This window comes from Vibrio owensii (genome assembly GCF_002021755.1).
Lineage (GTDB): Bacteria > Pseudomonadota > Gammaproteobacteria > Enterobacterales > Vibrionaceae > Vibrio > Vibrio owensii.
On sequence record NZ_CP019960.1, the window covers coordinates 1,845,489 to 1,903,159 of the forward strand.

Here is a 57,671-nt window from a genome sequence, read left to right on the forward strand (position 1 = left end):
TGCTGCAAGAGCAGAGTGTTTCCAAAGCGTCGAAGAAGTTAAACGTCACGCCGTCAACGGTAAGTAAATCGCTTAATAAGCTTCGTGACTGGTTTGATGATCCTCTGTTTGTGAAAACACCGAAAGGATTAGCACCCACTCCATTAGCGCAAAGCATGGAGCAAGATCTGGCGGAATGGCTACAAATTGGCAGCCAAATTGCGGAGAAACGCAGCGATATAGCCCCCAAAGGCGTGCGCTTTGATCTGACTATTGAGTCACCTTTAGTGCTGACGATTCTTGATGATCTTCTTGTTGCCATCCACCAGCGCTACCCAGATGCGAAAGTCAAAACCAGTAACTGGGATTACGATTCACTCGACGCGATTGTGCGGGGAGAGGCAGACATCGGCTTTACTGGCAGAGAGAGCCATCCTCGCTCAAAAGAGTCACTCGACCTGCTTCCTTACTTTCTTGATTTCGAAGTGCTGTTCTCAGATTTACCTATGGTGTACCTACACAAAGATCACCCCGCTTTGGAGCAGGAATGGAACCTTGAAACCTTTTTGAGTTACCAACACATCAATATTGTTTGGGAAAAGAGTGAGACGTGGGCACTGGATGAAGTGTTGAGTGAACTTGGCTTACAGCGCTCCATTGGCTTAACCATGTCGAGCTTCGAACAGTCTCTGTTTATGGCCGCGCAACCACACCACAATATGCTGACCACAGCACCGCAATACTGTGAGAGTTACACCAAGAAGCTGCATCCAGATTTGGTGTGCTTACCCATTCCTTTAAAGCAACCACAACAAGAAAAATTGCTGATCCCGTTCACCATGATTTGGCACAAACGTAATGCGTACAATCCCAAACTGGTCTGGTTGAGAAACACCATCAAGTCGCTTTATGGAGAGAAGAGCAACAGCAATACATGATTGCTTCTTTCACACATTACTGATAAATTTCGCGCGTTTTTAACCCTATTTTCAAGGAGGTATTTCCAATGATTCGTTTTCAACACACTCATTTTAATCAACGTCCTTACGTTGTTTTAGGATAACTAAACCCCCTAAATTCAAGTAAGGACGACAAGCTAACTTATTGTCGTAATTACAACTATGTTAAAAAAACTGAATGAAGCAACTGCCAAGCCAGCCGTTTGGTCAGCATACACTGCAGACGTACTGTGGACAGATAACCACATTGCGAAACAGATGCTCAGCTTCCACCTAAACCAAGAAATCGAAGCCGCGTCGCGCTCATTCAACTTCATTGATGAATCTGTTGACTGGCTGGTGTCTGAATTTGGTCTCAACCAAGATTCAAAAACCATCGATTTTGGTTGCGGTCCTGGCCTCTACACCCAACGTTTAAAAATGCGTGGTGTTGGCACGGTGCTGGGATTGGATTTCTCGCAAAACTCACTGGAATATGCGACTCAACAAGCAGCGTCTTCTAACCTCGCTATTGAGTATCACTTAGGCAATTACCTAGAGTTCAGTGACACACGACAGTTTGATTTGATCACGCTTGTTATGTGCGACCTTTGCGCGCTAAATCCAACTCAACGTGCGACGTTGTTTGCTAAGTTCAAAACACTGATGGCTGAGAGTGGTGCGATTGCATTAGACGTGTACACACAAACACGTTTTAACAAGCAAGCTGAAGCGCTGACACTCAACCAAAATGCCATGAACGGTTTTTGGAGTGCAGAAGATTACTGGTGTATTCAGTCTTCATTCAAATACGACACTGACCTTGTCACGCTAGACAAGTACGTGATAACTGAAGCGCAACGAGAATGGACAGTCTATAACTGGCTGCAACATTTCACTTTAGACATGCTTAAAGCAGAACTTGCGCCGCATGGTTTAGAAGTTCAAGCAACCTACAGCGACTTGCGCGGAAAGCCGTTCGTAGATGGTGACGAAATGGCGGTGGTGATTCGTCATAAATAATGACCAATCCAAGCTAGAGCGGCACTGCTACCAATAGCAAAAGGGGCGATATTCTCGCCCCTTTTTCGTGTTTCGCGATTTGCATTTGTTACGCATGAACCAACTCAACCGGTCCGTGATCGTCACAGTGATCGCCGTGTTGATGGTGAAGTCGACCATCGACAATGTAATCCACATGATCGCCATGCTGTATTGCTTCATGTCCACAACCCGGCCCATGTACATGCCCACCGCAAGAGTGAACAGGATGACATCCATCAGGATTGGTATCACTTAATCCAATAACATGTTCATCGCAGTGATCACCATGTGGATGATGCAAGGTTCCATCCACTAAGTAATCAACATGACCATCATGACGTATTGCCGTATGCCCACAATTTGGACCATGAGCATGGTTTGAATGTGAATGCGTTTTAGAGCAAGCCATCGACCCACCTCCCTTTTATAGGTTTATGCTTTCATATCAATGTTAGCTGTTGTGTTGCTACGCATTCCCTATATTTTAGATTATGTGAGAGGCTTCATGTACACCATGCATGATCAATGAAAAAACTCGATGATCTGCACTTTCGCTCGTCTGTCCGCCAGTCAAATATCAACTGCCAAGAGTCAAAATGCTCATGGACTGGATAAGTGACCGATTTGAAGAGCACTATAAACAGTTCAAAATTGAGGGCGAACATTCAAGCTAAGCTCGGTTTCAATCACTCCGCGCTCACAACCTTTTTCTCAGCAAGTGCCATGGCGATATTCGCTTTGCTATACGCACTCTCATTGATGAAGTGCGGATAGATATCCTGTTTGCCTTCCCAGAAAATGTCGTAACCAAAGAAGGTCGCGAGTAGTGGTTCGCCCGGTTTGACTACCTCGAAATCTCGTCCACAGATCATAGGGTGAACTGTCGCGACACGCATACCATCGTGATCGACAGGGATCATCACTTCTTCAGTGTAAAAATACGCGTCGTAGTCGTTCAGCTCACCAACTTGTCCAAGGTTATGCTGTTCAAGGTAATCGAGCACCATGGTCAGCATCTTCTTCATTAGCTCTAGCGTGTCGTACTTCAGTGAACCATGCGCTTGAGCTCCAACTTCGATCATCACGCCATGCTGCCCTGTTGTGCACAAATAAGGTTGGTCATCCCACGCTTTTCTGTCTTCAAACAAGATATTGGCTTCTGGCATACGTTGCTTCACATACGCCCCCATCTTGCGATAGAACACGTCGTTAGAAACCAAAATCAAGGTCGCACCCATGTTACTGGTGGTGTTGTGCAGATCGATGATCAATTGATTCTCTTGGTGAGCATGTACTTGCGTGAATTGCTGAGCGATTTCAGTTTCTTGCTGAGTCGCAGGCGATGATTGATTCGCCAAGGCAAATTCACGGTTGAGATCAGTTTCAACAAAACGCACGTTTTGCTTTACCGCTTCAGGGTTGCCAAGCACACACTGAGTATTGAATGTTGAACGGTCGGCAACATAAAGACGATCTTTGATAAGCTTTTGAAGGTAAATGCCAGAAAGCTCATTACCATGCGTACCTGCCACCAGCAGAACACGATTAAGTTTGTCCATAAAAGTGATATTCCAAATATTGAGTAAAAGTGAGTTTTGATTGAGATTGAGCAGCGCCTTCTTAGCGAAACGCCATTGCGCCTTTCCCTACGCCTTCATAAGCGATGATTTGTAACGACTGTCCTTCTTCCAGTGAAGGAGCAATTTCATTGGCGATAAACACAGCCAACAACTCTACCGTCGTATCGGTGTTCAATACTTCGGTTTCGCTGTGCACAATAGCAAGTTGGAAGTCACCTTGTGAAGTGGTGTACCGGAAACCAAAATGCGTATCGCAGTTGATGAGGCTCGCATGTTCGCTCAGTTCCAAATGACTAATCTCAACCAGATCTTCGATAGAAGCGAGGTAGATATCCTGCCAGCGCTGCGCAAAAGCGTCCTCACGAACGGTATCGCGCTGACCATCAACCAGAATTTGAATCGGCGAGCGATGACCATGTGCAATGCGTTGGCAGTTGCCATCGTGCTTTTTTAAACCGTGGGTGTAGTGATAGTAAGCGCCATCGAGTTTTTCATGACGCAAGGTCACGTCAATAGATGCCACATTAGTTGGCAAATGACCTTGCAGAACTTGGAGGATGTGTTTCGTTACACTCTCTATTGAGATTTCTTGTGCATCCACGAAGCAAAAGGCTTCATCTGGGCAATGCAGGTGAATACTCTTTTCTCCGCGCATGAGATCGACTTGGGTATAACCTGCTTTCGTATGCGCCCTTTCGACTGCGGAACTCTTTACTGGGACAAGCAAGCGGTGATCAACGTACTGATCGACCAGTTGTTTGATTTGTTTTTTAACTTTCGAGAAATCCAGCACCATGCTCATCTCATTGAGATCGCCGTGCATTACTACGTCCAGAATCCAACTCTCGCCGACCATGCCTCGTGTTTCACACAAGTACGAAGCATCAATAACCGTGAGATCGTTAACAAATAGATTCAATCTGAATTCCTCATTTTATGTTGAGTCTAAAAATCAAATGTTATGTTATAACACTTGCCGCTCTCGCTCAATTTCGCAAAGTGATGTTCTTTCCACTCAGCGTTGCGCTATGGTTTCAGCTATAACTAATCACTTTATCAACTAATTAGCCCTTTCGATTTAGCGCTACACTGCGACTCTTAATGAGATTTGAGGATAAGGAATGTCGACATTTTTACTGACCGCGATTGCCATGTTGGCGTTTGCCGCCAATTCGCTGTTGTGCCGTTTGGCATTGGCAGCAGGTTTGATTGACGCGGGCAGCTTCACTCTTATCCGTTTACTCTCTGGCGCCGTGACTCTCATCGCCATCATGCTTTTGCGTGGCAACTGGCGCAGCCAAATTCCAACGACTCGATTCAGTCTGTTCGCTGGTGTGGCCTTATTTGGATACGCGGCACTGTTCTCTTTCGCTTATGTAAAACTAGCAGCTGGAACTGGAGCCTTGTTACTTTTTGGTGCCGTACAACTAACTTTGCTCGCACTCTACTGGTGGCAAGGGCAACGGTTTAAAAGACTCGAACTGATTGGTATTGCGGTTTCTTTGCTTGGGCTTGCGTGGTTAATGTTGCCATCGACAACACGTCCTGATGTTTGGTCAGCGTTGTTAATGGTGTTATCAGGCATTTGTTGGGCAGGGTTTACCGCCTTGGGTAAGCAAGCTCCCACTCCTAGCAGCGGCATTACTTGGGGATTCATTACCGCTTCTATCTTTGGCCTTTTACTCTCTCCTCTTCTACTAGAGTCCATTCACGTTACGTTGCAAGGCGTAATGCTCGCAGTTGCATCCGGCGCCATCGCCTCTGGTTGCGGTTACGTCCTTTGGTATCAAGTGATGCAAAAACTGACCTTGCTGCAAGCGGCAGTCAGCCAACTTTCTGTCCCTGCGATTGCGTTAGTCTTAGGAGCCGCGTTGTTAAGTGAGCCACTCACTACCCACTCAATCATCACCAGTGCCATCATCCTTGGTGGTATCGCTTTAGTATTTTTATCTCGCTCCCAAAAACTGACAAAGACTCCAGCAAGCCAATAAAAAATAAAAACTTTCCTCTCAACTTATCTCCCATCATCTATGCTTTTTGTTAGGCACTTGTTTTCACAGCACTTTGGACGTGAGCAATGCCTAACACGCTGGCGATGAGCCTTGAATAGAAATTTGGTTTGGTAACTCCTGCAAAACTGTATCAGTAATGAGATTTTCTAGTTAAACGTTTTCTTGGTCATTTTTCCCTCACGCCATAGGTAACGGGGTGTGAACGGCGATTTGAGCATTTTGACCCAATTTGGTTTTGACAAAGGATTTACAAACCACCTCTTTTCAATCGCTATATTCCGCCTCCGCAATTTTTTCAGAACGAAATTCTGATTATTGATTGAGTAAATTCATCCACTTACAAACATAAGCCTGAGCTAACTTTGAGACTATGAACGATAAAAGCAAATTTGCCACAAAAGTAGCGCTTAGCCTGACTCTGGCTTATCTGATCCCATTTGCGATGGGTTGGCCGCAAGCGTCGACAGCAGCAACGACAGTCATGTTGATCGCTTCAACAGGCAGCCGCCGTGAATCGCTAGCGAAAGGCACATTGCGTGTGTTGGGTACTTTGGTCGGTGCTGTGATTGGCTTGCTGCTAGTCGGAATGTTTGCGCAAGACCGCTTCATGTACATGCTCAGTGTCTCTGTGGTTGTGTCCTTTATCTTCTATTTCCGTAACGCTTACCAAAAAGATCCAACGTTGCTTGCTCTAACTGGCGTAATGACTTTGATGATGTCGAACGGTGGTGATGCAGAAGGCGCGTTTATGTACGGCGTTGACCGCGCGTACATGACCATCTTTGGCGTGGTGCTTTACACCTTGGTGGGCACATTCCTGTGGCCAACAAAGACAGAGCAAAACCTTCGTCAGCTTATTGAGCAACTTAACCAAGCTCAGCAAGCGCTGTTCGCGGCAATTTTACAGAACTTCGAACAAAGACATGCTCAGCAACAAGGGTTGGTTCCTGCTTCGGGCACGCAGGACGGTGAGGAAGACGAAGAACCAAAGCCCACTATCGACGAGTTGCTAGACAAAGTCTTCGCCGCGCAAAACGCGCTGGAGCAACGCTTCGCAACCGTGAGTGTCGAGTGCAGTGATGTCTCGGCCTACATGAAAGAATGGCAACTTGCCGTCCACTTCAACAAGCAAATCACCCAAGAGCTCAGCGTGGCAGCACACAGCCACTTTAGCCACCAGCAAGACCGAAGCTGCATCAACAACTTCGATCAAGCCATCGAAGAAATTCAAACACTATTCAAAACCTGCCAAGAGATGTGGGACAACGAAGGCCCCGCCTATCGCGCGCAGGAATTTAAAGTTGATTACAACCAACAGGCTTTATCGGACGCCCCACACCTTGCAAAAGGCTCCGCACTCACGCTTGGTCACTTGCTTAAATTAATGCACCAAAGCTTATCTCGCTTAGCAGAGAGCATCAGCTGTATTGATTCGGTGACTAACAATGTTTCGTTCAAACAAGAATTGCCGAAGCAGAAAAGCAAGTTCCTTTGGTGGGATGCCGAAAACTTCAAAACCACAGTGAAAACCTTCACCACCTACTGGGTGGCTGGGTTGATTTGGATTTACTTCAATCCACCGGGTGGCTACTCGTTTGTTACTTTCTCGACCATCTTTATGTCACTGCTGTCGTTCGTACCTGTTCACCCATTCATGTTGCTGATTTTGTTCACATTTGGCTTCCTATTTGCGGTGCCTTCGTATGTCTTCATCCTGCCGGGATTAGAACTCGGCGGTGAACTCGGCTTGTTCATCTTCATCTACACCTTTATCGGCTTCTACTTGTTTAAAGGGCCGGTGACCATCTTCTACATGATTGGCTTGTTTGTCCTCGGTCTCGACAACAACATGACCTATCACTTCGGCATTCTGATGACGATCATGACCTTGTTCTACATGGTGGTGTTCATGATCATTTTCGCTCACTACTTCCCGTTCAACTCCCGTCCGGAACACTTGTTCTTGACCATGAAGGAGCGGTATTTCAGGCATGTGGGCGATTTGTTCTCCAGTTACCACGAACAGTCTGAATCGACTTACAAGAAAATGAAACGTTCACTGCACTTGGTAACACTGAACGTCTCTTCGAAAAAGCTCAAAGTGTGGGGGTCGAAGATCAACCACAAGCTGTTCGACAAGACACCGCCAGAAGCGATTGGTGCATTCAGCAAGTCTTGTGACGCCCTGAGCAACCACGTCAACATTCTGATTGCTGCCGAACAAAAGCTGTTAAGTAACCCTCTTATCAAACAGTTACGCAGCAAGCACACCGATTCCATATTACCTCTGATGGCTGGCGTACTCGCAAGCCATCAGGCGACCGACGAACTCGATTCTGTGTTCGAAAAATACAGCCAGGATTACCAATCCTTTGAAAATAAACTGGAAGATTTCTTTAGTGAGTTGGATTTATCTGACTACGCTTATTCAGAGATTGCCGGTTTTTATATCTTGCTGAATTTAAAACGGAACGTGTTCGAAGCGATCAACCAATGCAAGCAAACCTACGAGGATATCGATTGGGTGAACTTACGTCAGAAGCGGTTTTAAAGGTGAGGATATGATGCTTCTAAAACTAACTAAACCAAGCCTCGCCATACTCTCTGTACTCGGATTGAGTGCGTGTACGACTTTGGGTCCGGACTACGTCCATCCAGAGCAAACCGCCTTGCCAAGTGATTGGTCGGTAGAAAAAGCGGCGCAAGACACACAACAATCCGAACAAAAACTGCAGCAGTGGTGGCAGCAGTTCAACGATCCAACACTGAACCAACTGGTTGAGATGGCGAGCCAACAAAACCTCGATCTTGAGGCGGCGGGTTTGCGCATCGTCCAAGCGCGTTCGCTGTTGGGCATCTCAACTGGATTGCAATACCCACAAGTGCAAACCGTATCCGGTAACTTAGCTAGGGCTTATGTGAACGACCAAGGTGTGAATAACGCTGCGCTGTCGTTTGACGCTGGCTGGGAGATGGATATTTGGGGCAAATACGCACGTGGCATTGAATCGGCTGAGGCTGGTTACTATGCATCGATTGCGTCATACCACGACATCATGGTGACCATCACCTCTGAGGTGGCACGCAACTACATCAACTACCGCACGTTCCAAGAGCGTATTTTGCTCTCTCGTCGAAACATCGAGATCCAAGAGCGCGTGGTGAATATTACACAGGTGCAGTTTGATTCGGGCAACGTAACCGAGCTCGACGTTCAGCAAGCGAAGAACCAACTCTTCAATACTAAAGCGGCGCAACCTTCGCTTGAAATTGCAATGAAGCAGTCGCGCACGGCATTGGCATTGCTGTTGGGAATTCTGCCAGAAGACGTTGAAAAGCTGCTGCAATCTGATGGTTTTGCCCAGCGTATGGCAGATTACGAAAACCAGTTTAAATCCTCAGGCAGAAAACCAGCCTTGTCTGGTAATGACGAGCGTTCCATCGTACCTCGCCCTCCTCTGTTGGACGACAAAGTGGATGCGAATCTAGTAATGCGTCGACCTGACTTGCAGGTTTCAGAGATGCAAGCACGAGCGCAAAGTGCTCAGATTGGCGTTGCAGAAACCGCACTGTACCCAAGCTTCACCCTGTTCGGTTCGATTGGTATCGACAGCACAGTACCGGATGGCAGCAGCTTTAGTTTCAGTGACTCGTTGACTATGGTCGCGGGGCCAAGCTTTAGCTGGAACATTTTCCAGTACGGCCGAGTGAAGAACAACATCCGCTTTGAAGATGCTCGCTTCCAAGAAACCATCACCAACTACAACAAGAAGGTGCTGCAAGCGGTTAATGAAGTAACCAATGCGCTAGAAGCTTACGACTTGTACTTGGAGCAAAAGTCGTTGCGTCTGCAATCGGTGAACTCATCCATTCGCGCATTCAACATCTCGATGACCCAGTACGAAAACGGTCAGATTTCCTTTGAGCGTCTGCTGAATTCAGTCGAGAAGATGACTCGCGCAGAAGACAGCTACGCCACCATCAAAGGTAACGTCGCGAACCAAGTGGTTGCCCTCTATAAAGCACTCGGTGGTGGTTGGGAAACCCAAACTGGTAAGCCTTTCTTATCAGAAACCGTTGCAAAACAGATGCAAGACCGCAGCGATTGGGATGATTTGCTAGACGAAGAAGAACGCGTTCTACCGCCACTGCTTCTTGAGCAACCATCAGACAAAGCGCAAGCGGACGATATCCAGAAAAATAGTGCTGAGCAAAACAGTGCCGAGCCAGATGGGGAGGTGCAGTAATGCCACACGAACTCTCTTGGGGTGACGTTTACTTCTCACCGCTGCTCTTGGTGCTAATTCTAGCGGTCACCGCTACATGGATAACGGTGATCATTTTGAACAAGACGCGCTTGTCTCGTTTCATTGCGTTTCCGTCTCTGACATTCATTGCCATCATGGTGTTCTACGTGGTGGCCATCGACAGTTTTTATATACAGTTTTAGGTGCCCAACAAGATGAAAAAACTACTCGTTATTGCACTCAATCTTGTCATTCTTGGTGGCGCGGCGTGGTTCGGCTATCAGAAGTTCGAAGAGTATTTTAATAACCCATGGACCCGCGATGGTCAGGTACGTGCGAATGTTATCAAGGTCGCACCTCGTGTGTCTGGCCCTATCGTCAATGTTGCGGTGATGGACAACCAAGAAGTGAAGAAAGGTGATCTGCTGTTTGAGATCGACCCAACCACTTACGAAGTTGCCCTATCACAAGCCGAAGTGGCGTTAGAGAAAGCCATCGTTAGCTCTCGCGGTAAAAAGATCGAATACGATCGCTTGAAAGACATTCGAGCGAAAGACCGTGGCGCTGTCTCTCACAAAGATCTGATTCGTCGTGAGATCACTTACGAAGAGTCACTACTGCAAATCAAATCAGCAGAAGAGCAACTTAAATCCGCACGCCTGAATCTTGGTTACACCAAAGTGTACGCATCGGTTGATGGCTTTGTATCGAACCTCGATATCCGTGACGGTACACAAGCGGTTGCAAACCAGCCGTTAGTGGCACTTATCGACAAAAATAGCTTCTGGGTCTTTGGCTTCTTCCGTGAAAACCAATTGGCTCAAATTGCTCCGGGTAGCGATGCGCGCGTGACCTTGATGTCTCATCCAGATACGCCAATCGATGCAACGGTGGACTCAATTGGTTGGGGTATCGCACCAAAAGACGGCACCGTGGGCTACAACCTACTGCCGAACGTGAATCCCGTATTCCAGTGGATTCGTCTAGCGCAACGTATTCCGGTTCGCGTCTCTCTGCATGAACTGCCAGAAGGTGTCGATCTTCGATTCGGGCTTTCTGCTTCCATCATGGTGATGAAGGACTCATCACAAGAACAAGAGTAGGAGTTAAACAGGCATAACCATGGTTATTGGAAAAAAACTCAAAAACATCAATGAAGAAAACAACTTCTTCTATCTGACCTTAGCGCTTATCGGGCTTTTGATCGGCGGTGCGTTTGTACAGGTCGTTGGAGAAGGTGCGATGGAGCACCTACTGCAAGGCTTCACCATCATCACCTTCATCGTCTGTATGGCGAGCTTGCGCTTTGACAAAAATTGGTCACGTTTCCTCTATACCCTATTGGGTACTTGGGTGGTGGTGATTGGTATCAAAGCCGTACTAGGCATCAAAGAAATGGACGTAGTGATGCTCGCCCTCACCTTTGCGTTCTTCTTCGGCACATTCAAGTCTATCGCAAGGCAGATTCTGTTCACTGGGCATGTGAACACCAACAAAGTCATCGGCTCTGTTGCTCTATTTTTGCTGCTGGGTCTGATGTGGGCAATTGCTTACCTCATTCTTCTTGAGTTCTCTCCAAACTCATTCACCGGGATGGAAGCCATCTCTTGGGGTCAGAACTTCTCTAATGCAGCGTATTTCAGTTTCGTCACCTTAACCACACTCGGTTATGGCGATATCAGCCCTCTAACACCATTGGCGCAAGTCGTTGTGTATTTAGAGGCCATCGTAGGCGTGTTTTATATGGCGATTGTTGTTTCAAGTCTCGTCAGTTCCAACATTGAACATCAGGTAAACAAAAATGGATAAACAATCGGTAAAAATCGAGAGTAAGGTTTTCATCAGTAATATGGTGGAATCCGCAATACGTATCGGCTTGATCTTAGTCTTGCTGATGTTTACATACGACATCATCAAACCTTTCATTCTTCCTGTGATTTGGGGTGCCATCATTGCCGTTGCATTGATGCCAATCTGTAAGAAGCTGGCAAAAGTGTATGGTGGTAAACGTGGCCTCGCGGCAACGACAATCGCCTTGTTGGGTATAGCACTATTGGTGACACCTTTAGTCATGGTATCTGGCTCTATCGTCGATGGTGCAACACACGCGCTAGACGTTTTACAAAGTGGCGATATTAAGATCCCAGGTCCAAAACCTTCTGTCGCAGAATGGCCGCTGGTCGGTGACAAGCTTTACGAAGTATGGACACTGTTCGCAACCAACCTAGAAAAAGCCATCCAAACCTTTATGCCTCAAATTAAGGCGGGTCTGACTTCTCTGCTTGGCATGGTCGGTGGCGCACTGGGTAGCTTGCTACTGTCAATCATCTCTCTAGCAATTGCCGCTGGTTTTATGACTTACTCTGAGTCTTTGGCTTCTGGTCTGAAAACCATCGCTGTGCGAACTGCAGGGGACAATGCGAAAAGCTGGACAACGCTGATTGCCGCAACCATCAAGAGTGTGTTACTTGGCGTAGTGGGTGTAGCAGCCATTCAAGCACTATTGATTGGTGCAGGTTTCTTCATCTTTGGCGTTCCGGCAGCAGGCCTACTAACACTAGTGCTGATGATTCTTTGTATCGCACAGCTACCTGCTCTATTAGCGGTGCTGCCAGTCGTTGGCTACATGTACATGACGCAAGACACCAGCACAGCAACCATGTTTACTGTTTGGGTTGTGGTTGCAGCGCTGTCTGAAAACCTATTCAAGCCAATGCTAATGGGCCGTGGTGTTGATGTACCAATGCCAGTCATTCTGCTAGGTGCCATCGGTGGTATGTTGTTCTACGGCATCGTTGGTCTGTTCTTAGGTGCGGTTATTCTTGCGATTTGGTACGAGCTATTCGTGTGGTGGTTGAACATTGAAAAAGCTCAACAACAGCAAGAAGCGTTAGCGGAAAATGCCGAACAAGCTTCAGAACAAAACGAAGCTGGACATGGCGCTGGTATCTAATCGTTCTATCAATTGAAACAAACCGCTGCCCTTTGCAGCGGTTTGAGCTATTTAGCTCACAGTTTCATAGTTTGGTATCCGATTAAAATGACGTTCTTGTTAAATTTTCAATCTTCTTACATTCGGGAGTTGCAATCGAACAATGAACGATGCACTCTCGATGACCACTAATTCAGTGCTTAGGATAAAAACAATGAAATTGATCAAGCCTTTAACTTGCGCGCTTGCTTTGGCTATGAGTGGCATGGCATTCGCGGATGTGACAGTAACCGTTCCTGACGACGTTTCTATTTTGGCGGCTAACGGCGAGAAGGTGAAACTATCTGGCGGCTTCTTTGCTTCAGAAAAATCATTCACGCTACCTGACGGCGTAAACCAAGTTGTGTTCCGCTACGCACCTTACTTCAGCCAAGGTAATGATCGCCTAAGCGTTGAGAGTGACGTTATCGTAACTCGCTTCGACGCAACAGACGCTGAACTAAGCCTACAAGTTCCTGAATATCGCGACCTTCGCCAAGCAGAAGACAAAATCAAAGACCTAGATTGGAAACTGATTGATGCTTCTGGCAACGCAATTGCGGTAGAGCAAGACAAGCTAATCAAGCCTGGCATGCAAATCGGTCGTGATTACGTACGTGAAGTGGAAGACTACAACAAGACTGGCGGCGTTGCGGCAGTTGGCGTTGTAAGTGCAGCGGTTATCCAACCAGCAACACTTCCTGCAAAGATCCCTGCAGACATGAAGCAAACTAAGCCTGCGACAATGAAAGCAGATTCAACGGCTGAAGAAATGCTGCATTTCTGGTACCAAAAAGCAGACGCTGAGACACAAGCGCGCTTTAAAGACTACATCAACCAACAATAATCCTGTTGGTTTAGTCGTACAGACTAGATGTAAAAAGCCACACTCAAGTGTGGCTTTTTTATTATCAGAATTTATACGCTAAGGTCAGCATCGGCCCATAGAATCGATAAGTAACATCGAGCGCTGAATTGTCGCTTTCGTAATCCACTCCGACTTCGTAATAGTTGAATGACCCAGTCATACTAAACTGGTCGCTGAAGAGGTATTTCGCGCCAAAATCGACTTCCAACAAGTATCCCTCAATATCGTCTACTGCCAGATAAAAGACTTGGGCGTGACTTTTCAAAATCCAATCTTGATTAAGCGAATACTCCGCCCGAATGCCTAAATCTGGCAAAGGTGCCGTGACATCACTCAGTACCGTCTCGTCGACAAACATCACCGGAAACTCGTCAACGCCACTTGCCTTAGCGCCAAGCTTGCCGTCCAAACCCAGCGACAGCCACATCACGTGTAATCCGGCCAATACATCCACCGCCCACTTGTCACTGGTGTAAAACTGGTAACCATAGCCTAGGCGAGCGATATCGATATTCAGCTCTGTGGTCAGTTTTGAACCCGCCTGAACCGCATAAGTTGTTCCATCTATCGTGACCTCAAAAGGCTTAGTCACCGCCGTGCGGGTCGCTTCTCGGTGTAGGCTTCGCCAATCCACATAGACGCTGTGTTTTTTATTGAAGTAATACTCGACCTCAACATAAGGCAGCACAGTAAACTCTTTCAAATCGAGATCCGATTCGAAATCAATAGTGCGTATTTGATCGAGGTAAGGGTCGTAAGCGTTCAGTTTGGTGTCAGTGCGAGAGAAAAATCCGCCCGCTTCAATCTCCCACTCACCAGCGATAGTGGCAAAGGAAGTAAGCGTGGCAAGGCACACTGTCCAACCAGCTTTGTTCATCATCCTTGAATCCTAAGCGATTGAATTTATGTCTGAAGTAAGTGTAGTGGTAAGAATAGAAATATGGAAAGTTGACTCGCTCGCAACTCTGAGTGAAACAACAGCTTTAATGCAAGATCAGCAAGTAATTTAACAGTTGACGACCTTAGTGCCAGAGAGCATGTCGTGTAACAAGCGACGTTCTGGGTGGAAAAAGAGCAAAATGATGTTCACTAGTGGCGTAAATGGAATCAGCATTTCAATTAAGTAGCTGATGCACAATCGAAGTGAAGCGGTGACTTTCGTCGTGTCGTGGCCGTTCTTCATCACCACTTTAATCCCCACTAAACGCATACCGATCGTTTGCCCTTCGCGCAGTAAATTCCAATTCACTAGCATCAACATGGGGATGGTAAGTACGTAGCTTGCCTTAGTATCCTTTACCAGTTGAAGGTTCTCACTCACAGAGAGTTCAAAGTCGTTCACAAATGAATTGATGGTCAACGCAATCAGTAATACTAACCCCGTTACGATCATCAGATCGATGAGACCACCAATCATCCTTCGTTTTCTATTGGCAATTGAACACCACATACCTTATCCCCTCAAATGCAAGCTGATGCATTCTAGGGATGAGGGTAAGTGTGCTCAATTAAGAGAAGTCATATTTGTGACCCTCTCTCAGAAGTGAGATGGTTTAAAAATTGATCAGCACTTACCAATATCTCTCGTAAATGATATTGCCACCCGTTCGGGCTCGATACTTTTCCAAACCGATATCTTGCAGTACTGGAGAGGTGTCTTTGATCATCTCCGGATTACCGCACATCATCACAAAACTGCTTTCCTTAGAAAACGGTAAGTCAGCGCGATTAACAAGCTCTCCCGACGCAATCAGATCTGGAATACGGCCTTGAAGCTTACCCGGAATACTCTCACGGCTGACAATCGGCACATAACGAAGACGACCTTCATACCTCTGTTGAAGTTGCTCTATCAAGTATTTGTAAACTAAATCTCTTTCGTAACGCACACCATGTACCAGCACAATATGATCGCTGTGTGGGAGTAAATTAATGTCGTCTAACAAGGAGAGAAATGGACCAATGCCTGTGCCGGTGGAAAGCAGCCATAGATCGTTTGCGTGTTTGGGAATGGTATCGTGGATAAGATCGCCATGAGCCGTTTCACCAACATAAATGCTATCGCCGGTTTGAAGCTGCTGCAGCCTTGGCGTCAATTGCCCTTCTGGGTTCGCGACGACTAAGAATTCGAGCCACTCGAACTGCTCACTGGGCGCATTCACCACCGAGTATGCGCGGCTAATGGGATTGCCCTGTTCGTCGAGCAAGGCGAGTTTGGTAAATTGTCCGGCTTTGAAGGAGAGAGGCGCACCGGAAACTCGTAAACTGAACAGCTCACCTGTCCAGTCGATTCGTTTTTCTACTTTGGCAAGATTGAAACCTTTCAGTTCTGTCATTGGACATCTCCTTTTGGTTACGCTTACTTAAACCTACGCCTCACAACTGACTATGTAAAGTTTTTAGTTTACAAAAATAAGCATCTAATTCATTTCACATTTTACATACAATTTTATTACATTTTAATCAGTTCCATCTAGAATAAATACTCAAAGTGATAAGTCGCTTTGCAAATTGCGGCAACGTCGATGAAAAAGGAACATGAGTAATGGATACGTTATTAAAAGAATTCCCAGTGATTACGGAAATCAAAGTCGCTTGGGGAGAGATGGATGCCCTGCAACACGTCAACAATGCGGTGTATTTTCGTTACTTCGAAACTGCGCGTTTGGACTACTTCAACAAGATTAATCTGTTGGTAGATTTGCAGACGTCTCACATCGGTCCGGTTCTAAGTGAAACCCAATGCCGCTATAAGCTACCCATTACGTTTCCAGATACGCTTTTAATTGGCTCACGCGTAATCGACATGCAAGAAGATCGCATCACGATGGAATACCAAGTGCTGAGTAAGAAGTGGGGCAAGATTGCGACCATTGCGACCGCTACTGGTGTGATGTTTGATTTTAAGAACAATGTGAAAGCCGCGATTCCAGACCACGTCCGCCAGTCGATTTTAGACTTGGAAGGTACCGTGGGCAGTACGCATCATTTGGAGTAAGGAAAGAGGCGAGATTCGAGAGATTAAGGTCTAAATAACCGACAACGCAACAAGAAATCAGCGTCATTCCGGACGAGCCTCAGCGAGCCATCCGGAATCTCTCATTTAAACGTGCACCAAATCCGATTAGCAGAACGTTTCGATGTACAGCGCTTCTACTTTATCTCTTGCCCACTGCGTTTTGCGTAGGAACTTCAACGAAGATTTGATTGAAGGATCTTTCTTAAAGCAGTTCACACGAACGCGCTCATGCATTCCGTTCCACCCAAAGTGCTCAACTAAACGGGTAAGGATTTTCTCTAAACTCAACCCGTGAAGTGGGTTATTCGGCTGCTGTTGGCTCATGCTATTGATCCGGTAAAGTGAAGTTGCGCGCTAATCTAACTCAAACTCGCCGTGCAACCTAATGTTTTAACCTTGAATTGCCCTGCGACTCTCCCCTATAGTAGCCCAAACTTCTTAAAAGCCCTTTTCATTATGAAAGCCCTCAACGATCTGAATATCTTTGTCGAAACCGCACGCCAAGGCAGTTTTTCGAAAGCCGCCAACAGCATGGACATGACACCAGCAGCCATCAGTGCATCGATCAAACGTCTTGAGGGACAAATAGGCTTTCCGCTGTTTGTACGCTCCACTCGCAGCCTTCGCCTAACCTCGGAAGGTGAGTTGTTCTTAGACAAAACCACCCAAGCGCTCGCAATGCTGCAAGAAGGGTTAGATCAGATATCAAGCGCGCGTGGCGAGTTATCAGGTCAGCTGCACATAACCGCGCCATCTGATTTTGGTCGCAACATGCTGCTTGATTGGGTTGATGAATTTGTTGATGTTTACCCGAACGTCTCTATCAAGTTAGAGCTGTCTGATAGCTTGACTGATATGTACACCAAACCCGTCGACATCGCGATTCGTTACGGCGAACCTGCTGACTCTAACCTCGTCGTATTGGCGTTATGTGGTGCAAATGAGCGAATCCTTTGTGCCTCTCCAGAATACGTCGCAAACAATCCTGTGCTGACCAAACCGGAAGACCTAAACCAACACAACTGTTTGTGTTACATGGTGGCGGATTCGGTTTACAACAAATGGACGCTGACTCGCGGAGACGAAACTGAACAGGTTGTCGTGAGTGGCAAGCTACTTAGCAACGACAGTGACTTATCCCATCGCTTAGCAATCAAAGGCAAAGGCATCGCCAACAAATCACTGATGGACATCAGCCAAGATTTGATTGAAGGAAGATTAGTAAGAGTATTGCCTGAGTGGGATTGTGGTCCGGTACCGCTATACATGGTGTGCGCCGATCGTCGTTTGCTGACGCCAACCATTCGCACCTTCCGTGAATTCATTCATGAAAAATGCTGCCAGCAACGTAAGAAAGTGCTGGCAACATTCTGCTCAGAAGGTTAGCCGACGAACGTCATTGGGCGAATCTGAGAATATTCAACCCAATCGTTATCTTCTAGCATCGAGATAAACTGCGCGATATGCGGGCTTTGTAAGTGCTTATCTAACGCTTCTTGCGATGCCCAAATTTCTTGGAACATAAACAAGCCTTCGATCTTTTGATCCAAATACAGTTCGTATTGGCAACACCCCTCTTCTTCACGAGAAGGTTCCAACAGACCAGAAAGTAAGTTGGTTACGTTGTCGATACTATCTGGGTAGGCTTTAATTTCTGCAACTAAATGAATCATCTTGATCAAATCTCAGTAAATACAGTTTCTGCTTCCCAGCGTGACTTAGGCGTCTTAGCATTGAAGTCATCTTCCGCGTGGTAGCCAAGCGGCACAATCACAACACCAGTGTAGCCTTTTTCACGTAGACCAAATTCTTCATCCAACACTTTCGGGTCAAAACCCTCGATTGGCACCGCATCAATTTCTAGCGTTGAAGCACCCAGCAACAATGTACCCACGTTGAGGTAAACCTGTTTCTCCATCCAATGATTAGCATCTTTTAGGTCAAAACGGTGCATGTTTACAAAGTAACTACGACCGCCACGTACCGCTGCTTTTGCCTCTTCGGTTGGGAATCGACCGTCTTTTTCTTCCTGCGCCAATAGCGCTTCAATGTAGTCGTTATCGATGCCCGTTTTGGCACAGAACACCAACACGTGTGACGCATTCAAGATCTTCGCAGCATTGAACGCGTAGTTCTCTTGCGCTGCTTTTGCGATACGTTGCTTGCCCTCTTCTGTACTCGCCAGAATGAAGTGCCACGGCTGAGAGTTCACACTCGATGGACTAAAACGAATCAGCTCTTTGACTGCGTCGATCTTTTCTTGTGGTAGCTTACGAGTAGGGTCAAAGACTTTGGTTGAGTAGCGGGATTTAGCAGCTTGAACGATGTCCATCGGGGTCTCCAGTCGAGTAGTTTATGCTGGTTATCACTTTAACCTTATGAGTTACAGGGAAAAACCGATTTCAGTTAAAAACATCTTCAAAATAAATTTGAAAATCGCCGATGTAACAAGCTTTGAGCACTCTCACTGAAGCAACACCTGGTTTAAGCAATAATGTCGCCTTTGTTCTGTTACCGAACCACTTTCATGCTGCCTCAAGACAATATCATCACGCCCTTTCTATGCAAAAAACTTGGGCACAATCATCTAAGAATTGCTGGCGAATATTGGCACATTGAAAAGCTGGTTGCCTTGCAATGTATGATGTTGCATGAGGCACCGACGCTGCGTGAAGGTCTGCTGTGGTGGAGCAAAACTGTTTCGCTGTTCGACCGTCGCTTGTACATTGTTTTCGAACACAATGATAACCAGGTTCAGATGCGGCTAGAATGCAGAGCTACCGAAATGCCAAGCTGGGCAGAATCGGTTTATGACTTGCTGCTGATGCAATTGGAACAGCTAGGTTTGAGTGAATCTGTGCACATTCATCTTCACAACCATGACCTTCATTCTGCTCAATTCGAGCTAGAAGAAGTGATCAACCCGAAGCAGAACTCGGTTGTGTTCGACTTGGTGAAACATGTTTATTTGCTCCTGTCTCACCAACCAATTGAACAGCCAGAATTGTTGAGCGTGCTTAATGCTCTGTTCGTCAAAAACAGCAATTACGCACTGAAATTAGAACAAGCCGCACTGCAACTGGGCGTATCCAAGCGCACCTTGCAACGTCGCCTGCAAGAAAAACAAATGAGCTATTCGCAATGCGTCGACTTCGCCAAGAAAAAACACGCATTAGCCCTACTTGCAGATACTCAACTCACAACGCAGCAAATCGCTTATCAGTTGGGTTATGAAGAGCCTTCCAACTTCCATCGAACCTTTCGCCGTTGGTATCCGTTTTCGCCAATGCAATATCGTCAGCAGTGCTTGGATAACCGCACTCATCTCAATAACCAACCCATCCGCTTGTACTACGCCAAAGCGAATACTTTAGCCGATAACGACATTGACCAACCCGTCGGTAAAATCTGGATGGAAGTGGATAATATCGCGTTTGAAAAAGTGGTCTCCGTTGAGTGTCGAGACCGTGATGGCACGTGGCGTCGCTACCCAGCCTTCTTCGAGCGTTTTTTGAATAATGGCACTGAACTATGGGCGACAACAGAGCTTCCTGTCGCTCATCCACTGACGTTTAGACTGTGTTATGAAGTCGATGGTGATCGCTACATTGATAACAACCACCAGCGTGATTACATGGTTTCTAAAGGGCTTTTGATTGGCGCAACGGAATACATTGTCCCGACAAAACAACTGATCCAACTCGGCACTCAGTACACCTTGTTTGTGGAACTCGCGTGTAGATTAAAAGACGTGGCGAAGATCGATTGCTACGTGGGTGACGCGCCAGCTCCGCACGCAATGAGCCTGACTCAGAACGCAGAAGATTACACATGCTGGGTACTGCAACTACCCCTCACCCAAACGGCTAAACAGTGTCGATTCCGACTCTATGATCATTCTGGTAATGAGTTAGCCAAAGACCATTACCCGATTCAATACCCAATTGTGCAACCACTCAGTTAAATATGTAGCACAGTTCAAACTCAGCACTTCGTGACATCATTTCACGTCTCTTTTGGCGTGAAATGACACTCTCAATTTCAAACCTTTGCTTTATCGTTTCCGTATTGCTGCATAACGGAGACAAAAACCGTGTTTGAAACCTTATCTAACCCTATGAATAAAATAAAAATACTACCTTTAGCGATCGCCTTTGCTCTTTCTGGCTGTGGTAGCGATGAAACTACGCCAACCGATACAGGAAGCCACGTGGCATCTCCTGATTGGCAAGACCAGATCATTTACTTCTTGATGATCGACCGTTTTAACGACGGCGACAACACGCTTAACGATCAAGGCCAGAATGAGTACGATCCTACCTCAGACAAGAAATTTAGCGGTGGTGACCTTGTTGGTGTCAGTGACAAGCTAGGCTACATCGAAGACCTAGGAGCTACCTCTATCTGGATTACGCCGCCTGTGGCAAACCAATGGTGGGACACAGAACAAAACTACGGCGGCTACCATGGCTACTGGGCGCGTGACTTCCAAAAAGTGGATGAGCACTTTGGTGACATGGAAAGCTACCAAGCGTTAGCGCGAGAAGTGCACGCTCGTAATATGTTCTTGATTCAAGACATCGTGACCAACCACGTTGGTAACTTCTTCACTTACGATGACCCATACAATTACGACCCTAGCCTACCTTGCCAAGGTTTCCGTTTGATTGAAAATGCGCTGCCAGCAGGGCAAGAACTGCCTTATCCACTCAACATGAATGAATGTAAAGAAGATGGCACGGGCATTTACCACTGGACACCAAGCATCACCGACCACAACGACCCCGTCCAAGAAAAAGCCTGGCAACTGTCAGATCTGGATGACCTGAATACGTCCGATCCTGAAGTACGCGCTTATTTAAAAGAGAGCTACCGTAAATGGATCCGCGAAGTGGGCGTTGACGGTTTCCGTATCGATACCGTGAAGTTTGTTGAGCACGATTTCTGGAACGACTTCCTGCACGCCGACGATGGTGTGATGACTCAAGCGGTTGATACTGGTCGCGATAACTTCCTGACCTTTGGTGAAGTCTTCGAAACATCTACGCCTTACAACACAGAAGGCGAAGAGAAAATGCTGACTTACATCGGCGAAAGCGGCTCACCGGAGCAGTTAACCTCGGTGTTGAACTTCCCATTGCAAGCAACCATGACTCGCGTGTTTGCAGCAGGACAACCGACCGATTACCTACGCTTTCGTCTTGAGAAAATGATGGAGATGTTCCCGAATCCATACATCATGCCGAACTTCATTGATAACCACGATATGCCACGTTTTCTATCACAAGGCAGTGTCAATGATATGAAACAAGCGCTGATTACCATGATGGCGGTACCGGGCATCCCTGTGATTTACCAAGGTACTGAACAGGCAATGTCAGCGGCGCGCGATGCAATGTTTGCTGGCGGTTACCGTGAAGACGGCGACTATGTAGATTCATTCGACCAAAACAGCGAGATGTACTTGTTCATCCAAGAGCTTGCTAAGTTACGTACCGAAAACAAAGTCATGACACGCGGCGAAATAAAAGTGATTGGCAGCGATAAAGCTGGCTCCGGTGTGTTCGCCTTTTCCCGAACGTTGGATAACGACGAAGTCTTGGTGGTAATGAACACATCGAATTCCCCAATGTTGATGAACCAACTCGATGTAGAGCAAGCGGGCGGCACCGTTTTCCAACAACAAATCATGTCGAACTGGGCAGACGCTCCGGAGCAGTTAATCGCAGATGAAGACGGTCACGTCACCCTTGAGCTGCCAGCCAAATCTGCCGTGATTTACTCAAAAACTAACGACACCCAATCGGTAGATACCCCAGACCTCAACATCCAACTGGCACAGGATTGGGAAGGACAAACCATCACTGATGACATCGTGATTACTGGTACTGCTAACGCAAACGAGAAATTAAACCTTGTCGTCGACGGTAATCTAGAAATAGCACAAGCCATTACCGTAGGTGCTGACGGTCAATTTAGCGTGACTTTATCTACCCGTCACTTTGCGATTGGCGAACAGCAACACCGCTTCGCGATTTACTCCACTGAGAAAAAAGCAGGCATTGAAGATGTGAACTTTGTGTCGGACTTAAGCTGGTCGAACACGCCAGACGACACTATTGATGACGCAGGTGATGCACAAGATGGTATGGGTGGTCCTAACGGTAACTACTCGCTACCAACGGATCCAACGTTCGATAAAGACAACAGCCAACTCGCAATCAACAAAGCTGAGGTGTTTACCGTCGGCAGTAACGTGCGCTTGACCTTCACCATGGACAAGATCACCGATACTTGGTTGCCACCAAACGGCTTTGACCACGTTGGTTTCACCATCTTCATTGATTTACCGGAAGAAGCAGCGACCAACCTAACGGAACTGCCTAAGATCAACGCTTCTATGCCAAGCGGAACATGGAGTCGCAACGCTGTGGTCTTCGGCTGGCAAAGCTCCATTTACAACACTCAAGGCGCAAACGCGACAACATGGGGCGAAGCCGTAACACCAGCACCAATGGTCTCGGTAGACAAAGCCAACAACACCATTTCGATGGACTTCGCGAGTGACGCGCTGGGTCGACCTGATTCACTGGATGGTATTCGATTCTATGTGACAACTTGGGACTTGGATGGATTGTCTGCCACTTACCGTCCACTGGAACAAGACAAAGGTCCTTGGAACTTCTCTGGCGGCGCATCGGATGAGAGCAAGATTTGGGATGACTTACCAATCATCACCCTGTCTGAATAATCACTGAAACCGCAATAAACGCAAAGTCGTTTCAACTATAAAAAACAAAAAGCAGCTCACCTTCGAGCTGCTTTTCTTTTTCTGAAATTCTAAACTCACTAATGTGAAAATCGCCCTTGCACTAGTTAAACAGCGACTTCACCCACAGCACTAAACTGTCCCATAACTTCCCAATCCACGAGCCCTCTTCCACCGCTTGGTTACTGACCAACGGATAGCTCGCCACGGTTTTATCGTCACTCTTCCACACGACTTTGCCAACCACATCCCCTTTTGCGATGGGTGCAATCAGCGGCTCATTCACGACCACGCTCTTATCTAGACCAGCGGTTAGAGAGCGAGGGAGCGTCAGGTACGCATCTTGAGCGAAGCCCAAATCAATCTCACTGACATCGCCTTTCCACACTTTAGCGCTCGCCTGAACTTCCCCCTGTTTTGCCACTTGTTTGGTGTCATAGAAGCGGAAGCCATAGCTGAGTAGGTTCTTAGACTGGCTAATGCGTGACTGTTTGCTTGGCGTTCCCATCACTACCGAGATCAATCGCATCTTTCCTTGCTTAGCAGAGCTCACCAAACTGTACCCTGCATTGCTGGTGTAGCCCGTTTTGCCGCCATCGACATCCATCGATTTGTCCCACAACAGTTTATTGCGGTTGTATTGGGTGATCTTGTTCCACTTAAATACCTTCTCACTATAAAGCGCATAGACTTCAGGCACATCATTGATGATGGATTGCATAAGCGTCGCCATGTCGTTAGGAGAAGTTTGAATGCCCTCACTATCCAGACCATGCGAGTTAACGAAGTAGGTATCATTCAAGCTGAGCTTATCCGCCCAACCGTTCATCAAGGCGACAAACGCCCCTTCACTACCGGCAACATGTTCAGCAAGCGCCACACAAGCATCATTACCAGATTGAATGATCACACCACGCATTAGATTGGCGACGGTGATTTCATCTTTGGGTTGGATAAACATTTTTGAGGAGTCCGGGAATTTGGCTGACCATGCATTCTCACTCACCGTCACTTTGTCATCCCATTGAAGCCGCCCGGATTTGATTTCTTGCCCTACGACGTAAGCGGTCATCAACTTAGTTAAACTGGCTGGGGCTAATCCGGCACGCGCGTTTTGCTCCGCAATGATGGCACCGGACTGAAAGTCCATTAACACATAACCTTTTGCCTGCAACTGAGGCGGATTCGGCGTTACGACTGCCAATGCAGGGGCACTGATGGTCTGTAGTAGTAAACAAGTGAGCGTTATTCGGGTAAGTGACGTGTTCATCAAGCATCCTCCATGGTCAATGACCGCCAAATGTCTCGTTTCATAAAAACGGTAAGACAGTGATGTCTAAACTGCACCTATCAGATCATAGTTCACTCAGTGCATACCAACACGGAAAGATCGAAGAGTTTCTGTTTTGAGTGCCATTACTTGCCTTTCCCGCTTCAAAAATCGAGTTCTTACAACAAATCTATTGTTTCTAATAAGGAATTCGATATCGTAAAGCGACTATAAACAAGGACAGACCATAACAATGAACGCTCAATCATTTATCGACGCAGGACTGCATTACACACCCCACTCGTTCACCGTGCCACTGGATTACCAAGATCTAAGTAAAGGCACGATCAACGTCTTTGCTCGCTCCGTTTGTTTAGTCGGCGATGAAGACTCAGACAAACCGTGGTTAGTGTATTTTCAAGGCGGTCCGGGCTTCCCTTCTCCTCGTCCAAACGGAAACAACGGCTGGATCAAACGCGCACTGAGTGAGTATCGTGTACTGCTGCTCGACCAACGCGGCACTGGCAACAGCAGCGTGATCAATCATCAGACGCTTGCGCACCTCACGCCGAAGCAACAGGCTGACTACTTAAGCCACTTCCGCGCAGACAACATTGTTCGCGATGCGGAATTTATCCGTGAACAATTTGGTGTTGAGAAGTGGGCGATTTTGGGTCAGAGCTTTGGCGGCTTCTGTTCACTAACTTATCTATCGCTGTTCCCGAACAGCCTTCTGCAAAGCTACATTACGGGTGGTGTGCCTTCGGTTTCTCGTCATGCGGATGATGTGTATCAAGCAACCTTTAAGCGCACGATGGAGAAAAACCAAGCCTTCTTCCAGCAATTCCCACAAGTGCAGCAACTATGCCAAAGCATTGCTGATCACTTATTGGAGCACGAAGAGTTTCTGCCAAATGGTCAGCGTTTTACTGTCGAACAGTTCCAACAAATTGGGATTAACTTTGGTGTCAGTGATACCTTCTTGCCAACTTATTACTGGCTAGAAAGTGCCTTGATTGAAGTGAACGGTAAACCTCAGCTTCGTTATGAATTCCTCAACGACATGTTGGCGCAGCAAAACTTCCAGACCAATCCAATTTACGCGATTTTGCACGAATCAATTTACTGCCAAGGGTTTGCTTCTCAATGGAGCGCACACCGAGTACGCCAAGAACACGATGCGTTCAACTATGAACAAGGTAAGCCGTTCTACTTCACCGGAGAAATGGTCTTCCCTTGGATGTTCGATCAATACGTGAACTTAAAGCCACTGAAAGAAGCGGCGGAATTACTGGCAGAGAAAGTCGATTGGACGCCGTTATACGATGCGCAGCAACTGGCAAACAATAAGGTGCCTGTGAGCTGTGCCGTCTATGCCGACGATATGTTTGTAGAAATGGACATTAGCCGCGAAACACTCGCTGCAATGCCAAACTCAAAAGCATGGATCACCAATGAATATGAGCACAACGGTCTCCGCGCAGATGGTGAGCGTATTCTCGACAAGTTGATTGCGATGGGTAAACAAACCGCAGCAACGTTGAAATGAGCAACTAACGCTCAGAATTTGCAAAAAACCTAGATAGAAAAACGCCTCTTTATCACAAGATAGAGAGGCGTTCTTGGTTCGATTCAGGTTTAAACTAGCACTAGTCTTTGACTCGCTTGGTCATCATTTTGGTGATCACGCGGTAACCCATCTTATGGTAGAAATCTTCGCCTTCGTGATTAAATGACGCCACGGTTAAACCGAGCTCTTCAATATCTTGGCTGCATAAATCGCTCTCGATTTTATCCATCAAAGACAAACCAATACCTAAGTTTCGATGGCTTTCAGACACCACCAACTCATTGATATATCCAACGCGTCTTTCTGGAGAGAGAATCGAGTTGACCTCTCGCACGGTGCCAGAGATAAAACCAACCACCTGTCGGTTAGAACAAGCAATAAAAGCCGTGATGCTGCCATCAAAATATTTATCGAAGATGTTGCGATCTTCCCTTAACTGCGCCATTTCTTCCGGAGAACGGTAGAAATCTGGCTCAGCATTATAATGAGAGGTGTCGAGTTCGACCAAGAGCGTTTTCAACAGTGGGACGTCTTCTTCTCTTAGTCTTCTGATATGAAACTGTTGCATGTTGAATTCCTTTGCCAACCGACCTGTATCAAGCACAGATCTTTGCTTCAACTGATTATCGGATAAGAAGTTTTAGGAATGTGAAGCGAATCAACAGTACAAATTTCGACCATTTATGTCGAGTACGTTTTCAACAGTTTTACGAGTTTTTACTGATAATTTGAACATCCACAAAATTTAAGTGGAAATAAAAATCCCCTTTTCTCAATAAAAGGGGTTATACCCAAGTGACTTCAAGATGCAGGATTCAGAGCGTTGTCATTGATTCGAGAGCAAGGAAAACAACGCAGTGTAATAGCCAGCTATTTCCAAGTTGTTTGACGCAGCAATCGGGTCAATGACACGCTCCCAAAGGGCGAGCTGCCTTGGCTTGTATACTTTGTTGCCGATTCTTGATTTAGACCCACTAAACCTTTAAATCGCCGCCGCGTCTACAAACCAAGTCAGTCTCGCTGAACCTAGCATCTCGAGGTTACTTGGGTATACATAATTTAGAAAGTAGCGCTTTGCTCAAAAGCGAGTGCGGATTTTAAGCGACTGAAATCACCAATCGGTTCGCCATCAAGCATAAACTGCGGGTAGCTTCTTGCGGTTGGGAATAACTCGAACAAGGTTTCCCGATCAAACTCCACATCTAACTTGAGCGTTGCCACGTTAAAGCCCTGATTTTGCAACCACATTGCTGCGGTTTCACATTGTGAGCACTGCTCCTTGCTGTACATTTCTATTTTCATCACTCTTCTCTGCTATTCCTTACCGTTAGAAATCTGCATCAAAACTCAACTGGCGATCTTGAGGTCGTTTGTACTCAGTAACGCGTTTTTCGAAGAAGTTAGTTTTTCCTTCCATGTCCAGCAAACGCATGTAATCAAATGGGTTTTCAGCACCAAAGATCGGGTTAAAACCAAACAAACCAGCGATAACATCGGCAGTGTGCTCAATGTATTGGCACATCAACTCGGCATTCATACCAATCAAGTCCACTGGTAGGGCTTCCGTTACAAACTCCTTCTCAATTGAAACCGCTTCTCGGCAAATCTCTTCAAACTCTTGTTGTGTCACCTTGCCTTGACCTAAGGTTTTGAATAGCAGCGCAGAGAAGCTAAAGTGCAACCCTTCATCACGAGCAATCAAGTCATTGCTTGCTGCCAAACCAGCCAGCAAACCACGTTTACGGAAGTAATAAATGGCACAGAAGCTGCCAGCGAAGAACAAGCCTTCTACCAGACCAAAAGCGATCAAACGCATTGCCAATGGTTTATCAGAGGAGATCCACTTCATTACCCACTCCGCCTTACGCTTTACGGTCGGGACGTTTTCAATCGCATTGAACAAGCGCTCACGCTCTTCAACATCGGGAATGTAAGTTTCGAGTTGCAGTGCGTAAGTCTCTGCGTGAATGACCTCATTAAATGCCTGCAAAGCAAGGAAGCAGCGTGCTTCTGCGATTTCAATTTCGCCATAAAATCGAGTCAATAAGTTCTCGTTGATCATCCCTTCGCTCTGAGCAAAGAACGCCAACACATGTCGAATGAAGTGCTTTTCGCCTTCGGTCAGCTTGGCAAGATCGGCAAGATCTTGAGCAAAATCGAGTTCTTCTGTCGTCCAGAAAGCAGCTTCGTGCGTTTTGTACGCTTGCCAAATCTCTTCGTATTGAATGGGGAATAAGCTAAATTTGTTTTTAACAATCATACCGTTTCCTTACTTTCGGTTGATGTGAGTCTTTTTAATTGGCGAGATAGGTTTATGCGCCGCAGTTTAGGCAATCTTCATCTTCGTTTTGCTGACCAACGGTGACTTTCACCGCATTCGTCGATGGCTTGGAGCGCAAGTAGTACATGCCGGTTTTCAGACCACGTTTCCACGCGTAGAAGTGCATCGCATTGATTTGGGCGAATGTTGGTGATGCGAGCCATAAGTTGAGGCTTTGCGATTGGCAAACAAACGGGGCACGAGCTGCCGACATATCAATGATCACTTTCTGAGAGATTTCCCACACGGTGCGATACACGGATTGAAGATCGTCTGGAATGGCATCGATACCTTGTACTGAACCGTTATTGAGAATAATGGCGTCGCGGATTTTGCTCGTCCAAAGTCCGCGCTGTTCCAGATCGCTGACCAGGTGTTTGTTGATGATGATGAACTCACCCGACAATGTTTGGCGTTTATAGATATTGCTGGTTTGCGCTTCAAACGCTTCGTTGTTACCTAAAATTTGCGCTGTCGACGCCGTTGGCATTTGCGCAATCAGTAGCGAGTTGCGCACACCATGCTCTGCAATTTGGCGCTTGAGCTGTGACCAATCCCATCGGCTGCTTGGTTGTTCACCCCACAGATCAAATTGGAACTGACCATGACTGATTGGTGAGCCGTCATAACTGGAGTACGCGCCTTTTTGCGCCGCGATTTCACAAGACGCTTCAAGGGAGGCGTGATACATGGTTTCCGCGATGTCACGGTTAAGCTGCAATGCTTCTTCACTATCGAATGGAAGGTGCATTTTGAAGAACACATCCGCCAAACCTTGGATACCCAAACCAACAGGGCGATGCGCGTGGTTCGATTTTTCAATCTTATCGGTTGGGTGATAATTCACATCGATAACGCGGTCGAGGTTCTTAATCGCGACTTTGGTGACTTGGTGAAGTTTGTCGAAATCAAACCCCGTGCCTGTAACGAACTTAGGCAGTGCCATAGACGCCAAGTTACAAGCCGCCGTTTCATCTGGCGTCGAGACTTCCATGATCTCTGCGCACAAGTTACTCGATTTGATGGTGCCGAGGTTTTTCTGATTCGACTTTTCATTACACGCATCTTTGTAGAGCATGTACGGTGTTCCCGTCTCAGCTTGCGACTCAATGATTTGCGTCATCAACTGGCGGGCTTTGATGGTCTTCACGCCCAAGCCCATACGCTCGTATTCTTGGTACTTCTGAGTAAATTCAGCACCGTATAAATCAGACAAACCTTTGGTATTGTGTGGGCTAAACAAAGTCCATTCCGCGTCGTTTTCAACACGTTCCATGAACAAGTCTGGCACCCATAGAGCGAGGAACAAATCACGTGCGCGGAACTCTTCTTTACCGTGGTTTTTACGTAAATCGAGGAAGGATTCGATATCCGCATGCCAAGGTTCCAGATAAACCGCAAATGAGCCCTTGCGCTTACCACCACCTTGGTCCACATAGCGAGCCGTTTCATTGAAAACTTTGAGCATTGGCACGATGCCATTCGACACGCCGTTAGTACCAATAATTGGCGCACCCGTCGCTCGAATATTGTGGATGTGTAGCCCAATGCCACCCGCCGATTTAGAAATCAGCGCACAATCTTTAAGGGTATCGTAAATACCGTTGATGGAATCTTCTTGCATCGCTAATAGGAAACACGAAGATAGTTGCTGCATCTTACAGCCAGCATTAAACAACGTTGGCGTGGCGTGAGTGTAGTAACCAAGGCTGAGCAAATCGTATAGCTCTCGAATTTCTTCAAGATCGTCACCTGCGACAGCGACTGCCACGCGCATGAACATATCTTGAGGTCGTTCAACCACCGCACCTTTTACTTTCAATAGGTAGGAACGCTCGACAGTTTTATAGCCGAAGTAATCAAACTGATAGTCACGTTTGTAGTCAATCATCTCTTCGAGCGCAAACTGATTCTTGGCAACAAAGTCGACGTAAGTATCGGAAAGAATACCGATTTCAGAGAGCTCACGTGTTGCAGTTGCGTATCCGCTGGTTTCTTTTTGCAGAGAACTCACCATCACGCGAGCCGCAAGCTTGGCATAATCAGGGTGTTCCGTCGCAAGGCTTGCTGCCGTTTCAGCGAGGAACACATCGATTTCCGTCACCTTAATGCCGTCGTACAAACCGCTTACCACGCGTTGTGCAACCGCAATAGGTTCGACTTTTAGTCCATCAGCCAGCGCTTCGGCTCTTCGAGTCACCTTATCTAGACTGGCTTTTTCTTTCCGTCCATCTCGTTTTATAACGTCCATAATCTATATCTTGTGTGTAGTTTAAATATTGAGCACCATATGTACGCAATAGATCTAGATGATAATAGTTATCATTACAAGTAAGTTTTTAAAAAGTTAGAACTGACGATAGAGAGGGTAAGGAAACATATTGACACCGACACCAAGCTCGACAGGAACTGCAATCAGAGACGAGCACCACAAACCTGATAAAGTGATGAAGTTTTCCACAAAGCTTTAATTTTCATTAACTTAGTTAATTTCTAGAAAAGAATAACAAGTGTGATCTGGTTCAAATTTTCATACCCTTTAATTTCCAATGCTACGCGCTGAAATTTGTTGAAAAAATCGCTGGGGCAACGTGACTAAAAATATCCGCATAGTTTGTCCGTATTTCCGACTAAATTACTCAGGTATACTCCGAGCCGCTAAAATTGTTAGGTATCGAGCCGTCGAACCATCGACCCTTTAAAGTAAGGAATAATCATGAGTCAGTATGTTGTCTGCGCCCTGTATAAGTTTGTGGAACTGAAAAACTACCAAGAGTTACGCGAGCCATTGCTTGCCCTAATGGAAGCCCACGGTGTACATGGAACGTTGCTACTGGCGAGTGAAGGTATTAACGGTACGGTTGCAGCGAAACGCGAAGGTATTGATACACTGCTTGCATGGCTAAATGCCGAGCCTCGCCTTACTGGTATTGTTTACAAAGAGTCGTACTCAGATACTCAGCCGTTTAACCGCACCAAAGTAAAGCTAAAGAAAGAGATCGTGACATTGGGCGTTGAAGGCATCGATCCTCGCCATGTCGTTGGCACCTACGTGAAGCCGCGAGATTGGAACGATCTAATTGCTGATCCAGAAGTTTTTGTGGTTGATACTCGTAATGACTATGAAATTGAGATCGGAACATTTAAAGGTGCAGTTAACCCAAATACTGACACGTTCCGCGAGTTTCCTGACTATGTAAAACAAAACATGGATCCAGAGAAACACAAAAAGGTCGCGATGTTCTGTACGGGTGGTATTCGCTGTGAAAAGTCGACCGCTTACATGAAAGAGCAGGGCTTTGATGAGGTGTACCACTTAGAAGGCGGCATTCTGAAATACCTAGAAGAAGTACCAGAAGAAGAAAGCTTGTGGGAAGGCGACTGCTACGTATTCGACGGTCGCGTTGCGGTGAACCATCAGCTAGAAAAAGCGGACTACGACTTGTGTAACGCTTGCCGATTGCCAATCACAGAAGAAGACAAACAATCAGAGCAGTTTGAGCAAGGTGTCAGCTGCCCAAAATGTTTTGGTAAACACAGTGACGAGCAAGTAGCGCGCTTCCGCGAGCGTGAAAAGCAAGTGTCGTTAGCAGCGGTTCGTGGCGAACAACACGTCGGTGGTGAGAGCGCCAAACAACGTGAGCAGCGACGCGCAGAAAAACTGGCGAAGAAAGACGCACAGCGCAAACAAGCGTAAGATTCAAACACATTAAATACAAACGCCCCGTTTCTGGCTTGGAGACGGGGCGTTTTTGTTATCGTTGGAAGGTAAAAACTAAGATGATCGGATAAGGCCTGCGTAAGCTTTATCTGAGCCGCTGTCAGGAAATACGCTTTCTAGCGCACTCGATTCTATGCTCATGTGTTGCTGTAGAACGGCTTTGATCACCGCCCTCATATCATTAGCAGGGGCTAAGTCTCTCCCTTCATAAAGCTCAGCTTGGGCAAGCCCCGGAAATTCTCCCAATACCTTGCCACCTTCGATGGCTCCACCAGCAATAAACATGGCGTTCGCTGTTCCATGATCGGTGCCTTTGGTTCCGTTTTCCGCTGCAGTGCGTCCAAATTCACTTGCCGCCATCACGACGGTTTTCGGCCAGTTATCCCCTAACGCTTTCTTTAGGTTGGCAAGACCGTTATCCAATTTACGCAATTGATTGGCGAGCCTTCCTGTTTCTGCGCCTTGGCCTGCATGAGTATCCCATCCGCCCAATTCCAATACCGCGATGTTTGGACCGCCTTCAGCTGAGAGAAAAGTTCCCGCTTGAGACGCCAACACAGGAAACTGCTTACCGGGACGATTACGATTCGACATCATTTCAATTTTCAGCGCTTCTTCAAAATTAGTCGCGAGCTTCTCATCACTTTGAAACAACGCCTCTAGCAGCTCCACTTGGCTGTCTCGCGCTTGCAAATTGTTTGGATACCAACTGCTGACCGCCTTCTCTCCTTGAACAATCAAAGGTAACCCTGAATCAATCGCCAAACCTTTCGACTTCGCATCCAGTTGCAGCAATCGGTTTAACCACCCATCACGATGTAACGGATTGTCTGTACCATTTTCTAACACCTTTTGCCCATCAAAATGAGAGCGCTCACGATACGCGGTGGCACAAGCGTGCACCATCGCCATCTGCTTATTTTGATACCACTCGAAGCTGGTTTTCATCGCCGGATGCAAACCATAAAACTCATCGAGTTTATTCAGTTTTTCTGTTGCTAACCCAATCGTCGGACGGAGAGCTAAATACTGCTTATCAGCATAAGGAACCACAACGTTTAATCCATCCATCGCACCACGTAGCGTAATCCAAACAAAGATATTTGGAGAGCTTGATTGAGCAAAGACTGCATTAGGCAACAAGCTTGTTGCGCCCACGGCTAAAGCGGATTTTAAAAATTGTCGACGAGTCGATGTTAAGTTCGTTTGTTTATCTATTGTCATCACTCACCTCATCGATACTGAAATTGCGGGCTAAGCCAAAGTAGAGAAAGCTTCATCTCTGCCGATGGGGCTTTGTTCATCACTAACCTTGTGTGTTCGTCCAACGCATTGCCGTAGAGCTGTTGGCTAACTTGCTCGACAAAAGCTTGTGGTTTCACACCTTGGGACTTGGCACTTTTCACCGCCAGCCGAGCGATTCGATTCGCTAACTGCCACCGCTGAGTTAGCGCCGAAGGACTGTTGTAATCTGCGTCTTTATCTGGCCAACCAGCAGGAGAACCCGCCATAAAAGGAGGCTGACCTAAGCTTCTTTGCGCACCGAGTAATTTATTCCCCGGCTTGCTCATTTGCATGTCATTCGATTCAGGAAAACGGACATCAGCACTGCGCAAAACCGCGAATAACCACTCTTGAGAAGTGCGAAAACGCACCGCCTCTGCCGATTGGCTCAAAGCGCTTTGAATCAACAATCGATAAACCGGAAGCAAATCCCCTTCACCTTTTAGATAAGCTTGGCTAAGCGGTTCAATCAAGGCTTCACCGGAAGGTCCTAGGAAATGCTGCACCAACTTACGTGCAATATGTTTTGCGGTATCAGGATGAAGCGCAAGATCTCTCAAACACGCTCGGCCCTGTTCAATACCTTGTTGAGAGTAACGCTTGCCAAGCAGAGTTATCGAGCCTGGTTCATGGGTTCTTGAATTGAATTGGAAGCCAACTTTCGGTGCTTTGAATCCAACACTCCAACCGGTAATGGCTTTTGACAGTTCAATCACGTCTTGTTGTGTATATTGGCTATCAACACCAAGCGTGTGCAGCTCCATGATTTCTCGCGCGAGGTTTTCATTGAGCCCTTTACCCTGTTTGAGCCCTTGTTTGGAGTTCGGTCCTACTGACAAGTTGTTATCCAGAAACATCAGCATGGTTGGATGCTGACTCACCGCTAAGAGCATCTCAACAAAGTTGCCATTCCAGTGCTCTCTAATCACTTCATTTTCGACGCTTGCCACAATCGGACGTACCTTTCGGGTGTCTGCAGATATGGCAAAATGGTTGCTCCAAAATTGAATCAAGCGTTCCTGAAATCCATATGGAGTGTGCAAAGTCTGTTGGTTGCGAGCCTCGACTTGTCGCAAATATTGCTCACGAAAGAACGCACCAATTTGCTTTTGCACTGCACGTTTTTTGGTAGGGGATTGTTTGAGCTCTCGTTTGGTGTCATTGAGTTTTCTCAGTTCCAACAACACTTCGTTTGTACTCGGCAACTTGGTTATTGCCTCGTGCCAATAGGTCTTACTGCTTAGTTGCTTTTCTAAACTTGGCGAACTGTGTTGATAAAGGGCCCCAAAGCCGAACCGCTGCTCAGAGATAATGTCTTGAGTTGGGTAATACTGCATAGCCGTTTCCGTGTGATGCTTTATGTCAGTCTAGCAAGCATCACATGGCGTCGAGTTCAATTTTTGGTTATTTCTCAGTCAGTAAAGCTGGTTATCACGCAGAGGAACCTCTAATTCATTAGTACCATCTTTGGATGACTGTCCAACCATTTCGTCGTAAGCACTTTGTTGGCGAAGGACCTGCTTTTTCGCTTTCAAGTGACGACATTGCTTTTGCAACTCCAGTATCGAATGCGCTCTTAAAAACTTGCCTTTATCGTCGGTAACAAAGTGTTCCTCTCCATCGACTAAGACGGATACTTGATACAAAGCGAGATCGAGAGAGTGGATAACGAGCTTGTCGATGTAGAAGAATTTTTCCAATTTACTGAGTGGCATAGACATAAAGCACCTCCTTGCTCCGTGCCTTTACGTCAACATCAATAAAATCGATCACTGAGTGAGAAATACGCCCCGCAAACACGTAAAAATCGAAAAAACAAGCGAGGGGCACAATGCAAACAATCAACTTAGTGTGGCTAAAACGCGATTTACGCCTGACCGATCATACGCCTTTACAACACGCTTTATCTTCAGAACATCCAACTGTGCTGCTCTACATTGTCGAACCCATGTTACTGGATGACCCACATTACTCTGCTCGTCACTGGCGTTTTATTTGGCAATCACTCCAAGATATGAACGAAACACTCTCGGCTCTTGGTCATCAAGTGTCCGTAATGTCAGGTAGCGTAATAGATTGCCTCAGCACGATTCAAAACCAGTTCAACATCAATGCTATTTTCTCCCACCAAGAAATCGGACTGAGTTATACGTTTGAACGAGATAAACAAGTATCAGTATGGCTTCAAGCACATCGTATTCCGTGGCACGAATTTGAACATGGCGCCGTCATTCGAGGAGCAAAAGACCGACTTGGCTGGGATAAGCATTGGGATACGGTTATGCGAGCCGAGATTGAAGATATCGACCTTGAAAGAGCTTCTCTTATTACCCTCGATGCCGAAGCACTTGGTTGTTCGTTTACGCCTCCTCCTTCTTGGTTAGAAAAAATAAAAGGCATGCAAACGGGCGGAAGTTCACTCGCTTGGCAGACCATGGAAGACTTTTTTCAACGTCGGGGACGAGATTATTATCGAAGTATTTCTAGCCCGACAGCATCTCGAACCGCATGCACTCGCCTCTCTCCCTATCTCGCATGGGGCAATATATCGCTTCGAGAAGTGTACCAATACCTGTTGCAACATTGGCAAGTGACTGGGTTTCGTCGCAGCTTAATAGCTCTGTCTTCGAGGTTGCATTGGCATTGTCACTTTATGCAGAAGTTTGAATCCGAATGCGAAATGGAGTTTCGTTGTGTCAATAGAGCTTATGAACCTTTATTACAGCAAGCAAGCGTCAGAGATGAGGCACTCTTGGACGCTTGGAAGTCAGGCACAACCGGGATTCCGCTCATCGATGCTTGCATGCGTTGCCTTCATCACACCGGATACATCAACTTTCGCATGCGCGCGATGTTAGTGAGCTTTCTAACGCATCATATGAACATGGATTGGCGCGATGGCGTGACTCACTTAGCTCAGTTGTTCCTCGACTTTGAACCGGGCATCCATTACCCACAATTTCAAATGCAAGCGGGGGTGACTGGCACTAACACGATTCGCATCTACAATCCGACGAAACAAGCACAAGAGCACGATGCTAACGGTGAGTTCATTCATAAATGGATTCCAGAACTTGCAATGGTTCCCACTCCCTTGTTGTTTGAACCATGGAAAATGACCGCAATGGAAACCGTCATGTACCAACTGGATCCCGATTCCCGATATCTCGCGCCCGTCGTAAATGTAGAGGCAAGCGCAAAAGCAGCAAGAGAGCGATTGTGGGCATGGCGCAAACGCACAGAAGTGAAAGTAGAAGGAGCGAGAATTTTGGCACAGCACGTTCGGCCTTCGAACAAAAAGAAAGCCAGTTGATCGCCTAGAAAGAAGCGTGCGTACAAACAGGGACTTTTATCAGGGAGAGAGCAGTCCCCAAACAACTAAAGGAATGCATTATGTTGAAACGTATTTTGGTTACGACCACGGTTTTGTTTGCCACCTTTTCATTTTTACTGCCAGCAAAAGCCCACGAACACGGAATGATGAAAGAAGACATCGTTGATGTGGCTGTTGCAAATGGCTCTTTCAATACTCTGGTAGCAGCAGTCAAAGCCGCAGGCCTAGTGGATACACTGAAAGGTGAAGGCCCATTCACTGTGTTTGCACCAACTGACGAAGCGTTTGCTAAGCTTCCAGATGGCACGGTGGATATGTTGCTGATGCCAGATAACAAAGACAAGTTGGTCGCGATTCTTACTTACCATGTGGTTCCGGGCAAAGTAATGGCCGCAGACGTAGTGAAAATGGATAAGGCGACGACAGTCCAAGGACAGGACGTGATGATCAAAACCATGGGCGATAAAGTGATCATCAATAACGCTACCGTGATTGCCACTGACGTCAAAGCAAAGAATGGCGTGATTCATGTAATTGATGAAGTCATTATGCCGAAATAAAATCAACAAGGAGGGCGGGCTCACCCGCCCCTTTCAAAGATATGGAAAACATCAAACTCTCGAAGCACGACATTCAAGCGATGGAGCAACGTCAACGCACCCGATTGATCAACTCTCTAGCAGGGTACAAAAGCGCTAACCTCATAGGTACAAGGGACAGGCAGGGACAAGAGAACCTTGCTGTGGTGAGCTCGGTGGTTCATTTGGGTTCGCATCCACCTCTATTCGGCTTTATCGTTCGTCCACGCAAAAGTCGCCGTCACACGCTAGAAAACATCCTCGACACCAAGCATTTCACTATCAACGCTATCGGCGTCGACTTTGTGCAAAAAGCCCATCAAACCTCCGCGCGCTACCCAAAGCATATCTCAGAGTTCGAAGCAGTAGGCCTGACACCTTATTACGATGATGTATTTCCTGCGCCTTTTGTCCTTGAAAGTAACCTCAAGATGGGCCTAGCTTTGAGAGAACACATCAAGATTGAAAGCAATCAAACTGAGATGTTGATTGGCGAAGTATTAATGGTGCACGCACCGGAAAGAGCGATCATGCCAGATGGTTATCTCGATTTGGAACTGCTCGACTTGGTGACCATTTCTGGGCTTGATAGTTACCACGTGACTCAGCGTCTGCATCGGTTAAGTTATGCAAAACCTGACTCTCGTCTGTTCCCATTAACAAGAGAAGGAGAACCTTCATCTTGGGGAGCGCTTGAAGTCGATTTGGACTAACTCCTCATACTCGAGAACTAAATACAAAAATGGCAGTTTTCTCTGTCTAAGCCGTGTTCACCTGCTCGATTGGTAAGGTGAGCGCGTCCTGCTTCCAACCCCATTTCATAGCCTTCAAGCAAGACAGATTGGCGCATAGACAATCGCTGAACGTTGAATTCATCTGGCGGAGCAACCACGCGAACACGAGTGCCTTTGGGAGGATTGCGAATAAACTCAAGCGACTCATTATAGTTCTCTGAGCGATGAAGCATTGCCTCTGCCATTTGTGGATGTTCAGAGAACAACTTCTTCATTAACCAAGGCGTCTTCACTGGCTTTTTCTCATAAGCCAAAGGATGTGAAAGAACAACCGTGATATCACGAGCACCACGACGGTAAGCTTCTCGTACAGGAATGGAATCAGCCACACCACCATCGGTATAACAACCGCCGGAGAAACACGGAGTATGTTTGTAAGCAATAGGCAGAGCGGTTGTTGCTTCCATCGCATTGTGGAAGTTATGACGATTCACTCGGTAGTAATCCGCTTTACCTGTATTGATGTTCGTCGTTGCCGCTAAGAAAGGAATGCCTTCAAACAGTTTCGCTTCATCGACTGGGTACAAACGATTTGACTCTTCAAATAACCATTTCACGTCGATCAAATCTCCACCTTTCAAAAAGCGGGTAGGATCGAAAAAGCGTTTGCTGGTTGCTAATTTAGTGATGACGTTGATGCTACGGTGCGGGTAATCAGTTAGATAACCGATCAAGTTTGAAGCCCCGGCTGATACGCCAATCGCAAAATCAAATGGTTTGTAGTCTTGCTCTAAGAATGCATCTAATACGCCGCTGGCAAAGACGCCACGCATTGCGCCACCTTCGACTACGATTGCTTTTGTTGCCATGTTTCCCCCCAATAAAGACGTTAAAAAGATTACTGAAATTCGTGCTACAGCAACAATCGGTTATTCTTATTATTGAGATAGGCGAAGTCTATGTGTTTCTTGCATTTTAAGTGGAAACTTAGGATCAAAAAATCCACATCAACCAAAGCGTTGATGTGGATTTTTAGTCGTTCAATCAGAGATTACGCAAAGACGGTTTTATACGCTTCGGCAGCACCTTCAATAAACATCTGTGTGCCAATCACCGCAAGGATCAATCCCATCATTTTGGTGATCACATTCAGTGCGCTTGGACCAACAGCTTTCACTAACTTGTCACCAAACAAAAACAGGACATAAGTCATCACGCAAAGGACTGCGAATGAAGCAATGGTAATGATGGTTTCGGTGATTCCACCCGTTGTTGCAAAGTTCATCGCCGTCGCAAGTGTTCCTGGCCCCGCCAATATCGGCATGGCTAATGGTGAAACGGCAATGCTCAATGCGGCTTGTTCTTGCTCCGGTGAATAAGCCTTTTCCTTGGTCTTCTTGTGTGTCGATTCCCCTTGCAACATGTGGAAGCCAATGAGGAATACTAAGATACCGCCTGTAATGCGCAGTGCGTAAAGGGTAATACCAAACAGATCGAAGATGACTTTGCCAGCAATAGCGAATACAGCAACGATAACAAAGGCGATAAACACAGAACGAAACGCAATTGAGCGTACGGTTTGCTTGTCTTCATCCGCGGTCAGACTTAAGAAAATTGGGATATTAGCGATTGGGTTCATGATGGCAAAAAAGCCCATGAATACAGTGACGGTATGAAGTATCAGTTCTTTCATGTTTTCTACATTTGGTAAGTTATTGATTATTAAAAATCATTATATACCCAACTTTATAAATAACGTCACTTTATGTTCACCGCACTTTCTAAGCGCCTCACCTTTTGCTCATCGCCACGGTTTGAAGCGCATGCTGGTTTACGCTCAATATAAATAGCGTTATGGTGAAGATTCAGCCAATACTAAGAACAAACTAAGGAAGTTGATTGATCATGAACAGTACGATTGAAACCATTCTCGGTCATCGCTCTATTCGTAAGTTCACCTCTGAGCCTATTACAAGTGAACAACTACAAACGATTCTCCAATCTGGACTAGCCGCCTCTTCTTCTAGCATGCTGCAAGTGGTCTCTATCATTCGTGTGACAGACGCAGAAAAGCGCAAACTGCTAGCACAATACGCGGGCAATCAGGCTTATGTTGAAAGTGCCGCAGAATTTTTAGTGTTTTGTATTGATTACCAGCGTCACACGACCATCAACCCAGACGTTCAAGCCGACTTTACTGAACTAACCCTGATTGGCGCTGTGGACTCCGGCATCATGGCGCAAAACTGTTTGTTAGCTGCCGAGTCTATGGGATTAGGTGGCGTATACATTGGTGGTTTAAGAAACAGTGCTGCGCAGGTCGATGAGCTACTCGGTTTGCCTAAAAACGCCGCTATCCTGTTTGGTATGTGTTTGGGTCACCCTGATCAAAATCCGGAAGTAAAACCACGCTTACCCGTTAACGTTATTGTTCACGAAAACCAATACCAAGCGCTGAATATAGACGATGTACAAACCTACGATCAAACCATGCAAGAGTACTACGCGAGCCGCACAAGCAATCAAAAGCAGAGCGCATGGTCACAAGAAACCGCTGGAAAGCTATCTGGAGAGTCTCGTCCGCACATCCTGCCTTATCTAAACGGTAAGGGATTGGCTAAGCGATAATGAGAAAGATCGCTTAATCGACCGAAAGATCAAAAAAGGCCTCAGATGAGGCCTTTAGTATCAATTTGTTCCTAGCGATTAGTTACCGCCAGTACCACCTGTGCCACCACCCGGTGGATCTTCAGGTTCGATAGGTTCCCCTACTTCAGGATCAGGGATAGTTGGTACGTCAGGTTTGATATCTTCAACAGGAGTACCAGCATCGATAGCGTCTTGCACATCACCAACTACCTGTTGAGTATCTTCAGCTGGAATAGTTACGAAAATAACCTCTCCAGTTTCGCTTTGTGGGTAAGTAGGGTTTGCAGCAATGACTTCTTCAGTGATTGCTTTAGCAGCGACAGAAATTGCCTCAGGTGACGCGTCTGGGTTCGCCTTGATGACATCTGAAACAACGTTTGCTGTTGCGATTAGCTGTGTAGCGATAGCCGATGCGCCGTCATCGCCCTGCTCTTGTAGATCTTGAACCACTTGCTCAGTGTTCAGTAGAAGCTCATCCACAGAAACACCGATTGCGTTGATATCAATACCTAGATCAGCAAAAACCTTCTCAGCTACGTCAGCTGAGTAAATTTCACCTTCACCTAGAGAACCTGCAATAAGTGTTGTAAACGGAGAGCCCGTAACTAAACCATCTGCCTGCGCAAGACCTTGTGGAATCGCATAGTCAGTAGTGATTGGCTTACCGTTTGATGCGTCACGACTTGAATCCGTATGAGTCAATACAAACTCACATTGATCTGGTGAGTCTACAACAGCAAGGTTTTCAAAGCGCGCTTGACCAACCATGCCTTTGTAGTTTGTAGTAAGCTCAATCGCTTCATAAGTCTCACCACCACATACTGCTTCAACCTTCATACCAATTACTGCTGGATCGTAAGCCTGAACTGCATAGGTTTTCACTACAGGGTCGCTGTCACTACCACAGCCAGCCAGTAGCACCGCCGCCACACTTGCCGTTAAAAGTTTGATTTTCAAAATTAGCTCCAATATTTTTTGTTATATCCGACCGCATCGGAAAGCATAACGGCAGTTGCATATAGTGTAAATAGGATGCATAAAACTTTGGTATGAGTTTTTTCACATTAATAGTTGTTTTCATGTGCAAAACGGCGCATTTTCACTATTAACTTGAGATAGCCCCATTTTTGTCAGGTATTTGTCAGTATTTTTTAAGGTTCTGGTTGCCTTCATTGCAACAAGATGGATAATAGTTGTCTATTTTTTGATGGTCAGATTTTCAACCTTCATAAATAAAAATGAGGACTCTGAATCGTCAAGTGCGTTTTTGGAGCATTTATTACATAAATAATACTGAATGGAATCGTTTTATAAAGGCTAAAGACGATGAGAGAAACGCTATTTATAGGCGTACTCACGTCATACAAAAAGTGAACCAATTTCAGTCGGCAAATTTTCTTTCGGTAGCTAGAAACCAATGAATACATTTAACAAAGTTTTGGGGATTACGTTTCTTCCAATCGTTCTAGCTGGGTGTACCGTACCTGGCAGCCACCTTTCCACCAGTGACAAAACGGTAATGACTACCGAAGCAACAGACATTGAGTCTCAAGTCACGGTTTATCCCCTAACGTTAGATCGCGTCAGTTCTTTAAATGCAGCAGAACCATTTTCTAAACCTAACCCAGAACTCGATATCGAGATCGCTAAGTACGAGTACGTCGTTGGTCCTGGTGACATTCTGAACATTACTATTTGGGATCATCCAGAGCTTACTATCCCAGCAGGTTCTTACCGTAGTTCTGCCGAGGCAGGTAACTGGGTTCATGCAGATGGCACCATCTTTTATCCGTACATCGGTATTGTAGACGTTGAAGGTAAAAACGTTCGTCAAATTCGAACAGACATTGCGAAGCGCCTAGCTAAATATATTGAGAGCCCACAAGTTGATGTTAGCGTCGCGGCTTTTCGTTCAAAGAAAACCTATGTAACTGGTGAAGTGAACAAGCCAGGACAACAAGCCATCACGAACATCCCACTGACCCTTCTTGATGCGGTTAACCGTGCAGGTGGCCTAGCGCAAGATGCAGATTGGCGCAACGCAACATTAACACGTGGCGGTGAAGTTCAGGACGTTTCTCTTTATGCATTAATGCAACAAGGCGATCTCACTCAAAACCGTCTACTTCAGTCAGGTGATATTGTTCACGTGCCGCGTAATGACGCACAAAAAGTATTCGTGATGGGTGAAGTTAACGATCCAAAGCTACTCAAGATCGACCGTGCGGGTATGAGCCTAACAGAAGCGTTAAGTAACGTCGGAGGCATCAGCCAAATCTCAGCTGACGCAACTGGCGTTTTTGTCATCCGTCGTTCAAAAGAAGAATCTAAGATGGCTGATATCTACCAGCTCGATGTGTCAGATGCCTCTGCACTTGTGATTGGTACCGAGTTTGACTTAAACCCTTACGATATCGTTTATGTCACGGCAGCACCGATTAGCCGTTGGAACCGTGTTATCGCACAGTTAGTACCAACAATTTCTGGCTTCAACGAATTGACGGAAGGCGCACTGCGTATCCGCAACTGGCCTTAAACCGAATATGTCTAGAGGGAGTAACTTAACTCCCTCTAAAAACATCAATTTTTAAGCAACAAACGTTATTCGTAACATTTGTTCACTTAGAAAGGAAAAGAATTTGTTTTCTAACATTTTAGTGGTTTGCGTAGGTAATATCTGTCGTTCACCAACAGGAGAGCGACTTTTGCAGTCTCTTTTACCAAATAAAAAGGTGGCATCTGCTGGTATTGCCGTAGAAAAAAGCCACTTAACTGGCAAGTCTGCTGATGAAATGGCAACTAAAGTTGCACTTGAACACGGAATAAGTTTAGAAGGGCATTGCGCTCAGCAGTTAACCCCTGAGTTATGTGCACAATATGATCTGATTTTAGTCATGGAGAAAGGCCACCAAGAAGCCTTAACCAAGATTGCTCCAGAAGCTCGCGGCAAAACAATGTTGTTTGGCCAGTGGATTGGAAAGAACATACCCGATCCATATCGCCAGAGCAAAGAAGCATTCGACCACGCTTATGCTCTCATAGATGAAGCGGCACAAGCTTGGACTAAAAAACTATAAGCCGAAAGGCTCATTTTCAAACGCCTATGGCAAGGTATTTAAGAAGTTAATGTAATGACAACACAAACTATTAAGCAATCACGTCAAGTCGACGATGAAATCGATTTGGGGAAGCTATTTGGGATCATCCTTGATGCCAAGTGGTTTATATTATGTACCGTCTTCCTATTCTCTGTTGTAGGTGTCGGTGTTGCCATTCTATCGACACCCATATACAAAGCTGACGCGCTTATTCAAATTGAGAAGAAGAGCTCAGGTGGCATTTCGGCAATGGTTGGTGATATGGGCGAATTGTTTTCTGCCGAATCATCTGCAACGACCGAAATTGAGATCATCAAGTCACGTATGATCCTTGGTGATACCGTTGATAAATTCAACTTAACCACCGTAGTAACCCCAAACTACCTGCCTTTCATTGGTAAAGGACTTGCTCGCCTTCAAGGTGAACAAAACCGCCTTTCTGTTTCGCGCTTTAACATTCCATCATATGCGGTCGGCATCCCACACACGCTAGAAGTGATCGATGCAGAACAAAAAACGTTCAAACTTCTTCAAGACGATGGCCGCGTGGTTCTGGAAGGTAAAGTTGGTGAATTGATCGACAAAGACGGTTACCAATTTATGGCAAATGAGATGTTTGCCCAAGATGATGCTACCTTCACGGTTAGTAAAATTAGTAAGCTTGATGCAATCAACCAGCTTCAACAAAACTTGTCTATCAGTGAACGAGGCAAGCAAACTGGAATTATTTCTTTAAGCTTCTCCGGCGAAGATCGTGCTCGTATCCAAGCTATTTTGAATGATATTAGTCAAAATTACTTCTTACAGAACGTTCAGCGTAACTCTGCAGAAGCAGAACAAAGCCTAGAGTTTTTAAAGGGTCACCTGCCAGACATCAAAGTCAAGCTGACTGCTTCGGAAGATATCTTGAACCGATTCCGTCAAGAGAACGAATCTATTGACCTCGGCCTTGAAGCGCAATCAACACTGAAAGTAATGGTTGAATTAGAAGCGCAATTGAATGAGCTTACTTTTAAAGAAAGTGAAATCAGCCAACGCTTTACTCAAGACCACCCTGCGTATAAGTCGCTTCTTGATAAGCGTCAAACACTTCTAAAAGAGAAAGAACGCTTAAACAAACAAGTACAAAAACTGCCTAAAACACAACGTGAAGTACTTCGTATGACACGTGATGTTGAAGTAAACCAACAAATTTACATCCAGCTTCTAAACAAGGTTCAAGAACTGAACATTATTAAAGCAGGCACCGTTGGTAACGTACGTATTCTAGACAGCGCGCAGTCATTCTCTAAACCAATTAAACCGAAGAAGGCCCTGATTGTTGTATTAGCCACATTGCTTGGTGGTATGGTTGGTGTCGCGTTCGTTCTTATTCGCGCGGCTTTCCATCGCGGCGTAGAAACACCTGACCAAATCGAACAAATGGGTATGCCTGTATACGCAAGTGTACCGAAGTCTATTCAACAACTTGAATTCGCAAGTAAACTGAAACGCAATAAAGGTAAAGCAAATAAAGAACTTGTTCTGCTGGCTGAAGCAAACCCTGCTGACCTTTCTATTGAAGCACTTCGTAGCCTTCGCACAAGTTTGCACTTCGCTATGATGGAAGCTAAAAATAACATCTTGATGATTTCAGGCCCTGCTCCGTCTATCGGTAAAACATTTGTTTCTACCAACTTTGCGGCTGTTGCTGCAAAAACAGGTCAAAAAGTTCTGCTTATCGATGCGGATATGCGTAAAGGCTACCTGCAGCAATGTTTTGGTCTGCGTTGGGACAACGGTCTATCAGATCACCTTAGTGGTAAAGTAACCGCCGATGACATCATCAAAGAAACATCAATTGAAAACCTTGATGTTGTCACTCGCGGCCAAGTACCACCAAACCCGTCAGAACTACTAATGCACCCACGCTTCAAAGACTTCATCGAAGCGATGTCAGAAAAATATGACTTGGTTATTATCGATACACCACCTGTACTTGCTGTAACGGATCCGAGTATTGTTGGTGCGCTAGCAGGTACAACCTTGATGGTTGCTCGTTTTGACCAGACGACATTGAAAGAGATTGAAGTTGCCCAAGGCCGATTTGAACAATCAGGCGTAGAGGTAAAAGGCGTGATTCTGAACGCAGTTGAAAAGAAGGCATCAAACTCTTATGGATATGGCTACGGTTACTACAACTACAGTTATAAAAGTGAGTGACATCTAGCTAGAAACACAAAGCCCCGCAATTAACGCGGGGCTTTTTTATTTGTGCAGCAGTAACCGTTTTTATTCTTATTGCTTCTTCCATTGAATAAAAGTGAGCACACTCAATAGCAAGAAGAAAGCAGGGTCACTCCAACCAAAACCAACAAACACACCTGTAATGCTAGCGTAAGTGGTGATCACCACGCCTAAAAGATTCGTGACCAGCAAAGCTTTGAACAGTTGTTTCGCCGTGTTGCCAGATTCAACATCACGCAGCATCAAACTGACCGCAGCAATCCCTCCTAAGAAGATCGACGTATGCTGCGATAAAAACAGCGCGTACTGGTCGTTAATTTGTACGCCATACATCGGCCACATCATGGTCGGAACAAAAAACAGCGCAAAAGCAAATAACGTATAAATGACGCCATGAACAGTTAGAAAAGTGCGGTTAGTCATAATGTTACTCTCCGATTGGACCTTGGTTGATAGTGCTCAGTGGTGCGTTGATATCAAATATCTGCCCTCTTACTTCTTCTACACCCATCTGTTTCAAACGAGCTGTGTGCATTTCAAGATAAGCTTGCGCCGTTGCTTCATCTTCAAAAAGATAGATGCCACCACCAAGTTTGTCTTTCTCGCTTTCCGTCCAGATTTTCCAAATCATGCCTGGTTCTTGGTTAATTGACTGAGCTAGGTCTACCAGTGCATTCGACATCTCTTCACCAAATGGGCCATGAAATTCAAAATCAACTTGCAGTAATTTCGCCATCTTGAGTCTCCTCTTCTTTTTTGACTCGCTTTCGATGAGAAGATTATTACCTTTATAAAACTGACAAAAAAGTTCATAATTTTGCCATTACCTGTCGAAAAAACTGACCAATGAGACTCAAAACAACCCTAGAGCAGTGGCAAACATTACAAGCGATTGAACAAGCTGGAAGTATTCAGTCAGCCGCAGTGACGCTCAATAAAAGCCACACTACGCTGATCTATTCAGTGAAAAAGCTCGAGGACCAACTGGGCATCAAACTGATAGAAGTGAAAGGTCGAAAGGCTGGGTTAACCGAGCACGGTAAGACCATGTTGCGCCGAGCACAGTCTATGCTCGAACAAGCCCATGAACTGGAAATGATCAGTGAACAGCTAAGTAATGGTGTGGAATCGCAAATTACAGTGGCGATCGATCATCTGTGCGATCCAAGTTGGCTCTATGCACCACTTAGTAAATTTTTGGCACAAAACAGTACGACCTCCGTTCAAGTCGTGGAAACTTCGCTAAGTAAAACCACCGATATGGTGGTCAATGAGTTAGCAGATATCGCCATTATCAATCTTCCGATCACCAACCACCCAGCCGAAGCATTTGGCACAACAACCATGGTGCCCGTTATTGCAGTTGAGCACCCATTGGCAAAGAAAGAGCACGTTTCACTGGCTGATTTTGCGACCACCAGCCAAATTGTGGTTCGAGATCTAGGTGAGACAGACAAGGCAAAACGAGACGTGGGCTGGTTGCGCGCGCGTCAAAGAATCACGGTGGACAATTTCGACCACGCTTTTCGAGCCGTAGAACAAGGCGTTGGCTTCTGCCGACTCCCTAAACATCTCGTCGAATACCGCCACAGTGCAGGCATCAAGGTATTAGACCTCGAACACTCAAACCAATATCAAGTCGCATTGCACCTCACGCTACCAAAAGGCGCGAAGAGCGGACCAGCCACACTCTCTCTTTATCAAGCACTGCTGGATAGTGCAAAAGACCGCGTTTAACTGACCATACGACTGTTGTTAAAACCACAAAAGTCATTTGCGTTAATTGCTATTTTTCGCAAAGACCAATTTCCTCATACTCTCCCTCACTGATAGCGCACCAGAGACGTGCGCTTGAACAAAATGAGAGAGTAAATTATGCCAATCGCATTACTAGCATTAACCCTAAGCGCCTTTGCGATAGGGACAACTGAATTTGTTATCGTTGGATTAATTCCAACCATGGCAGCAGACCTCAACGTTTCTTTACCTTCTGCAGGTTTGCTGGTGAGTTTGTACGCATTAGGCGTGGCTATTGGCGCGCCAGTGTTAACTGCACTTACGAGCAAGATGAATCGCAAGCACGTGCTTCTCGCTGTGATGGGCTTGTTCGTTGTCGGTAACCTGTTAGCTTGGCAAGCTCCGGGTTACAACACTCTAATTGCTGCACGTATTTTAACGGGCTTGGCTCACGGCGTGTTCTTCTCTATCGGTTCGACGATCGCCACTGGTTTGGTGTCCAAAGAAAAAGCCGCCAGTGCCATTGCGATTATGTTTACTGGTTTAACGGTCGCGCTAGTAACTGGCGTACCTTTAGGTACTTACATCGGGCAACATTTTGGTTGGGAAACCACATTCTTAATTGTGGCCATTCTTGGTTTGATTGCCTTAGTCGGTAGCGCTTTACTTGTTCCAAACAACTTGAAGCAAGACGCGAGGGCTTCTTTAAAAGAGCAGCTAAAAGTACTCACCCAACCTCGCTTGCTATTAGTTTATGCCATTACTGCGCTAGGTTACGGCGGCACCTTTACCGCGTTCACTTATCTTGCGCCAATTTTGGAGCAGGTATCCGGCTTTGATGCCAGTGCAGTTGGCTTGATCATGCTGGTGTATGGTGTCTCTGTCGCGGTGGGTAACATCCAAGGCGGCAAAATGGCGGACAAATTTGGTCCCGTAAAAGCATTGACGATCATCTTTGCTGGCTTAGCCGCGATCTTGTTTGCACTCAACTTTACCGCATACAACCCAATTGCTGCTGTGATTACTATTTTGGTTTGGGGTGCATTTGCTTTCGGTAACGTACCTGGGCTGCAAGTTTATGTAGTAAAACTGGCAGAGAAATACACACCTAATGCCGTTGATGTTGCTTCTGGTTTGAACATCGCAGCCTTTAACGTAGGTATTGCACTCGGTTCATGGAGTGGCGGTTTGATCGTAGAAAGAGCAGGCTTAATGAATACGCCATGGGTCGGTGGTGTGGTCGTCATCTCTGCACTTCTATTGACTCGCTTAAGCGGCGCGTTAGATAAGCGCGAAAACAAACAAGTTCAACACACAGCCTGCGCTGAGCTTTCATAAACAGTCTTTATAGCCCTAACTTAAACGTTGGGGCTTTTTTATGTGAGGTCAAAAGCAGTTTTGCTTGTTTATATGATTCTAAGTTGCGAACCCCATTTCGATTACATACCATTGAAACAGCTCAAGCCTAAAGCACCCAACACTCGCGGAAAGAACTCGGTTCATGGCAACTCAAATTCCCTGCTTTCGTTAGCAGGAACAATCTGTTTTTACCTTCTTTTTAACTTCTAATAAGGCGAGTGTGGAAGAGATAAGAAAGGTGAAGAATGCAATCTCACAATAGCTTCTCTATTAACCTTAACCAGCAAAAGTCTGTCGCGAAAAAGCGCTTAAAAGCAATTCGCCACAATGACACCAACGCACTTGATCAGGTTAAGCAATTTCATTCCCAACCCGAAACCCTCACACCAGAGTCTATCCAGCTTGCAGATGTTCAACACGCCCTAGCTAGAGAGCTTGGCTTACCCAGTTGGAGCAAGTTAAAAGCTCATGTGGAAGAGTTAGAAAGTCACAAGCTCGCCATAAACAACCAAGCAAATCCACTTGATGCCGAACTAAACACACTGCATGTCCGCTGTGGGCACGATATTCAACAACAACTGAAGACATGTGGGTTCGAGGGTGACTTCTTACCCATGATTGATCCATTGTGTATAGGCCCCATTCCCAGTAATCAAAAAGGCTTTGTCGCTATTCGAGCAAAATACGTTGTGGACACGTTACTGCCTGTTATGGGGAGAAAAGACTCGGTGCAAAAGGTAGCGCAATTTGAACAAAGCAACATCCATACCCTGCTCGATCAGCAATACGAACGTATCGTTTTTTGGGTTGAACATGATGCCTACGATCAATTCATGCTACTTCGAGGGCTCTCTCTGCTAGAGGAAACCGAAAGCAAAATCATTGAGATCATCGAATTCAATCAGTTTCCGGGAACTGAGCGGTTTATTGGCTTCGGGCAACTTCCTGCTGAAGCGATTCGCTCATGTTGGCAGCATAGAAAGCCAGTAACAGCGAAGCTTTTTAGCCAAGCCAAACGCTGCTGGCAAGCTTTGCAAGCTCCAACACCACAGCCTCTCGTGAATCTATTAGAACAACATGAATTAAATTGCTTGCCGAACATCAAAACAGTCATCACTCGGCACCTTCAAGAACTGCCACATTCAGAATCAGGATTGAGCTTCACACAACATTTGGCTTTGCAGATATTGAACGAGCAAAACGCGCCAATCAACGTGAAAGATTGGTTTGAGAAGTACCAACAACAAGAACCACTCCCTACTCTTGGTGATGTCATGTTCTATGCATTACTGCTGCCACTCGCCCAAGCGGAAATACCACTGTTTACCGTTGATTCATTGGATAAGAACTGGTGGGAACAACAAGTGAGTATCAACGAGAAAGGTCGCGCATGCCTTAATGGGCACTCAACTTTTTTACAAGATTACTGGGTAGGCGGAATCCACAACCAAGTGAATAGCCGCTGGACATGGAACCACACCCAGCTATCATCTTTACATCACTTAATCACGGCTTAGGTGCTTCATCACTAGTTCGGTAATAAAGCGGATAAGTTAGCAACGGTAGCCATCGAAAAACAGCGTGAGAATATCTTCGACAATTTTCTTGCGCTGCTCGGCACTAGGCACAGCTTGATTGGCAACCAGTTGTGGCCATAAGCAGTTCCCTTTTAATAAACACATCAACATACTGCTCATCATTGCAGGGTCGAGCCCTTTGACCTTGTTATCCGCAATAGCCTCTGTAAACCAGTTCTCCAACAACTCGTCTTGACGTTGAAGTTGATGCAAGTAGTTCTCCGCCAGTTCTGGTGTGCGCATAAATTCACTGATGACCATTTTTGCCAATGGCAAGCCAAAGTCCTCATACATAGAATCAAGCTTGTCATGTAAGTATTTTCTGAGTTGCACGTCGATATCAGACGCAGGACAATATTGTAATTGCAGTTTTGCTCGTTGTTTTTCTATGACGGCTTGGATTGATTCAATAAACAATAGGTCTTTGCTTTCAAAATGGCGATACAAGGTGCGCTTTGACGTCCCTGCTCGCTCACATACTCTGTCCATGTTGGCACAACTGAAACCGTGCTCAATAAATTCCTGTTGAGCCGCTTCAATCAGCGCTAAGCGTTTTTTTTCTGACAGTTTCATCGCTCTAGATTCACCAACCTCATGTAAGTGGACGCAGAGTATAGCGCACAATAATCAAAAGTATACTTTGAAGTTTACTTTTTTAATTTTAAGAGTAAGATGCGCTCGCCGAAGTTAAGATCCTAAGAAAAATTTCAAAATAGAATCACTCTTAACTCACGCTGTGGCGCTTTATCTGCCAGATAAAGCTGTGATTTTTCCGTGACACAAACTCCAGAGTCGATGCCCTTATTACAAGGCCCCTGGTGTTGTTGTGATCGTCACGTTTAATGAAGTAACTTATGAAATTATGCTCCTTGCTCGTTGCCGTTTCCTGCCTACTTACTGGTGCGGCAAACGCTGATTCGATTTCTCTGCCAATCTGGAAAGATAAAGCAGAAGCACTCGGTTATGACTTACCAAAACCCTTTGGCGTCAACCTGAGCTATATGAGTATGGAACAAGGCATTAACGTCGACTCCATTTCTCTGAGTGGATTACATGGCTTAGAAAAACTATTAAAAATGGAAGCCAGCGGGGGTAAACAAGCCAGCGATGTCATGACACTTCGTGGTGACGTTTGGTTGTTCCCATTCTTAAATGTTTATGGCTTGGTGGGTACACTAGATGGCTATTCAGAAACCAATGTCAAAGTCAGCTTGCTTGGCAAGCAGTTGGGCGAATTCCCTTTCCGTCTAGATCTCGATGGTTACACCTATGGGGGTGGCTTTGTCCTAGCGGGCGGTTATGACCAACTGTTTGCTCTTGTTGATGCCAGTTACACCCAAACAAATTTGAATGTAATCGATGGTGCTATCGATGCGATAGTCATGTCTCCACGTGTCGGTTACGACTTCCATAAAAATGGCGTCCCTTTGCGTTTCTGGGTCGGTGCCATGTACCAAAACGTTGAGCAAGAATTATCCGGAACATTAAAACAAGCGGGTATCAATCTCTCTGGTCGCTTTGACGTTAAGCAGCGCTTGGAATCTGAGTGGAACACCCTTGCCGGCATGCAATACCAGATTAATGACGACTGGTATTTATTGGGTGAAGCTGGCTTTGGCGACCGTCAAAGTATCTTCTTCTCTATCGATCGCCGTTTCTAAGGTAAAGAGAAGATGAAAGCTTCTTATTCCCTAGTAATCGCAGCACTGTTTTGCACACCACACGTTTTTGCTATGCAGCAAGACGAAAGCAGTTTGGTGGATGACATCCTAACCAAACTAGGCTCTAGCGAAACCGTGGATGAATCGAAATTGATCGACTGGGGCATCTTACCGGGACCATTCGTCAATCCAGAGCAAGGGTTTGGCATCGGCGTTGCCGCGGTGGGCTTGTATACCCCTTATGACTGGCAGAAAGGCGACCCGTACTCAACCGTCACCGTCACATCTTACGGTTCAACTTCTGGCTCTTACGGCTTGGGGTTAAACAACCGGACCTATTTGAAGGGTGACAAAGTACGTCTACTTGGTGAAGCGTGGATCAGCCATACTCCCGGATACTATTGGGGTATCGGCAGCCAAGCAGCCGAGAACGATAGTAATAAAGTGCAATACGAAGGCCAACGATTACAGCTGAGCCCCAAAATCGCCGTAGAGATTGCGCCAAATACTTACGCTAAGCTAGGCTGGCAGTGGCAATCATTCAACAAAGTAGCCGGTGTGGATGGCGATATTCTTCCTTCAGAAGTCACCAATGCCACCAGCAGCGGTGTGTTACTGGGGATGGAATACGATACGCGCGATTTCGAGCCAAACCCAATGCGAGGGCAGTTTCTTGATATTGAATGGATTGCCAACCGCGATTCTCTAGGTAGTGATGAAGACTACGACAACCTCGTGGCCAACTATCGTCTCTATCAACAATGGTCAAACAGTACCATCATCGCGATGGAAGTTTACTCGCAATCGATTTTTGGTGATGTCCCTTGGTTTGATTACGCCCAGTTAGGTGATGACCAACGTATGCGTGGCTACTACCAAGGACAATATCGCGACAAACATCAACTCTCCACACAAATAGAAATCCGCCACACCATTGCTGGTCGTCATGGTGTTGTGGGTTGGTTGGGTGCAGGCAATATCGCACCGACTTATCACGACTTATTCGCAAGCAGTTGGCTACCAACTGTCGGGGTTGGTTATCGATTTGCCTTTAAGGCACGTATTAACGTGCGCGTCGATTTAGGGGTAGGTAAAGACAGCACCGGTTTTTATTTCCAAATTAATGAAGCATTCTAGGAGTAGGGTTTGAAGAAAGCAGCACTATTACTACTGAGCCTTTGTAGTGGGTTTGTCCAAGCACAAGAATTGAAAGCACCGGTTGGCGTCAGGCCATGCTGTGCCTTCGGTGTAGACCTCAAAGCGCAACTAGGAAGCGTACCTGTTCCTTTCTTCTCCCTTGAGAATGTCTTATCCAGCAACGAAGTGGGTACTCACCACTATAACGATGGCAGTGAATCGGTGCCAGGCAGTCTGCTTGGATTAAATGAAGAAGCGAATGGAATAATCTTTACTGAGCTTGGTGGGTTTATTGATACGGCACACGTTCGTGACACAGCCGATTACACCTACTATTTGTTTACTCTCAACCAACATTATCTCGGCCGCGCGGCGCATCTGGATTTACCGGAGGAGCTTCGTATTCGTCGCATTCGTTGGTATGAACAAAAAGAAAAGCTCAGTGAAGAAGAGAAGCTCGACCGCAGTGCTCAAGCAGCAGCGCTAACGGCGTTTCGTCTTGCTCAATGGCATGAGATTGCGCAGTGGTTTGGTATGGTGTCAGTGAGTGGCTTTAAAGAACTGGCGTCCGCCTTTTCATCCGAAGACCTCTACTCCAACATGCTTGGTGCTAACTTAGCCAAGCAAGTCCTGTTGGATAATCCAGAACTCGATCAAAAGGGCTTTTCTCAAGCCATGGATAGCGCTTTTAAACAAGCCTTAAAAGAGTTAAAAGCACAGCCGAAATCCGTCGCTAAACAGAAAATTCAGCAGCTTGATGGCGATTGGTGGGACAGTTCAAGACGCCTACCGGATAAGTGGGTAGTGCGATTCCGCGATTATCATATGGCATTGAGTTTGACGCCAAACTACCCAGGCGCAAACCATCAACTTTCATTGTCTAACACCTTTGATGATCAACAAGCAATCGACCAATGGATGAGTGTCGAGTTTAGAGCAAGCGACAATGAAAAATCGTTTTCTGCACTACCTAAGTCATTGACCTCAAAATCAATTTGGACACCCGCAGATTATCAGCAGATTTCAGATTTTGCTCGTGCCATCGATGAACAGACTCGCCCACCGCTGAAGTAACTTCGCAATCAGCAAGTGAATAAAAGATGCCTAGTTATGCACTTGGCGTCTTTTATCTCATCGTTATGCATCCAGTTTTCTACCATTTGAGAATGTAAGAAATCATTTCTATCGGTTGTAAATTCGATAAATTTGTTAATCAGCAAACTTTTCAACCAGTCAAATCGTTACAATTCGGTTAATATTCTATTTTTTAAAGTGACTAACTTCACATCTATCGACCATTCAGAGGATTATTCTTTCGTATTTTCGCACTCCGCTGCTAATCTGCACGCCGCCTTGAAGTGAACTCAAGGTGCATAACTATAAGGAGTGTTCTCATGAATACCAAGAAACCGATGTCGCTCACCAGCCGCGTAATTTTGGGTATGGTAGCGGGTATCTTGACAGGATTTGCAATTCGCACACTTTTTGCCGACAACGGATTTGTCGACGCATACATTGTTAATGGATTATTCGAAGTTGGTGGACAGATCTTCGTTGCCAGCTTAAAAATGCTTGTTGTACCGCTAGTATTTGTTTCGCTAGTTTGTGGTACCAGCTCTCTAAAAGACCTATCTACATTGGGTCGCATGGGTGGTAAAACCCTTGCTTTCTACGTAGCAACAACCGCTATCGCAATCACACTTGCTCTAACCATGGGCACGCTATTCCAGCCGGGTGCTGGTGCAGACCTAACCGCAGCAAGTTCATTCAAATCAGCAGAAGCGCCATCTTTGGGTCAGGTGATCATTGATATGTTCCCGACTAACCCAATCAGCGCAATGGCAGAAGGTAAAACCCTGCAAGTTATCGTGTTCGCCGTCCTATTCGGTATCGCGATCAGTGCAGCAGGTAAGCCAGGCGAGCGTATCGCAGCATTCTTCTCTGATCTGAATGAAGTAATCATGAAATTGGTTGCGATTCTGATGAACCTAGCACCATACGGTGTGTTCTTCCTAATGGCGAAGCTGTTTACAGGCCTTGGTCTAAGCGCAATCTTCAACCTTGCTGAATACTTCGTTGTACTAGCAGGTACGCTATTGCTGCACGGCCTTGTGACTTACAGCTTGATGCTAAAAGGCTTCACTGGTCTAAACCCAATTACGTTCCTACGTAAGATGGAAGACGCAATCATGTTTGCTTTCTCTACAGCATCATCGAACGCGACCATTCCAGTGACAATGGAAACAGCTAAGCACCGCATGGGTGTTGAGAACCGCGTATCATCGTTCACAGTACCGCTAGGTGCAACCGTGAACATGGACGGCACGGCGATCATGCAAGGTGTGGCGACAGCGTTCATCGCACAGGCATTCAACATCGACCTAACTATGGGTGACTACCTAATGGTTATCATGACGGCAACATTGGCGTCTATCGGTACCGCAGGTGTTCCTGGTGTTGGTCTAGTAATGCTAGCAATGGTATTGAACCAAGTAGGTCTGCCGCTAGAAGGTATTGCACTTATCATGGGTGTTGACCGTCTACTTGATATGATTCGTACCGCAGTAAACATCACCGGTGACAGCGCAGTGACTATCATTGTTGCTAAATCGGAAGGCGCACTGGATGAAACTCGCTTCAACGATCCAAAAGCTGGGGTCGCAGAAGAAGAAGTACATCTAAAACGCGCGGAAGCTTAAACCCTTCCAAACTCAATTATCCTGTCTAAATGAAAGCCCCGATGGAAACATCGGGGCTTTTGTTTTATCAGGAATCTAAAGAATAGGTTATGGCCCTACTCCGTCATCGAACTCAGCTTTTCTCTCGCTTGTTCTTCATGCTCGTCGGTGATGGCATTGCCGACCGAGTTCGCTGCTAGCGTCAGTGCTGCCATATCATCGGTAAAACCGACGCCAGCGAGTACGTCTGGCACCATATCTGTCGGTAGGACGAAGTAAGCCAGCGCGCCACCTAAGATAGCCTTATGGCGAACGGAGGTATTGGAATCTGCCATCGCGAGCCATGATTTAATGCCCATAACCGCAATCTCTTCGCCTGCTTTCTTGACGGAATTTTTCATTTTGCGCCAGAAGGTTTTCTCATCTGGTGCTTGCATCGTTTGGTCTAAGACGTCATCGGACGCCGAATTTACAGACATGCTTGTGGTCATCGTGCCTCCTAAATTTATGACTGTGGCATAGATATTAAGGCGATGAACCTGAACGTAGGATTAATAGCGAGTAATGATAATGAAGAAAGGAAGCCAATTGGCTAGATAAAAAATCCCCAAACCGAAGTCCGGGGATTATTGCTTTGGAGACAAAAAGTTTTGGAAACCAAGCTTTAGAAGCAGAATGCCTTATTGAGCAATCTTCTCCAATACACGCATCAGCATTTTGATACGTGGTTCAATAGACTCAAGCAACAAGTACTCTTGGTCACTGTGGAAGCCTGCACCGATAGGCCCTAGACCATCCAAAGTTGGAACGCCAAGAATCGCCGTGTTGTTTGCATCAGAGCCGCCACCGACTTCTTTCCAGTTGATGTCGATCGCCAGTTCACTTGCGGCTTCTTCAACTAATGTCATTAAGCTTTCTGTTTGTGAGCTTGGCACCATAGAGGGCTTATAAGCTTCACGAACCAACTCAATGCTCACGCCATCAACGAATGGTGTTTCCAGCATACCGTTTAGCTTGCTGTCAACATCATCGTATTCTTCGTTGCTCCAGAAACGCACATCCACGATCGCTTCAGCATGCTCAGGGACGATGTTCGCACCGTTACCGCCAGAAACAATACCGACATTCAACGTAGTACCAGATTCAAAGTTGGTCATTGCATTGACTGCCAGAATCCAATTCGCCATCTCAGTGATTGCGCTGCGACCATTTTCTGGCTCGTTACCTGCGTGAGCTGCAACGCCATTAAAGGTCATTTTGTAGCGAGCCATGCCTTTACGCGCTTTCACTAAACCGCCGTCTGCACGTGCG

General features: G+C 46.1%; 55 protein-coding genes (2 of these 55 cut by a window edge). 30 read left to right on the forward strand and 25 right to left on the reverse strand.

The features are described from left to right. Together yidZ and A9237_RS24770 are read left to right on the forward strand one after the other, a co-directional pair. On the forward strand, positions 1 to 917 hold the 3' portion of the coding sequence (gene yidZ / locus A9237_RS24765; RefSeq protein ID WP_078609989.1) for an HTH-type transcriptional regulator YidZ. 55 nt of this gene lie to the left of the window's left edge; 917 of the gene's 972 nt are visible here — the last part of the coding sequence; its start codon lies beyond the left edge, outside the window; it ends in the stop codon at positions 915 to 917. A gap of 183 nt (positions 918 to 1,100) precedes the next feature. Then, the gene (locus A9237_RS24770; protein WP_078609990.1) at positions 1,101 to 1,940 is read left to right on the forward strand and encodes a class I SAM-dependent methyltransferase; all 840 of its coding nucleotides are present in this window, start codon (positions 1,101 to 1,103) and stop codon (positions 1,938 to 1,940) included. A gap of 88 nt (positions 1,941 to 2,028) precedes the next feature. Here the strand turns inward: A9237_RS24770 and A9237_RS24775 are convergent, their stop codons facing one another. From A9237_RS24775 to A9237_RS24785, 3 genes are all read right to left on the reverse strand, one after another. Continuing rightward, positions 2,029 to 2,262: a hypothetical protein gene (locus A9237_RS24775; protein ID WP_237358442.1), complete on the reverse strand. Its 234-nt coding sequence runs from the start codon at positions 2,260 to 2,262 to the stop codon at positions 2,029 to 2,031. Positions 2,263 to 2,647: 385 nt separating this feature from the next. Next, entirely contained in the window at positions 2,648 to 3,520 is an 873-nt protein-coding gene (locus tag A9237_RS24780) for an aspartoacylase (protein ID WP_078609991.1), read from the reverse strand. 61 nt (positions 3,521 to 3,581) lie between these two features. Beyond that, positions 3,582 to 4,460, reverse strand: coding sequence for a 6-carboxytetrahydropterin synthase (locus A9237_RS24785; RefSeq protein ID WP_078609992.1), 879 nt, complete (start codon positions 4,458 to 4,460; stop codon positions 3,582 to 3,584). Between the two features lie 202 nt (positions 4,461 to 4,662). Between A9237_RS24785 and A9237_RS24790 the strand changes: the two genes are divergently transcribed. The 8 genes from A9237_RS24790 (at position 4,663) to A9237_RS24825 (ending at position 13,618) form a co-directional block, all read left to right on the forward strand. Beyond that, positions 4,663 to 5,532: a DMT family transporter gene (locus A9237_RS24790; RefSeq protein ID WP_078609993.1), complete on the forward strand. Its 870-nt coding sequence runs from the start codon at positions 4,663 to 4,665 to the stop codon at positions 5,530 to 5,532. Between the two features lie 391 nt (positions 5,533 to 5,923). Beyond that, positions 5,924 to 8,104 (forward strand): FUSC family protein, encoded by a 2,181-nt coding sequence (locus A9237_RS24795; protein WP_078609994.1) that lies wholly within the window; start codon positions 5,924 to 5,926, stop codon positions 8,102 to 8,104. 10 nt (positions 8,105 to 8,114) lie between these two features. Beyond that, positions 8,115 to 9,800 (forward strand): TolC family protein, encoded by a 1,686-nt coding sequence (locus A9237_RS24800; RefSeq protein WP_078609995.1) that lies wholly within the window; start codon positions 8,115 to 8,117, stop codon positions 9,798 to 9,800. Continuing rightward, positions 9,800 to 10,003, forward strand: a complete 204-nt coding sequence (locus tag A9237_RS24805; RefSeq protein WP_005453214.1) for a DUF1656 domain-containing protein — start codon at positions 9,800 to 9,802, stop codon at positions 10,001 to 10,003. Before A9237_RS24800 ends, A9237_RS24805 begins: the two co-directional genes overlap by 1 nt. Before the next feature lie 12 nt (positions 10,004 to 10,015). Beyond that, a complete protein-coding gene (locus tag A9237_RS24810; RefSeq protein ID WP_005436231.1) occupies positions 10,016 to 10,903 on the forward strand; it encodes an HlyD family secretion protein in 888 nt (295 codons plus the stop codon). Positions 10,904 to 10,922: 19 nt separating this feature from the next. Continuing rightward, positions 10,923 to 11,609 carry a potassium channel family protein gene (locus A9237_RS24815; protein ID WP_005436230.1) on the forward strand — a complete coding sequence of 229 codons (687 nt, stop codon included), beginning with the start codon at positions 10,923 to 10,925 and terminating at the stop codon, positions 11,607 to 11,609. Then, positions 11,602 to 12,753: an AI-2E family transporter gene (locus A9237_RS24820; protein ID WP_005436229.1), complete on the forward strand. Its 1,152-nt coding sequence runs from the start codon at positions 11,602 to 11,604 to the stop codon at positions 12,751 to 12,753. Before A9237_RS24815 ends, A9237_RS24820 begins: the two co-directional genes overlap by 8 nt. A 193-nt stretch (positions 12,754 to 12,946) precedes the next feature. Next, entirely contained in the window at positions 12,947 to 13,618 is a 672-nt protein-coding gene (locus A9237_RS24825) for a DUF2057 domain-containing protein (RefSeq protein ID WP_045416167.1), read from the forward strand. A gap of 64 nt (positions 13,619 to 13,682) precedes the next feature. Here A9237_RS24825 and A9237_RS24830 read toward each other — a convergent pair whose 3' ends face one another. The 3 genes from A9237_RS24830 to A9237_RS24840 form a co-directional block, all read right to left on the reverse strand. Further along, positions 13,683 to 14,519, reverse strand: a complete 837-nt coding sequence (locus tag A9237_RS24830; RefSeq protein ID WP_078609996.1) for a DUF481 domain-containing protein — start codon at positions 14,517 to 14,519, stop codon at positions 13,683 to 13,685. Positions 14,520 to 14,645: 126 nt separating this feature from the next. Then, a complete protein-coding gene (locus A9237_RS24835; RefSeq protein ID WP_039840524.1) occupies positions 14,646 to 15,089 on the reverse strand; it encodes an RDD family protein in 444 nt (147 codons plus the stop codon). A 121-nt stretch (positions 15,090 to 15,210) separates the two neighbouring features. Next, positions 15,211 to 15,975 (reverse strand): ferredoxin--NADP reductase, encoded by a 765-nt coding sequence (locus A9237_RS24840; protein ID WP_009706466.1) that lies wholly within the window; start codon positions 15,973 to 15,975, stop codon positions 15,211 to 15,213. 209 nt (positions 15,976 to 16,184) lie between these two features. On the opposite strand from A9237_RS24840, the gene A9237_RS24845 reads away from it, so the two are divergent. Then, positions 16,185 to 16,637 (forward strand): acyl-CoA thioesterase, encoded by a 453-nt coding sequence (locus A9237_RS24845; RefSeq protein ID WP_045390771.1) that lies wholly within the window; start codon positions 16,185 to 16,187, stop codon positions 16,635 to 16,637. Positions 16,638 to 16,763: 126 nt separating this feature from the next. On the opposite strand, the gene A9237_RS24850 is transcribed toward A9237_RS24845, so the two are convergent. After that, positions 16,764 to 16,982 (reverse strand): VF530 family protein, encoded by a 219-nt coding sequence (locus A9237_RS24850; RefSeq protein WP_005436214.1) that lies wholly within the window; start codon positions 16,980 to 16,982, stop codon positions 16,764 to 16,766. Between the two features lie 132 nt (positions 16,983 to 17,114). Here A9237_RS24850 and A9237_RS24855 point away from each other — a divergent pair, with 132 nt between their 5' ends. Continuing rightward, positions 17,115 to 18,044 carry a LysR family transcriptional regulator gene (locus tag A9237_RS24855; RefSeq protein WP_078609997.1) on the forward strand — a complete coding sequence of 310 codons (930 nt, stop codon included), beginning with the start codon at positions 17,115 to 17,117 and terminating at the stop codon, positions 18,042 to 18,044. On the opposite strand, the gene A9237_RS24860 is transcribed toward A9237_RS24855, so the two are convergent. Further along, complete coding sequence (locus tag A9237_RS24860) at positions 18,041 to 18,331, reverse strand: putative quinol monooxygenase (RefSeq protein WP_078609998.1); 291 nt, start codon at positions 18,329 to 18,331, stop codon at positions 18,041 to 18,043. The genes A9237_RS24855 and A9237_RS24860 overlap by 4 nt on opposite strands. A 5-nt stretch (positions 18,332 to 18,336) precedes the next feature. Further along, positions 18,337 to 18,990 (reverse strand): oxygen-insensitive NAD(P)H nitroreductase, encoded by a 654-nt coding sequence (nfsB, locus tag A9237_RS24865; protein WP_038898248.1) that lies wholly within the window; start codon positions 18,988 to 18,990, stop codon positions 18,337 to 18,339. A gap of 195 nt (positions 18,991 to 19,185) precedes the next feature. On the opposite strand from nfsB, the gene A9237_RS24870 reads away from it, so the two are divergent. Both A9237_RS24870 and A9237_RS24875 read left to right on the forward strand, forming a co-directional pair. Next, complete coding sequence (locus tag A9237_RS24870; RefSeq protein ID WP_078609999.1) at positions 19,186 to 20,622, forward strand: helix-turn-helix transcriptional regulator; 1,437 nt, start codon at positions 19,186 to 19,188, stop codon at positions 20,620 to 20,622. A gap of 129 nt (positions 20,623 to 20,751) precedes the next feature. Next, positions 20,752 to 23,409, forward strand: coding sequence for an alpha-amylase family glycosyl hydrolase (locus tag A9237_RS24875; protein WP_078610000.1), 2,658 nt, complete (start codon positions 20,752 to 20,754; stop codon positions 23,407 to 23,409). 121 nt (positions 23,410 to 23,530) lie between these two features. On the opposite strand, the gene A9237_RS24880 is transcribed toward A9237_RS24875, so the two are convergent. Beyond that, entirely contained in the window at positions 23,531 to 24,697 is a 1,167-nt protein-coding gene (locus A9237_RS24880) for a D-alanyl-D-alanine carboxypeptidase family protein (RefSeq protein ID WP_005436203.1), read from the reverse strand. 253 nt (positions 24,698 to 24,950) lie between these two features. Between A9237_RS24880 and A9237_RS24885 the strand changes: the two genes are divergently transcribed. Further along, the gene (locus A9237_RS24885) at positions 24,951 to 26,246 is read left to right on the forward strand and encodes an alpha/beta fold hydrolase (protein ID WP_078610001.1); all 1,296 of its coding nucleotides are present in this window, start codon (positions 24,951 to 24,953) and stop codon (positions 26,244 to 26,246) included. A 100-nt stretch (positions 26,247 to 26,346) separates the two neighbouring features. Here the strand turns inward: A9237_RS24885 and A9237_RS24890 are convergent, their stop codons facing one another. The 4 genes from A9237_RS24890 to A9237_RS24905 form a co-directional block, all read right to left on the reverse strand. After that, positions 26,347 to 26,835, reverse strand: a complete 489-nt coding sequence (locus A9237_RS24890; RefSeq protein ID WP_005441955.1) for a GNAT family N-acetyltransferase — start codon at positions 26,833 to 26,835, stop codon at positions 26,347 to 26,349. Between the two features lie 491 nt (positions 26,836 to 27,326). Further along, on the reverse strand, positions 27,327 to 27,569 hold the full coding sequence (locus A9237_RS24895; RefSeq protein WP_029788328.1) for a glutaredoxin family protein: 243 nt from the start codon (positions 27,567 to 27,569) through the stop codon (positions 27,327 to 27,329). A gap of 25 nt (positions 27,570 to 27,594) precedes the next feature. After that, positions 27,595 to 28,527: a ribonucleotide-diphosphate reductase subunit beta gene (locus A9237_RS24900; RefSeq protein ID WP_005447479.1), complete on the reverse strand. Its 933-nt coding sequence runs from the start codon at positions 28,525 to 28,527 to the stop codon at positions 27,595 to 27,597. Between the two features lie 52 nt (positions 28,528 to 28,579). Further along, entirely contained in the window at positions 28,580 to 30,838 is a 2,259-nt protein-coding gene (locus A9237_RS24905) for a ribonucleoside-diphosphate reductase subunit alpha (RefSeq protein WP_078610002.1), read from the reverse strand. A 465-nt stretch (positions 30,839 to 31,303) separates the two neighbouring features. Between A9237_RS24905 and trhO the strand changes: the two genes are divergently transcribed. After that, complete coding sequence (gene trhO, locus A9237_RS24910; RefSeq protein WP_078610003.1) at positions 31,304 to 32,284, forward strand: oxygen-dependent tRNA uridine(34) hydroxylase TrhO; 981 nt, start codon at positions 31,304 to 31,306, stop codon at positions 32,282 to 32,284. A gap of 78 nt (positions 32,285 to 32,362) precedes the next feature. On the opposite strand, the gene A9237_RS24915 is transcribed toward trhO, so the two are convergent. The 3 genes from A9237_RS24915 to A9237_RS24925 form a co-directional block, all read right to left on the reverse strand. Continuing rightward, positions 32,363 to 33,532: a DUF1501 domain-containing protein gene (locus tag A9237_RS24915; protein WP_078610004.1), complete on the reverse strand. Its 1,170-nt coding sequence runs from the start codon at positions 33,530 to 33,532 to the stop codon at positions 32,363 to 32,365. A gap of 8 nt (positions 33,533 to 33,540) precedes the next feature. Continuing rightward, a complete protein-coding gene (locus A9237_RS24920; protein WP_078610005.1) occupies positions 33,541 to 34,929 on the reverse strand; it encodes a DUF1800 domain-containing protein in 1,389 nt (462 codons plus the stop codon). A gap of 78 nt (positions 34,930 to 35,007) precedes the next feature. Continuing rightward, entirely contained in the window at positions 35,008 to 35,313 is a 306-nt protein-coding gene (locus A9237_RS24925) for a DUF6482 family protein (RefSeq protein ID WP_020195380.1), read from the reverse strand. Positions 35,314 to 35,423: 110 nt separating this feature from the next. Here A9237_RS24925 and A9237_RS24930 point away from each other — a divergent pair, with 110 nt between their 5' ends. From A9237_RS24930 to A9237_RS24940, 3 genes are all read left to right on the forward strand, one after another. After that, a complete protein-coding gene (locus A9237_RS24930) occupies positions 35,424 to 36,905 on the forward strand; it encodes a cryptochrome/deoxyribodipyrimidine photo-lyase family protein (protein ID WP_078610006.1) in 1,482 nt (493 codons plus the stop codon). Between the two features lie 80 nt (positions 36,906 to 36,985). After that, positions 36,986 to 37,486, forward strand: coding sequence for a fasciclin domain-containing protein (locus A9237_RS24935; protein ID WP_078610007.1), 501 nt, complete (start codon positions 36,986 to 36,988; stop codon positions 37,484 to 37,486). A gap of 41 nt (positions 37,487 to 37,527) precedes the next feature. Then, positions 37,528 to 38,217, forward strand: coding sequence for a flavin reductase family protein (locus A9237_RS24940; protein WP_038894532.1), 690 nt, complete (start codon positions 37,528 to 37,530; stop codon positions 38,215 to 38,217). A 17-nt stretch (positions 38,218 to 38,234) separates the two neighbouring features. Here A9237_RS24940 and A9237_RS24945 read toward each other — a convergent pair whose 3' ends face one another. Next, positions 38,235 to 39,107 (reverse strand): patatin-like phospholipase family protein, encoded by an 873-nt coding sequence (locus tag A9237_RS24945; RefSeq protein ID WP_078610008.1) that lies wholly within the window; start codon positions 39,105 to 39,107, stop codon positions 38,235 to 38,237. 182 nt (positions 39,108 to 39,289) lie between these two features. Further along, the gene (locus tag A9237_RS24950; RefSeq protein ID WP_005437917.1) at positions 39,290 to 39,931 is read right to left on the reverse strand and encodes a MarC family protein; all 642 of its coding nucleotides are present in this window, start codon (positions 39,929 to 39,931) and stop codon (positions 39,290 to 39,292) included. Positions 39,932 to 40,143: 212 nt separating this feature from the next. Between A9237_RS24950 and nfsA the strand changes: the two genes are divergently transcribed. Beyond that, entirely contained in the window at positions 40,144 to 40,866 is a 723-nt protein-coding gene (gene nfsA / locus A9237_RS24955; RefSeq protein WP_078610009.1) for an oxygen-insensitive NADPH nitroreductase, read from the forward strand. A gap of 78 nt (positions 40,867 to 40,944) precedes the next feature. Here the strand turns inward: nfsA and A9237_RS24960 are convergent, their stop codons facing one another. Then, the gene (locus tag A9237_RS24960) at positions 40,945 to 41,844 is read right to left on the reverse strand and encodes a putative periplasmic lipoprotein (protein ID WP_078610010.1); all 900 of its coding nucleotides are present in this window, start codon (positions 41,842 to 41,844) and stop codon (positions 40,945 to 40,947) included. A gap of 460 nt (positions 41,845 to 42,304) precedes the next feature. Here A9237_RS24960 and A9237_RS24965 point away from each other — a divergent pair, with 460 nt between their 5' ends. From A9237_RS24965 to A9237_RS24975, 3 genes are all read left to right on the forward strand, one after another. Continuing rightward, positions 42,305 to 43,423, forward strand: coding sequence for a polysaccharide export protein (locus A9237_RS24965; RefSeq protein ID WP_078610011.1), 1,119 nt, complete (start codon positions 42,305 to 42,307; stop codon positions 43,421 to 43,423). A gap of 103 nt (positions 43,424 to 43,526) precedes the next feature. Next, the gene (locus A9237_RS24970; protein WP_045414366.1) at positions 43,527 to 43,964 is read left to right on the forward strand and encodes an arsenate reductase/protein-tyrosine-phosphatase family protein; all 438 of its coding nucleotides are present in this window, start codon (positions 43,527 to 43,529) and stop codon (positions 43,962 to 43,964) included. A gap of 54 nt (positions 43,965 to 44,018) precedes the next feature. Further along, positions 44,019 to 46,187, forward strand: coding sequence for a polysaccharide biosynthesis tyrosine autokinase (locus A9237_RS24975; RefSeq protein ID WP_078610012.1), 2,169 nt, complete (start codon positions 44,019 to 44,021; stop codon positions 46,185 to 46,187). Positions 46,188 to 46,262: 75 nt separating this feature from the next. Here the strand turns inward: A9237_RS24975 and A9237_RS24980 are convergent, their stop codons facing one another. Both A9237_RS24980 and A9237_RS24985 read right to left on the reverse strand, forming a co-directional pair. Continuing rightward, complete coding sequence (locus tag A9237_RS24980; RefSeq protein ID WP_078610013.1) at positions 46,263 to 46,634, reverse strand: hypothetical protein; 372 nt, start codon at positions 46,632 to 46,634, stop codon at positions 46,263 to 46,265. 4 nt (positions 46,635 to 46,638) lie between these two features. Continuing rightward, complete coding sequence (locus A9237_RS24985; RefSeq protein ID WP_078610014.1) at positions 46,639 to 46,947, reverse strand: monooxygenase; 309 nt, start codon at positions 46,945 to 46,947, stop codon at positions 46,639 to 46,641. A 110-nt stretch (positions 46,948 to 47,057) separates the two neighbouring features. Between A9237_RS24985 and A9237_RS24990 the strand changes: the two genes are divergently transcribed. The 3 genes from A9237_RS24990 to A9237_RS25000 all read left to right on the forward strand — a co-directional run bounded on the left by A9237_RS24990 (position 47,058) and on the right by A9237_RS25000 (position 50,824). Further along, a complete protein-coding gene (locus A9237_RS24990; RefSeq protein WP_078610015.1) occupies positions 47,058 to 47,948 on the forward strand; it encodes a LysR family transcriptional regulator in 891 nt (296 codons plus the stop codon). Between the two features lie 138 nt (positions 47,949 to 48,086). Next, entirely contained in the window at positions 48,087 to 49,286 is a 1,200-nt protein-coding gene (locus A9237_RS24995) for an MFS transporter (RefSeq protein ID WP_078610016.1), read from the forward strand. A 266-nt stretch (positions 49,287 to 49,552) separates the two neighbouring features. Further along, positions 49,553 to 50,824: a DUF1835 domain-containing protein gene (locus tag A9237_RS25000; RefSeq protein WP_078610017.1), complete on the forward strand. Its 1,272-nt coding sequence runs from the start codon at positions 49,553 to 49,555 to the stop codon at positions 50,822 to 50,824. A 36-nt stretch (positions 50,825 to 50,860) separates the two neighbouring features. Here the strand turns inward: A9237_RS25000 and A9237_RS25005 are convergent, their stop codons facing one another. Then, positions 50,861 to 51,457: a TetR/AcrR family transcriptional regulator gene (locus A9237_RS25005; protein ID WP_078610018.1), complete on the reverse strand. Its 597-nt coding sequence runs from the start codon at positions 51,455 to 51,457 to the stop codon at positions 50,861 to 50,863. A 281-nt stretch (positions 51,458 to 51,738) separates the two neighbouring features. On the opposite strand from A9237_RS25005, the gene A9237_RS25010 reads away from it, so the two are divergent. The 4 genes from A9237_RS25010 (at position 51,739) to A9237_RS25025 (ending at position 56,381) form a co-directional block, all read left to right on the forward strand. After that, positions 51,739 to 52,545, forward strand: coding sequence for a hypothetical protein (locus A9237_RS25010; RefSeq protein ID WP_078610019.1), 807 nt, complete (start codon positions 51,739 to 51,741; stop codon positions 52,543 to 52,545). Positions 52,546 to 52,557: 12 nt separating this feature from the next. Further along, the gene (locus A9237_RS25015; RefSeq protein WP_078610020.1) at positions 52,558 to 53,682 is read left to right on the forward strand and encodes a BamA/TamA family outer membrane protein; all 1,125 of its coding nucleotides are present in this window, start codon (positions 52,558 to 52,560) and stop codon (positions 53,680 to 53,682) included. A gap of 9 nt (positions 53,683 to 53,691) precedes the next feature. Then, positions 53,692 to 54,756 (forward strand): DUF4056 domain-containing protein, encoded by a 1,065-nt coding sequence (locus tag A9237_RS25020; RefSeq protein ID WP_078610021.1) that lies wholly within the window; start codon positions 53,692 to 53,694, stop codon positions 54,754 to 54,756. 320 nt (positions 54,757 to 55,076) lie between these two features. After that, positions 55,077 to 56,381: a dicarboxylate/amino acid:cation symporter gene (locus A9237_RS25025; RefSeq protein WP_005437888.1), complete on the forward strand. Its 1,305-nt coding sequence runs from the start codon at positions 55,077 to 55,079 to the stop codon at positions 56,379 to 56,381. Between the two features lie 95 nt (positions 56,382 to 56,476). On the opposite strand, the gene A9237_RS25030 is transcribed toward A9237_RS25025, so the two are convergent. Beyond that, positions 56,477 to 56,851 (reverse strand): YkvA family protein, encoded by a 375-nt coding sequence (locus A9237_RS25030; RefSeq protein ID WP_009698021.1) that lies wholly within the window; start codon positions 56,849 to 56,851, stop codon positions 56,477 to 56,479. A gap of 189 nt (positions 56,852 to 57,040) precedes the next feature. After that, on the reverse strand, positions 57,041 to 57,671 hold the 3' portion of the coding sequence (locus A9237_RS25035; RefSeq protein ID WP_078610022.1) for a M20 family metallopeptidase. It continues 494 nt past the right edge of the window; the window shows 631 of its 1,125 coding nt (coding positions 495–1,125); its start codon lies beyond the right edge, outside the window; its stop codon occupies positions 57,041 to 57,043.

Excerpts from the sequence above, each read along its gene's own strand:
- A9237_RS24855 (WP_078609997.1), top strand. The coding sequence starts at position 17,115 with ATGAAAGCCCTCAACGATCTGAATATCTTTGTCGAAACCGCACGCCAA.
- A9237_RS24860 (WP_078609998.1), bottom strand. The coding sequence starts at position 18,331 with ATGATTCATTTAGTTGCAGAAATTAAAGCCTACCCAGATAGTATCGAC.
- A9237_RS24985 (WP_078610014.1), bottom strand. The coding sequence starts at position 46,947 with ATGGCGAAATTACTGCAAGTTGATTTTGAATTTCATGGCCCATTTGGT.
- A9237_RS24825 (WP_045416167.1), top strand. The coding sequence starts at position 12,947 with ATGAAATTGATCAAGCCTTTAACTTGCGCGCTTGCTTTGGCTATGAGT.
- A9237_RS24925 (WP_020195380.1), bottom strand. The coding sequence starts at position 35,313 with ATGTCTATGCCACTCAGTAAATTGGAAAAATTCTTCTACATCGACAAG.
- A9237_RS24805 (WP_005453214.1), top strand. The coding sequence starts at position 9,800 with ATGCCACACGAACTCTCTTGGGGTGACGTTTACTTCTCACCGCTGCTC.
- A9237_RS24820 (WP_005436229.1), top strand. The coding sequence starts at position 11,602 with ATGGATAAACAATCGGTAAAAATCGAGAGTAAGGTTTTCATCAGTAAT.
- A9237_RS24900 (WP_005447479.1), bottom strand. The coding sequence starts at position 28,527 with ATGATTGTTAAAAACAAATTTAGCTTATTCCCCATTCAATACGAAGAG.
- nfsA (WP_078610009.1), top strand. The coding sequence starts at position 40,144 with ATGAACAGTACGATTGAAACCATTCTCGGTCATCGCTCTATTCGTAAG.
- A9237_RS25025 (WP_005437888.1), top strand. The coding sequence starts at position 55,077 with ATGAATACCAAGAAACCGATGTCGCTCACCAGCCGCGTAATTTTGGGT.
- A9237_RS24880 (WP_005436203.1), bottom strand. The coding sequence starts at position 24,697 with ATGAACACGTCACTTACCCGAATAACGCTCACTTGTTTACTACTACAG.
- A9237_RS24800 (WP_078609995.1), top strand. The coding sequence starts at position 8,115 with ATGATGCTTCTAAAACTAACTAAACCAAGCCTCGCCATACTCTCTGTA.
- A9237_RS24945 (WP_078610008.1), bottom strand. The coding sequence starts at position 39,107 with ATGGCAACAAAAGCAATCGTAGTCGAAGGTGGCGCAATGCGTGGCGTC.
- A9237_RS24935 (WP_078610007.1), top strand. The coding sequence starts at position 36,986 with ATGTTGAAACGTATTTTGGTTACGACCACGGTTTTGTTTGCCACCTTT.
- trhO (WP_078610003.1), top strand. The coding sequence starts at position 31,304 with ATGAGTCAGTATGTTGTCTGCGCCCTGTATAAGTTTGTGGAACTGAAA.
- A9237_RS24905 (WP_078610002.1), bottom strand. The coding sequence starts at position 30,838 with ATGGACGTTATAAAACGAGATGGACGGAAAGAAAAAGCCAGTCTAGAT.
- A9237_RS24950 (WP_005437917.1), bottom strand. The coding sequence starts at position 39,931 with ATGAAAGAACTGATACTTCATACCGTCACTGTATTCATGGGCTTTTTT.
- A9237_RS24835 (WP_039840524.1), bottom strand. The coding sequence starts at position 15,089 with ATGTGGTGTTCAATTGCCAATAGAAAACGAAGGATGATTGGTGGTCTC.
- A9237_RS24815 (WP_005436230.1), top strand. The coding sequence starts at position 10,923 with ATGGTTATTGGAAAAAAACTCAAAAACATCAATGAAGAAAACAACTTC.
- A9237_RS25030 (WP_009698021.1), bottom strand. The coding sequence starts at position 56,851 with ATGACCACAAGCATGTCTGTAAATTCGGCGTCCGATGACGTCTTAGAC.
- A9237_RS24995 (WP_078610016.1), top strand. The coding sequence starts at position 48,087 with ATGCCAATCGCATTACTAGCATTAACCCTAAGCGCCTTTGCGATAGGG.
- A9237_RS24920 (WP_078610005.1), bottom strand. The coding sequence starts at position 34,929 with ATGCAGTATTACCCAACTCAAGACATTATCTCTGAGCAGCGGTTCGGC.
- A9237_RS24840 (WP_009706466.1), bottom strand. The coding sequence starts at position 15,975 with ATGACAGAACTGAAAGGTTTCAATCTTGCCAAAGTAGAAAAACGAATC.
- nfsB (WP_038898248.1), bottom strand. The coding sequence starts at position 18,990 with ATGGACATCGTTCAAGCTGCTAAATCCCGCTACTCAACCAAAGTCTTT.
- A9237_RS25015 (WP_078610020.1), top strand. The coding sequence starts at position 52,558 with ATGAAAGCTTCTTATTCCCTAGTAATCGCAGCACTGTTTTGCACACCA.
- A9237_RS24830 (WP_078609996.1), bottom strand. The coding sequence starts at position 14,519 with ATGATGAACAAAGCTGGTTGGACAGTGTGCCTTGCCACGCTTACTTCC.
- A9237_RS24990 (WP_078610015.1), top strand. The coding sequence starts at position 47,058 with ATGAGACTCAAAACAACCCTAGAGCAGTGGCAAACATTACAAGCGATT.
- A9237_RS24890 (WP_005441955.1), bottom strand. The coding sequence starts at position 26,835 with ATGCAACAGTTTCATATCAGAAGACTAAGAGAAGAAGACGTCCCACTG.
- A9237_RS24975 (WP_078610012.1), top strand. The coding sequence starts at position 44,019 with ATGACAACACAAACTATTAAGCAATCACGTCAAGTCGACGATGAAATC.
- A9237_RS24915 (WP_078610004.1), bottom strand. The coding sequence starts at position 33,532 with ATGACAATAGATAAACAAACGAACTTAACATCGACTCGTCGACAATTT.
- A9237_RS24845 (WP_045390771.1), top strand. The coding sequence starts at position 16,185 with ATGGATACGTTATTAAAAGAATTCCCAGTGATTACGGAAATCAAAGTC.
- A9237_RS24770 (WP_078609990.1), top strand. The coding sequence starts at position 1,101 with ATGTTAAAAAAACTGAATGAAGCAACTGCCAAGCCAGCCGTTTGGTCA.
- A9237_RS24965 (WP_078610011.1), top strand. The coding sequence starts at position 42,305 with ATGAATACATTTAACAAAGTTTTGGGGATTACGTTTCTTCCAATCGTT.
- A9237_RS24895 (WP_029788328.1), bottom strand. The coding sequence starts at position 27,569 with ATGAAAATAGAAATGTACAGCAAGGAGCAGTGCTCACAATGTGAAACC.
- A9237_RS24780 (WP_078609991.1), bottom strand. The coding sequence starts at position 3,520 with ATGGACAAACTTAATCGTGTTCTGCTGGTGGCAGGTACGCATGGTAAT.
- A9237_RS24980 (WP_078610013.1), bottom strand. The coding sequence starts at position 46,634 with ATGACTAACCGCACTTTTCTAACTGTTCATGGCGTCATTTATACGTTA.
- A9237_RS24795 (WP_078609994.1), top strand. The coding sequence starts at position 5,924 with ATGAACGATAAAAGCAAATTTGCCACAAAAGTAGCGCTTAGCCTGACT.
- A9237_RS25010 (WP_078610019.1), top strand. The coding sequence starts at position 51,739 with ATGAAATTATGCTCCTTGCTCGTTGCCGTTTCCTGCCTACTTACTGGT.
- A9237_RS24850 (WP_005436214.1), bottom strand. The coding sequence starts at position 16,982 with ATGAGCCAACAGCAGCCGAATAACCCACTTCACGGGTTGAGTTTAGAG.
- A9237_RS24930 (WP_078610006.1), top strand. The coding sequence starts at position 35,424 with ATGCAAACAATCAACTTAGTGTGGCTAAAACGCGATTTACGCCTGACC.
- A9237_RS25005 (WP_078610018.1), bottom strand. The coding sequence starts at position 51,457 with ATGAAACTGTCAGAAAAAAAACGCTTAGCGCTGATTGAAGCGGCTCAA.
- A9237_RS24870 (WP_078609999.1), top strand. The coding sequence starts at position 19,186 with ATGCTGCCTCAAGACAATATCATCACGCCCTTTCTATGCAAAAAACTT.
- A9237_RS24885 (WP_078610001.1), top strand. The coding sequence starts at position 24,951 with ATGAACGCTCAATCATTTATCGACGCAGGACTGCATTACACACCCCAC.
- A9237_RS25000 (WP_078610017.1), top strand. The coding sequence starts at position 49,553 with ATGCAATCTCACAATAGCTTCTCTATTAACCTTAACCAGCAAAAGTCT.
- A9237_RS24810 (WP_005436231.1), top strand. The coding sequence starts at position 10,016 with ATGAAAAAACTACTCGTTATTGCACTCAATCTTGTCATTCTTGGTGGC.
- A9237_RS24790 (WP_078609993.1), top strand. The coding sequence starts at position 4,663 with ATGTCGACATTTTTACTGACCGCGATTGCCATGTTGGCGTTTGCCGCC.
- A9237_RS24940 (WP_038894532.1), top strand. The coding sequence starts at position 37,528 with ATGGAAAACATCAAACTCTCGAAGCACGACATTCAAGCGATGGAGCAA.